Source organism: Acinetobacter oleivorans DR1, from assembly GCF_000196795.1.
GTDB lineage: Bacteria > Pseudomonadota > Gammaproteobacteria > Pseudomonadales > Moraxellaceae > Acinetobacter > Acinetobacter oleivorans.
The window spans coordinates 2,133,284-2,190,954 of sequence record NC_014259.1 but is presented as its reverse complement, the minus strand read 5'-3'; the positions used below and the strand labels follow the sequence as shown (position 1 = coordinate 2,190,954).

Sequence of the window (57,671 nt, the reverse complement as noted above, 5' to 3'; positions counted from 1 at the left end):
CATTACCTCTGAGCGCATAGCAGATCAACATGCAAAAACGCTAACTGATGTTATTAAAAATGATTCATCGTTAGGAGATGGCTACGCTGCTATTGGCTACTATCCAAACTTTGTAGCACGTGGTTTTTCCCTCGATTTAGGCTCTAGTTATCTCATTAACGGCCATACCATACGTGGCGAGCAAAATGTAGCTTTAGAAAATAAAGAGCAAGTTGAAATCTTAAAAGGCATTTCTGCAATTCAAAGTGGAATGTCGACACCAGGTGGTGTGGTTAACTATGTAACTAAAAGACCTGCCGATGTTAAAACTATTACGGTCGATGCAAATTCAGAAGGTGGTTATACACTAGCAACGGATGTAGGCGGCTTTTTAAATGATAATTTTGGCTATCGAATCAATTTAGCGCATGAAAGTATTCACCCAAATGTCGATCATGCAAATGGTAAGCGTGAGTTTGGTTCAGTTGCTTTAGACTGGAAAATTAATGATCGCTCTAAATTACTGTTTGACATTGAAGCACAGCATCAAAGCCAACGCTCAGTACCGGGTTATCAACTGCTTGATGGGCAAGAAGTACCAACAAATGTAGATCAAGACCGTTTATTAGGGTATCAGTCTTGGAGTAAACCGGTTGTAAATAACAGTGTAAATGCGAGTTTAAAATATCAATATGCATTTAACGATCAATGGAATGGTAGCTTAAGTGCGTCTCAAAGCCGTGTTGTGATTGATGATAATAGTGCTTTCCCATGGGGATGTTATAACGATAATTGTGAAGTTGCTGGTTTAGGCAATACTTTTGATAAACATGGTAATTATGATATTTACGATTTCCGTAGCCCAGATGACACACGTATTACCAACCAGTTTGCCGCTGGGTTAAATGGACAATTCAACACTGGCAACATTCAGCATCAAGTAGCTTTCGAATTACAACGTACTTATAAAAGCTTAAAGCACCATACACCACTGAATGTAGCTGTAGGAACAGGCAATATCTATGAAGATACGATTGACTACAGTCCATCATCAGAAAGTCCAGGTGATCGTTACAAAGCCCTAGAAAGCGATCAGACTGCTTTCACCATATCTGACCGAGTTCAATTTAACGATCAGTGGTCAACTTTATTGGGTGGAAAACTTATTCACCTTGATGAGCAAGCCTATAAGTCAGATGGTCAGCAAAGCCGAGATACAGATTTAAACAAGTTCTTACCGCAGTTAGCTCTCATGTATAGCCCAACTGCTACGACTAATCTTTATGCTTCATATGCTAAAGGTTTATCTGATGGTGGAGAGGCTCCATGGTTTGCTAATAATGCTCTAGAAGTTTTATCACCTAAAAATTCTGAACAATATGAAATTGGTGTTAAGCAACAAATTCGAAACTTTTTATTAACAGCAGCTATTTTTGATTTAAAACAAGATAATCAATATACGACTACAAATTCTGAAGAGAAGTTAGAATTTGTTGAACAAGGCGAACAACATAACCAAGGTATTGAGTTAGGTTTAACTGGAGCTTTAACCGATTCAGTTGACGTAAGCTCTGGCGTTACCTATACCAAATCACGTCTTGTTGATATTGAGAGTGAAAGCTACAAAGGTCATCAAACTCAGAATGTACCAAAAGTCCGTGCAACTGCGCAGTTATCTTATAAAGTACCTTCAGTTGAAGGGTTAAGATTACTCAGTGGTATGCAATACAGTAGCAGTAAATATGCAAACAAAGAGGGAACGGCAAAAGTAGGTGGTTATAGCGTCTTTAATATTGGTGCTGCCTATAAAACAAATTTTGCTGGGCATGACACGACCTTCAGATTCAATATTGATAACTTATTTAATAAGAAATATTGGCGTGATGTAGGGGCATTTATGGGGGATGACTATTTATTCTTAGGTAATCCACGTACAGCCCAGTTCTCTACAACTTTCAGTTTTTAAAATATAGAACAAATAAAAAAAGGAGCTTATAAAAGCTCCTTTTTTTATTTTCAGGAATTAAGCCGACATTTTTGGTTTAACCATATTATTAATCGACAAGATATCATCAAGCACTTGTGCTGATAATAAGCCTTCGTTCTGAACGAGTGCTAATACACTTTGTCCAGTTTCGTTTGCAGTTTTAGCAATACGAGTTGTAGTTTCATAACCCAAATATGGGTTAAGTGCGGTCACAATACCAATTGAGTTTTCAACTAAAGCTTTACAGTGCTCAGGGTTCGCCGTAATCGTATCAATACATTTACTTTGGAACATTGCCATCGCGTTACCAAGCAAATCCATAGATTCAAATAGTTTGAATGCAATAAGTGGTTCCATTGCATTTAACTGTAATTGACCAGCTTCAGCAGCTAAAGTTACAGCCAAATCATTTGCAATAATCTGGAAGCAAGCAAGGTTCATCGCTTCAGGAATAACTGGGTTTACTTTACCCGGCATGATCGAACTACCCGGTTGACGTGCTTCTAAGTTAATTTCATTAATACCAGTACGTGGTCCACTTGAAAGTAAACGCAAGTCATTGGCAATTTTTGAAAGTTTAGTTGCGGTACGCTTTAATAAACCAGATAAAAGAACAAAGTCACCCATATCTGAAGTTGCTTCGATTAGATCAGGAGCAGACTTAATTTTCTTACCAGAAATTTTTCCAAGCGCTTGAATCGCAAGTTCACGGTAACTATATTCAGTGGTAATTCCTGTACCAATCGCGGTACCACCAAGGTTCATATAAGCTAGAACATTTGGAATAAGCGTATTAATTTGTTCAAGATCTTTTTGTAGAGTTACTGCAAAAGCACCAAACTCTTGACCTAATGTCATAGGCACAGCATCTTGTAACTGAGTACGACCCATTTTTAAGATGTGAGCAAACTCTTGAGATTTATTACGGAAACTTAAAATTAAGTTATTAAAAGGAAGATTTAGTTCATCTAAGCTTAATAACAAACCTAAGCGAATCGCAGTAGGGTACACGTCATTTGTTGACTGTGACATGTTAATGTCGTTATTTGGATGTAGATACTGATATTGACCTTTAGAATGTCCCATATATTCTAAAGCAACATTCGCCAATACTTCATTTGCATTCATATTGGTTGAAGTACCAGCACCACCTTGCATCATATCAATCGGGAACTGGTCGTGAAAATTACCGCGAATAAGTTGATTACAACTGTATTCAATCGCTTCAAATTTAGTTTGATCTAAGCTTTTAAGATTATAGTTCGCTTCAGCACAAGCAAGTTTTACCATTGCTAATGCTTTAATTAAATGAGGGAAATTTCCCACTTTGCTTTGTGTTAAGTTAAAGTTTTCTAGAGCACGTAATGTTTGAACTCCGTAATAATCATTATTATTGATTTCTCTATAACCAATAAGATCCTTCTCAATACGGGTGGTAATTTCAGCGTTCATCATTAAACTTCGAATTAGTAGAGTAGATAATTCATATTAGATTTCGAAATGCTTCACTTCTAATGCATTTATCAAGTTAATTATGCATTTTTTGCATATCAATTTTTTCCTTTTCTAAACCTAAAAATAGAAAAACTTTTTTCTTCACACATTCCATCTAAATTTTATTTTATAAATTAATAGTTTACTTTTTAGATAAATTAAAAATAAAAAGTTCTATGATGAACTAGATGAAGATGTAATTTGAAAAAGAGCTGCATGCAAAATTTTAGACTTATTAATTTAAGTGAAATATCAACTAATTTAATGAGGGTAATTAAAACGGAAGTGTAGCTTATCTAACAAATTTATATAAAAATGTGATGCATTTCACATAAAAAACACTATAATACGAAAAAATCTTAGTTTTTAAGTTTATGTTAAAAGTCACAGCCGCATTAATCATTTTGGGTAGTTTTACATACTATGTACTTTTTCATGGTGAAGAGAAAAGTGAGTCTAAAACTTCCCGTTTACTTAAAGACGCAGAGCAATCAATTGCTTCTGCCGAAAGTTCTGTAAACAAAGCCAATAGTATTGTACCAATATCTTATAAATAGCCACGGTTATTCAGCCTAACTATTTTATATTAACCATCAAAATATTGTTTTATCTAAATTTTCTTAAAATTTTGATAAAAGACTGTATGTATAGAGACAAAATTCATGAGAATGAAGTTTATCGCCTATGATCCCAATTCTGGGGAAAAAGTAAGCTTAAAAGAGCATATCCATCACATGGATAAATACACCACTTATATCTTTTTTAGTGATGAAAAAGATAATATGGTATTCAATCCGCAGAAAAAGCAAGTTTTTGAAATTACTCAATATACAGCAAATATGATGGTTGAAATTTCAAGAAAGCTATACTATCTGATTGGTGAATATTAAAAATTTATTTCAGGTCAATCTCGGATAGATACTTTAGTAGAATAGTCAGGTTTATTTACTTGAACTATACTGCAAATATATCTTCTGATTTGAACTAGTTGATTAGGTCAGAAAGCTTAAATCCTGAAATAATCAAATTAGCAAAATTTTAGTTTTACAGTCCGTATTCTTCCCCAAGGTACGGACTTTTTTTTATTAAAATTAAGACATGATAAAACGATGAGGGTATTTTTGGTTTTTATTAAAGCTTAAATGGTTATTTACTTGATTTATATCAACCTTACTTTTTGATTTAAAATAATTTTTAGAATAATAATTTTATATTTGTATGAGTTGTTGCGCTAAATGAAAGTCTTTTATTCTCTTACACTCTTTTCTATGTCAGAATTATTAAATACTTACTTTTATCGTTTGGCTTTGCCATCCTTCCATCGCATTTTTGCAGGTACTCCCATGTTTTATATTTTTCATTCATCTATTCAGCTATTTATTCAGCTTCCCAAGCAGACAAATTAAGGACATAACTATAAAAAGGGAATGCAAAAATGAACTTAGAAGTACGTTGGGTAGAAGACCTTTTGACACTTGAACGAGAGCGTTCTATTTCAAAGGCAGCCGAAAAACGATTTATTAGCCAATCTGCTTTTACGCGTAGAATTCAGCAAATAGAAGAGATGATTGGAGCTGAAGTTATTATTAGAAATAATAAAAATAATATTGAATTTACAGACATCGGTCGAATTATGTTGGTCATGTCTAAAAATATTGAGAAGCAGGTAGAAGAAACAGCCAAGCTGATTAAAAACATCAAAAATGAAACCGAATCTACGATTCGTTTCTGTGTGGTTCACTCATTAGCATCGGGTTTTTTAACGACTTTTTTAAAAAAATTCCCAACGTTTATGCGTGATTTAAAAATCGAAATAGTCGCAACGAACAGTGGTGAGGGCTTATCTCTTTTAAAAGAAGGTGCCTGCGATTTTATGATTTGTTATGCAGATCGATCTAATATTAATCGTGTTGGTGATGATATTTTAAGTGGAATCAAGATTGCTGAAACAGAGATTGTTCCTGTCTCAGCTACCGAAGCGGATCATACGCCTAAGCATACGATTCAGAATAATTTCTCATTGCTTGCTTATAGTAAACACGCTTATTTGCGAAAATTGGTAGATCAACTGATTGAAGGTAAATTGAATTATAAAACCTTATACGAGACTGATAATGCAACGAATTTGAAAGAACTTGTATTGCAAGGTCTAGGTGTGGCATGGATTCCAAAAATCAATGTTGAGGAAGATCTTGCTAACGGAAAACTGGTCATGTTGGATCATCATGAATATTGTCTTCCTCAGGATATTTATATTTTTAAAAATAATTTGAGTGATAACAAATCAGTCCAGCAGATCTGGAAAGGTTTTCAAATTCAGCATGATTAAATTTTAAAAAATTTATAACGATATGAGCTGTATTCACTAGATTTATATACAAAGTAACCAAATAAAGAGGCAATGCTTTTGTCTTTATGATGAAAGGCTTTATAAAGCATTGCCCATGGTCTAGATTCTTTGTTAATTTAGGCGATATATCAATAATCTAAAAACAGGTTTAGCATTCTTATCTAAGCTATACCTGTTTTCAGTCCTTTTTGAATGGATTATTTGATCCAGACGGAGACAATTTTGTTTGATCTAGATAGTAGATTACTAAATATTTTTTATCATATTTATCGGTTTAAAAGCGTTTCAATGGCTGCCGATGCTATTGGCCTTACACAACCGAGTGTTAGTAATGGACTGAACAAAATCCGTCAGCATTTTAATGATCCACTTTTTATTCGTGTTGGAAATGAAATGATTCCAACCGAATTGGCTAAAGAAATCTTTCCACTCATTAGTGAAGTGATTGATAAAGTTGAAAGTATTAATAACTTTAGTGTGAACTTTGATCCGCTAACTTCGGATCAGCTTTTTACAATTGCGATGACAGATGTGTCTCATCTGGTGTTATTACCGCAACTAACTAACTATTTAAAAGAGAAAGCACCTTTAATTCGCTTGAATATTCGGCCGATTACGCCAGAAACTAGCTATCAAATGGCAAATGGTGAAATTGACCTTGCTATTGGCTTTTTACCTCAATTAGAAGAAGGCTTTTATCAACAAAAGTTTTTTAAACAGCATTACGTAGTGATTAGCTCTAAGAGCCATCCTCGTTTAGACCCAAATAATTTTACTTTAGATGATTATATGCGTGAATATCATATTGATATTGATGCAGGAATCGGGCATTACCATATTAAAAATGAATTACAGAACAAAGGATTAGATAGAAACATTTTAATTCGATTACCAAGTTATCTTGGAGTGGGATTAGTCGTTCAAGAAACAGATGCAATCGCAACGGTGCCGTATTATTTAAGCCAAGTTTTATTGGTGAGAGAAAATTTACAGATTTTGCCAGCACCTTTAGACTTCCCAACTTATGATGTTAAACAACATTGGCATATGTCTTGCCATCATAAAAGTAGCCATAAATGGTTCCGACAAACCTGTTATGAACTTTTTAAAGTCTAAAAAAAGAAGGTGTAAGAAAAACTCTTACACCTTCTGTGTGGTTTGATTTTTTAGATTTCAATTGCGACAGCTGTAGCTTCACCACCACCAATACATAACGCGGCAACACCTTTCTTTTTACCTAGGCGTTTTAAAGCATAGATAAGAGAAAGAATAATTCTTGAGCCAGTTGCACCAATAGGATGACCTAAAGCACAAGCACCACCATGTACGTTGACTTTTGCTTCATCGATACCTAAATCATGAATTGGTGCCATTGCCACCATTGCAAAAGCTTCATTAATTTCCCAAGCATCTACTTCGTCAACAGACCAGCCAGCGCGCTCAAGCACTTTTTGAATTGCACTAATTGGAGCAATGGTAAATTCGCTTGGATGCTGTGAGTGAGTAGAAGTTGCAACAATTTTCGCCAAAGTATTTAAGCCATGGCTTTGAGCATATTCTTCAGTCGTAAGTACTAACGCAGCAGCACCATCAGAAATGGAGCTTGAGTTAGCAGCTGTAATTGTTCCGTCTTTACTAAAAGCTGGACGCAATGTTGGAATTTTCTCAAGATTAGCTTTTAATGGTTGCTCATCTTGATCGATAACTTCGACACCTTTACGTGTTTTGACTTCAACAGGAACAATCTCTTCTTTGAAGTAACCTTCGGTAATGGCAGTTTGCGCTTTTTTCAAAGAAGAAATCGCAAAGTTATCCATTTGCTCACGTGTAAAACCTTTGGTGTTTGCCATGTCTTGAGCAAAAGAACCCATTAAGCGGCCTGTTTCAGCATCTTCAAGACCATCTAAAAACATATGGTCTTTAATTTCACCGTGACCCATACGGTAACCACCGCGAGCTTTCGGCAGAATATACGGCGCATTAGTCATAGATTCCATGCCACCTGCAACAATAATATTGGCACTACCAGCTTTTAAGGTGTCTGAAGCCATTAACACCGCTTTCATAGCAGAACCACATAGTTTATTAATGGTGACCGCACCCACATGATCTGGTACACCAGCTTTACGCATCGCCTGACGAGCAGGACCTTGACCTATGCCTGCACTCAATACGCAACCAAAAATAACTTCATCTACTTGTTCAGGTGCAACACCTGCACGTTGAATAGATTCACGAATTACAGCCGCGCCAAGTTCTGGTGCAGTTAAAGCAGATAGGCTGCCTTGAAAACCGCCCATAGCAGTACGACTACCTGAAACTATAACAATTGAACTCATCTTAATATCTCTTATTGATGTATTTGTTAAAATTGCCTTTAGCCGAAACTAAAGACTCCAGTAAATTAAAAAGTGGGTGGGGTGTAGCTAAGCGTTCTTCCAAAGAACCACAATAAAAATAAAACTAATGGAAAATGCACAACGAGCTGAGTGACTGTAAAACCAATCACATCTTTTGCTTTTAGTTTTAAAATGCCTAACATTGGAAGCATAAAGAATGGATTGATTAAATTTGGTAAAGCTTCAGCTGCATTATAAATTTGTACAGACCAGCCCAAATGAACTTTTAAATCATTTGCTGCTTGCATGACATATGGTGCTTCGATAATCCATTTTCCACCGCCAGATGGTACGAAGAACCCAAGGATGGCAGAGTAAATTCCCATCACAATTGCAAAGGTTTCTTTTGATGCGATTGAAACGAAAAACTCGGCAACATAATGAGACAGCGATAAATCCTGACTGTTTAAAGCTTGCGTCATAATAAAGGCGATGCTTCCGTAAAGTGGAAACTGAATTAAAATTCCTGATACGGCTGGAACTGCTTTTGCAACGGCATTTAAGAAGTTTCGTGGTGTTCCATGCAATGCTAGACCAAGCATTAAGAACACAAAGTTGTATGTGTTTAAGCTTGAAATAGCAATGATTGGATTACTTTTTGAAAACTCAAAAAACATCCAAATTACACCTAAAGCCACTACAATAATCGTTAAAATAGGTGAGTTTTCTAACCAGTCACCCGGACGCGTTGATTTCTCCTCATGTGGTTTGTCTTCTTCAAATTGCACATCAAAACTATCAATCGTTTTAACATTATTGCCTTTTGGAGCTGAAAAATATGCAATCGCGATTGAAACAATCACTAAAATAATAGTCATCGCAATTGATTGCCAAAGGAAAATCGTTTCGGTAAATGGAATAACGCCAGTCAGATTGTAAATTGATTCAGGTAAACTACTTTTATTTGCCTGAAGCTGTGCTGCTGAAGAGCTAATTCCAAGTGCCCAAGTTGCACCCATACCAATAATGGCCGCTGCCGCAGCAGCACGGTAATCCATATTCAGCTCTTTACGTTTTGCTAATGCAATTACTAAAAGCGCTGTAAGAATTGTACTAACAGCCCAATTGACTAGTGAAATTAACAAACTAACCGTTGCTACCAAAACAATAGCACCACGTCCAGAATTTGGAATACGCGCCATTTTTTGAATCAGAAATTTTACGGGCTTAGAAACAGAAACGACATAACCTACAATAATGAGCATTGTCATTTGCAGGGTAAAGGGAATAAGACTCCAGAAACCATTCCCAAAAGAAGTTGCGACATCGTGAATTGGCGCACCAATACCAAAAGCAGCAACTGACACGATAATGACGCCGAGTAATGCAAAAATATATGAATCAGGAAACCATTTTTCAGACCAGTCACTAATCCGAAGAGCAAATCTTTCAAAAATTCCTTGCTGTTTTTCCATAGCTGAAAAATCCTTCTCATTCTTATTTATAGACAGCACATCCGGTGCTTAAAAGGGTTAAGACTCAAGCTCACTTTCTAACTTAAGTCTTTATTTCTTACTAAAAATTTAATTTTATGCGACTAAGGTTTTATAAAATTCGACGCCTGTAACAGCTTGAATCTGTTCAAGCGTGACATCTTTAGCAAGTTCAATCAGCTCTAAGCCTTGTGGAGTAATGTCCATTACACCTAGGTCAGTAATTACGCGATGAACCACACCTTTACCTGTTAAAGGCAAACTACAATTTTTCACAATTTTTGGCGTACCATCTTTTGCGCAGTGTTCCATAAGCACTACAACTTTTTGGACACCAACAACCAAGTCCATTGCGCCGCCCATACCTTTAACTTTCTTACCTGGAATCATCCAGTTAGCCAAGTCACCATTTTCAGAAACTTCCATTGCACCTAAAATGGCAATGTTGACATGGCCACCACGGATCATGGCAAAAGATTCTGAGCTTGAGAAAAAAGCAGCACCAGGGCGAGCAGTAACTGTTTGTTTACCAGCATTAATCAAATCAGCATCTACAGTTTCTTCAGTTGGAAACTCGCCAATACCTAATAAACCGTTTTCAGATTGAAGCCAAACATTAATATTTTCAGGGATATAGTTGGCAACTAGAGTAGGTAAGCCAATACCTAAATTGACATAAAAACCGTCTTCAAGTTCTTTTGCAGCACGTTGTGCCATTTCATTACGTGACCAAGCCATTTTATACTGCCTCCGTGCTTAAAGTTTTATGCTCAATGCGTTTTTCAGGTGATGCATTCAGTACAATACGGTTTACATAAATTCCCGCTAAATGGATTTCATCCGGATCCAATTCACCAATTTCAACAACCTGTTCAACTTCTGCGATTGTAATTTTTCCAGCCATCGCACATTCAGGATTAAAATTTTGAGCAGTTTTACGAAATACTAAATTACCCGCTTTATCTGCTTTATAGGCCTTAACAAGAGCAACATCTGCTGTTAAAGATTCTTCTAAGATGTAGTTTTTGCCATGAAAAGTACGTTCTTCTTTACCTTCGGCAATGAGTGTACCTACACCAGTTTGAGTATAAAACGCGGGAATTCCAGCACCACCAGCGCGTAACTTTTCAGCTAAAGTGCCTTGTGGTGTAAGTTCTACATCAAGTTCACCATTTAAATATTGGCGCTCAAATTCTTTGTTTTCACCAACATAAGAAGAAATCATTTTTTTGATCTGTTTGGTTTGAAGCAAAATACCTAAACCAAAATCATCTACGCCTGCATTATTCGAAATACAAGTAAGACCAGTCACACCACTTTGTTTAACTGCAACAATCAGTTTTTCAGGAATTCCGCATAAACCAAAACCGCCAACGGCAAGTGTTTGATTATCTGCAATAACGTCTTTCAGTGCTACCTCTGCATTGGCATAAACTTTATTCATTCTATTGTTATCCTATATCCCTTAGTAATCTTAGTTTTAGCATCTCAATTCGTGTTATAGAAGTTAATTTTTTTAAAGGATTAATAAGTATAATCAATGAATACTATCAAGTTACCTACAAAAGATCAGACGAACATAAAGCAAAATACTTTAAAAAATCATCTCATAGCATTGAAAATTATAATAATTAATAAATTTAGCTTAAGCATCTGCTTAGCTCATCCTAAAATGCAGTATTTAATTTTTTAAAATTTATATTGAACTAAAGCCTCAATAAATTGAGTCGAAATATTTGAAATTTCAAAGTTCTTTTTATAAACAATTCCTACAGTCTTATGAATAGATTCATCCTTTAATTCAATCAATACGTTATGTTCTTTATCAATGTGTTTAGCAAAGTGCCTTGGAATCGCACTTACTCCAATTCCATAAGCTACAAAACTTGAAAGTGATGAAATTTGATGACATTCAACTTTTAAATCGAGCGTTATATTATTTCGCAAACAATTTTGCTCAACTAAATATCGAACAATTGAAGGTTTCTGTAAGGTCACAAATGGGTTTGAACAGAGCTCATGCCATGTAATAGAAGACGATTGAGCAAGTGGATGAGTCTTAGGTAATAAAGCTAAGAAATCTTCTTCAAACAGAGGCTTGAATTCTAAGCCCTCGGTGAGATCAGGTTCAAAGCAGATGCCAAGTTCAAAAATACCGTCTTGTACTTTTTCTATAATGGTCTCATTTGGAATATCTTGAATTGAAAAGTTCAGGTTGGGATGAAGTTCTAAAAATTGATGAATCACCTCAGGTAAAATTGCATGAGTCACAAAGGGCATTGAGGCGATACTTAAGGTTCCACGATTGAGCTTAAAACGTTGTTTGACATCGTTCTCCATTTCATCCCAATTCGCGAGTAATTTTTTAGCATAGGGAATCAGGGATTTACCTTCTTGAGTAAGCTCAACGCGACGTGTGTTACGGTTAAACAATTTACCGCCTAACTCTTCTTCTAAACTCTTAATGGTGAGACTTAAAGCAGACTGGCTTAGATGTAGCTCTAAAGATGCATTGGCATAGTTGAGTGTACGCGCAAGTGCTAAAAAAGCTTTTAATTGTTTAAGCGTCATTTCATTCCTTTAGATTGCTCAGCTCACCTAGAAGGGTAATTTATACGAAAATTTATCTAATATGATGTTTTTTGACAAAAAATTATGAAAAAGAAAGTAGAGAACAGTGTGCTGAACTACTTTAGTAAATTTTCCCAACAGAATTCATCCGTGTTGTTTGCAAAATATAGAGCCATTCCAACCACATGGAAAAATAAATAACCTAGCCAAATTGCTTGAGGAGCAACTTTTAAGCCTTCTAATAAAATTATGGTTGAATAAATTGCTACTAAAAAAGTGAATAAGATGATGTATGTAATACTCGCTACAAACTTATATTTTGGTGCTAATTGAGGAACTTTATAACCAATCAAAATTTGCATACCGCAATTTATGATCAGTGCAATTATAGCTACAATTATTTGTGGTGCATTTAAAAATTCTAAAGAAAGCTGTTCGATGATGAAAATGATTTGCCACAGTACAAACATTCCCAAAGGGTACAACATAAATTTAAGCCACATAGTTTTTTCATTTTCTTATCAATATTTTATAAAAGTATTCTATTGAATAACAAAGATTAAATAAATTCTATTTTTCAAAAAAACTATATCTCAATATAAAGCTGGTCTTAATTCAATTAAAATATTTGTGAATTTTAAATTCATTAAAACTTAATTTAAAAGATAAATGAGATTATGTAAGGGTAAAATTAATGAATAAAACTATTCTTGGTTTAGTGCTGGCTCCACTCATATTAAGTGGCTGTGTGAAAAAAGCTGAAGAAAAACCTGTAGAAAAAACAGAAAATGCTTCAACTATAAAAACGACTGAACAACCCCAAACAAAAGAAAATCAAATTCCTGCAATAATAGCGCACAGTTTTCTCGTGAAGTTTGAACAACCCAAAATTTGTGGGTCTAATCCAGATGTCGAGGGTATAGTATGTACTTCTAAAGAAGCCATTGCACTTAAAAGTAATATTGACTGGATTGATCAAGTAATCGATAAGGAAATCCGTAAAAATTATGCAGATGCTCTTACTCCTGCATCAGAACAGCAAAAGCAGTTAAATCAAACACAAGCTGAGGGGCTTAATAACTGGTCAGATAGTGTGGTTTATCGCTTTAATGGACAGTTTGGTCAATATGTTCAAATTTCGAAAGTTAGCTCAGAATATTCTGGCGGAGCACATGGTATATCAACTTTTGAAGATTATATTTTTGACTTAAAAAGTAAAAAGCGCATTGGATTAAAAGATATTGTAGTCAATGGAAAAATGAATGCGCTTAAAGATGCTTTATGGAAACAGTACGAATATTGGTGCCAAGAAAATGATATGGAACCTTCTATTAGCAAAGAAGACTTTAAAGTAAGTGATAATTTCTATATCAATCAATCGGGTGGAGTGACCTTTGATTTTCAGCTTTACGAATTGGCTCCATATGCTGCAGGTCCTGTGAGTTTAGAGCTATACGATACAGATCAACTGATAAAATCAGATTTTTTACCGCCAATGCCTACTTTAAAAACTGAAATGTAAGATTAACAAATTACTTAAACCACCTTCGGGTGGTTTTTTAATGCATGAGATGTTAAATTCCATCTCTAACAATATTGGGTAATATCATGAAAAAGATATTTTTTTTAGGATTAGTTCTAAGCTTAACTGGGTGTTCAACAGCTCCAGTTGTTTCAAATATTGCAAAATCAGTACCTAATGAAAGAATTTACAATCAAAAGTATTTAAAGAAACAGACCCCTGAACAAGCAAAAGTTACTTTTTTAAGAGATAAAGGTTTTTTAGGTTCTGGTTGTACTCATGATATTTATGTTAATAATGAAAAGGTATTTTCAATTCGCTCAAATGAAATCGCTACAATTTATCTTGAGCCTACATATTATATTTTTAGATTAGAAACAGGTGCAGGAATGTGTCCGAATATTGCAACTTCTCAAGAAACGGAAGTCAAACCTGGGGCGGAGATCGAATATCGAATCTTACTTCCATCTGACTTTAACTTAAGACTAACTCGAATGAAGTAAGAGATTAAAAATTTCTACGCCAATGAGTTGATTAAAATTAATATTCATTAAGTTTTGATTAAACCCACTCATTGTTAAGTGGGTTTTTTCTTAATTGAATTAAGAATCATTAACTGCTTTAAAATTATTATTTATGCAATTGAAGCCGTTTTTAGAAGCATTACCCCCTAATATAAGAAATTTTAGACCTAATTTGTCATTGCATTAATAGAATTATTTTCATTTATCTAAGCTTACCAATGTTAGGAATAATAAATCTTTGAAGTAAAGTGAAAATACGATTTATCTAGCAACAGTTAAAACTTTTAGTTCGCTAGTTATATTGGTCATACTTTAGTCTTGGTTTTAGAATTAAGGCTAACACTGCACAGACTATAAGAACAAGGCCCAATTGTTGTACTAATCCAGCAAGTCCGAGCATACAACCCAACAGTAAATAATACGTTAAGCCGAATAACGCACCAGCTTTTCCTGCTTGTTCTCGATAATGACACAATGCCCGACTAAGTATGTTTGGGATGGCAATACCATATGCAAGAACGACGCCAGCCATCGGGATCAATATCCACACAGTTGTTTGTAATATCCAGGCAATCACACTTGATAACATCACTATGTAACACGCATATCTTACCAATACTTCTGGTTTAATATTTGAAGCAAGTAGTTTTCGATTTAGTAGACTACCCATAAGAGAAGAGATTGCTAATAATAATCCTGTCCAGCCAAATGTTTCTGAACTCCAGCCAAGTTGTTTAAAAAGAAATGGGGCAAGGCTGTAATAACTGAAAATCATTGTATTAAACAAGGCAATTAGCATGGCATTTTGCCAAAGCGAATTATCAAGGAACATACGGCCAGCTAATGTTCCTATGCGAGTGTGAGTTATTGGGTGAGACTGAGTTTCAGGAAGAAAAGCAGCACTTAGTATTAACAATAGTATGGCAAGTAAAAATAAGGCAATAAATACGCCCATATAACCCCAATGACTTACTAACCAGCCTCCACTTACTAAACCAAAAACAGGGCTTATAGCTAGGGCGGCTCCCATAAGAGTAAATACACTCGCTAGTTTTGTCGATTTATAACTATCCCGAAGCATGGTTTGTACTACAACAGATCCAGCGGCAGCGCCAAAAGCTGAAATCATACGGGCGAATAATAAAATTTTGAAATTTACTGTTGTAATAGCTAATAGTGTCCCAGCCCCATAACAGATAAGTCCTAACATCATTGCATAGCGGCGACCAATTTGGTCACTTAACCATCCCCATAACCCTACACCTATAGCAAAAGCGATGAAATAAACTGAAAGCGTCTGAGCTGCTTGTTTACTAGTAACTGCAAATGAGTGGGAAATGTAAGTTAGTGCCGGGCTGTATATGGTTTCAACTAGTTGAGGGAACATAATCAGAAGTGTTAAAAGCCACAAGGGTGGACGATGTATGGCATTCATAAAATGTCTTAATAAATGAATATTAAAGGTTATTATTCTTGAAAGATGAAAGTCTGATTATCATAATAAGGACTGAATATATTAATTATTGGACAAATTTTGAAAATTGCATCAGATAGTATTTTTGATCCAGATATTTTCGCTGATCCAGTGATTGGTATTGCATCAGATATAGGAAAACATGATTCTGGTAAGCATTGTCATCTTCGTCATCAGTTACTGTTTTCGGCTGCTGGTAGTATCACAATAGAAATAGGTAAAATGACTTTTTTACTTCCACCACGACGTGCTGCATGGATTCCTGCAGGCACAATTCATCGAGCGATCATGCGTGGTGTAATGGCTTACCGCTCACTGTATTTTTTACCAACATCAAATTTATCTCAGTTGCCAGTACAGATTGTTGAAGTCAATCCATTATTTTTTGAAGTAATTGAAAGAATGGCATTTTGGCCATGGGGAATGCAGGCTGAACAACAAGCAAGTTTAATAACTGTTTTTTGTGAAGAGATATGTGCTGCACGAAGTGAAAATTGGCAATTAATGTATCCATCAGATGCCCGTCTAGAATCTTGGTTAGAGCACGTCCGTATGGGAGAACTACCTCCACGTTTAGGTCAGCTGGCTCAGATAGTAGGTGCTTGCGAACGTACTATTAGCCGAATATTTATTCGTGATACAGGAATGAACTATCAGAACTGGAGACAACAATGGAGATTATTAAGAGCAATAGAAATGCTATCTGAAGGTATACAAATAAGTGAGGTGGCACAACAACTGGAGTTTATCAGTGATAGTGCATTTATCGTTTTTTTCCGTCAACATACAGGTACTACTCCAGTCCGTTATCTACAGAATATTTTTAGAGAAAGTTTGTATAAATAAAATTTTCTCTATCGGTAATATTAGAGTTAATCTAAAAACAAGTAGCAAAAAGACTCTCTTTTAGTACTTTAATTTAATCCATGTTCTTCATAAAAATTGATCTTATTAAAACTATTGAAAACAGGAAAGTGTTTAGAAAATTTAAAGTACCTTCTGGATTTTTTATTCAAGTTAATTTATTACTTTTATGTTAAAAAGCAGTTTCTCATATAGAATTTCTACTAAAATCCCTGTTTTTTACTGATTGTATTATGGTTATTTATGGGAAATTTAAGAATTTTAGGTGAATCTCTTGAAAATGCGGAAATATTAAAAGACGTTCAATATCATATTAAAGATAGGAGATTACCTATCTCTTTAAAAGATGATTTAAACAAACAAGTTATTGAGATTCAAAAATATTTTGGTGAGGATGACTTCGAGAAACTCGAAGTTAAGAAAAACAAAATTAACATCTGGACAGGAATTCTTGCAGTTCCTATCTTAATTTATTGTATTGCCTTGTTCTTAAGTCGATATGTACATAATTTTGGAATTAATATTGATGTAGATATGATGAATCATATGTTATTTGAAAATATATTGAAGTACATATGGGCGATTATTCTTTATGCAGCAGTATTTTTTGGATTAATTTTTTACTTTTATTTAATGAATAATCAAAGTAAAAAATTAATTGAAAAGAATGTTGAGAAGCTTCTGAGTAAATAAATTTTAGAACATTTAAGCCTCGCATTGGCGAGGTTTTTTTGTCGGCATATTTAAACATTCTATGGGTAATTTTTTTTAAAATTTCTTCTAAAAGAAATAGTAATAATCATTTTTAAAACTCAGAAAATAAATTATGTACGATTGACGTGATGCTAGTGATAAGAGGATCCTTAAAAATATTTAGGTATAAATTAGCAAGAAAATAATTAATGTTTAAAAATGAATTATTTCAAGTATAAAAGAACCTATTACTTTATAAAAATGAGTTATTAAAAATGTCTCCTATCAAAGTACTTTTTGTTGCTGGATTTGGACCAATTACAAGAGTTAATGAAGAGAGTAAAGCACTCTATCAAGACACATTAAACCTTCCAATAAAAGCGATGGAAGGTAATGAATCTTATATGAGTACAGAAGATGGCGAGCTGGGCGGTGTAAAACACTTTGCACTGTGGCCATTACATCAAGCAGCAGAGTCCTGCTTTGGTCGAAAAGAATGGCCTGAAGAGTTTACTGTTCCTCAAAGTTGGATTGAGTTTGAAGTTGAAGATATTAATCAAGCTTCAGCTCATATGATTTTTAAAGGATATCAACTACTGGTAAATAATCGTTTAGAGCCATGGGGGCAGTCAGTTACTCGCTTTTTAAGTCCTGAAGGAGTACTCACTGGGTTAACAGTTACGCCATGGCTACGTACCGCAAATGAATAAATTAGTAATTTTATCTAAAACATATGAGAAAAAATGTTTACTCAGGAATACCGTAGTTTGGTTTTCTTTGTCAAAATCTTGATAATCTTAAAGACCTGATTATTCAGTCTTATTTTTTGATGAACGGTCGCATTGTCAAGTTGATCCCATAGTTCAAATGGGAAAAACTCTGAACTATGATCAAATACCCATAACCATTGGTAACTATGAGTCAGCGTATTACTATCAAAACGAACATCTTGAACTTTGACAATCTTAAATTGTTTATGATGTTCGTCTTGAAGAGTGATTTCATGGTTCTCCATTAGACATCCACAAATTAAAGACAGTTTTAATTTTACTAAAATTAAAAGTATCTGTTTAGTTGATTAAGTTGGCATTCATTTACAAAAGATTTCTGCTTGTTAAAGTTTGTCATTTTCAAAATGATAATAATCTTTACTTTTGAAATACAAGGTTTTAAGTAGGCCGCATTGTAAGGATAGTATGTAAGTGTCAGAATGCACCATTGACATTTATCTTCGAGTTATCGCTATGAGTTTAATAGGCTTTATGTATGCAAGTAAAACCAATAGTGAACATAGTCAAATAAAACAAGATTTAATTGATATTCTTACAGAAGCTGTCAAATTTAATTCTAAAAATGACATTACTGGTGTGCTTTACTATGGTAATGGGTACTTCTTACAATACTTAGAAGGAGAGAAAGAACAAGTTGAGGCGCTGTTCTATAAATCAATTTTGAAAGATTCAAGACATCAAAACTGCGAAATCATCTTTTTGGAACCGTCTGAACAACGGTTATTTAAACATTGGAGTATGAAATTTGCTCCTATCAATACAAAAATAAAAGATTTCTTTTTTCATCATCATGTTGATGACTTTAATCCATATTTGCTTAACACTACATCAATTCCATCTTTTATTGAATTACTTGTAGATCAACCCAATTTGAAAGCGGATCAATATCAAGTTTAACCAATATTATAATTTTTGATTAGATATAACTTGAACAGGAAAATAGTAAAGGGCGATTATATTACAGCTTCTAAAAAAGCCCAGCATGATCAGGGCTTTTAAATTTTTATCAAATATAAATATGACAACTTAATGTTTATGGATGACTACTAACTAGTGATTTTTCAAACGCCATTTCCGCATCTTTTACAATACTAGAAAGTTTTTCTGGTTGAATAAATGCATTGGTTTGTCCAGCATCTTTACGCGCCTTATTGCCCAAGACATCTGCAACTTCTGGATGGCTAATAAGCACAATATCTGCCTTCATATTTTTCAAACGCTCAAAACTCTTACGATAATCTGCAACAATATTTGGATACTGATGATTATTTTGTAAAACATTGCCAGCTACAGAGAGACTGCAAGGGAAAACAACAGTTAGGTTCTTACCGTTAGATTTAATTTCAGTTGACCAAGTTGTACAACCCGGAGTATGGCCCGGGGTAAGAGTAGCTTTAAGTTTTAATTTTCCTAGTTTAACTACTTCTCCATCGTGAATGACTTTATCAACTTTAACTGGAGTAAAAGGAATAGTTTGGAAGGTGTTTTCACCTATAGGTTTTCCTATTTCTAAAGCCTTAACATCCTGCTGCATTGCAATTAATTTAGCACCAGTATCTTGTTTAATGCGTGCAAGTGCACCTACATGGTCCCAATGAGCATGGCTCGTAACCATAATTTTTACATCTGATAGCTTAAAACCTAATTGTTTAATGTTCTGCTCTATTTTCTCTGTATTTTCTGGAAGGCCCGTATCTATCAATAGGGCTTGGTGACCAGAAGCTAACAAATAAGCTGCAAGACCATGAGTACCTACATAGTATATATTTTCAGTAATTTGAAATGGCTGAGTATTTTGAGTCCAGTCATCGGGTAACTTTAATGGTGCAGCTGAGGTAGATAAAGAAGTCAACAATATACTTCCTATAAACAACATCTTTTTCTTCATCTTTATTGGACTCGTAGGTTGATCGCAGTAATTAAAGTTTTATATTTTAACGCCTTTGTCATAATTAGACCCTAATCTATTCAATAAAAACCTGATTATTCGTATAAAAAATTTCTGCTTAATTGTTAATGTAAAGGATGGAATGTATTTAGTAATGAGAAGTTAACCTTCTTAATATTTATTAATTTAATGATGTAATTAAACTAATTTAAAAAATATATTATTTAATTATCTTTATTAAATAATATAGAGATATTAATTTAATTTACTCAATAATTAATAAGTTTTATTAAAAAGTAATGATTTTTAAATAGTTGTGTTTTTACCATTTAAGAAATATAAGCCATTGTATTTTATTGTTATTTTAAAATTTAAATAAATTACATTGTTTTTAAATATTTTAGTGATATTTTATTTTTAAGCTCATTTACCTATTACCACTCATAGATACTGTGATTTTTATCATTTTAGGTTTGGGATAACCTAAATATCTTTTGGTAATTTTATTGAACCTAATATTTATTCTTTAGGGAGAAGGAATATATGTGGGAATTATTTGTAATTCTACTTTCGCTTGGGCTGTTGATGTATACAGCTTACAAGGGCTTTTCAGTCATTCTTATGGCACCAATTTGTGCCTTACTTGCAGTTTTACTCATTAACCCAGCTAATGTTTTACCATTTTATTCGGGTGTCTTTATGCCCAAAATGGTGAACTTTATTAAAGATTACTTCCTTGTGTTTTTGCTCGGGGCAATTTTCGGTAAAGTCGTTGAAATGTCAGGAATTGCTGAGTCTATCGCTAGAACCATTGTAAGATGGATTGGGGCGAAAAAGGCAATTTTAACCGTTGTACTTTTAGGTGCGATTTTAACCTACAGTGGTGTAAGTTTATTTGTTGCGGTATTTGCCATTTATCCTTTTGCAAACCAGCTATTTAGACAAGCCAATATTCCAAAACGTTTAATTCCGGGAACTATCGCGCTTGGTGCATTTACATTCACTATGGATGCATTGCCAGGTACGCCACAAATCCAAAACGTAATTCCAACCACTTTCTTTGGTACCAATATTTATGCCGCACCTTTCTTAGGAATTATTGGTGCTATTTTTGTTTTATGCATGGGTTTAAGCTACTTAGAATGGCGTCGCCGTGCTGCTGCAAAAGCTGGAGAAGGGTTCTCTGGGTTTGGGGCAGACAATACACCATCTCAAGAAATTGAAGCCGAAATGACTCTGCAAAATAATGGAAGTACAGCTCGTCAGTTTTTAGCATTTGTACCTCTTATTCTTGTTGCGGTAATGAACAAATATTTGTCTAAAGCAATTAAAGAGTGGTATCCAAATGGCTTTGATTTTGCCACTGTCGGTTTAGCTGATTACACTGTAGATGTTGCAAAAACTGGTGTGATCTGGGCAGTTGGTCTTGCGCTGATTGTCGGGATTATTACTGCAATTTTGTTTGATTACCAACGTGTAGTGACGAATTTTAAAGAGGGTATTAATGCCAGTATTGGTGGCTCACTTTTAGCAGTAATGAATACGGCCTCTGAGTATGGTTTCGGTGCAATTATTGCGTCATTACCGGGCTTTGCCATGATTAGTCATGCAATGAGCAGTACCTTCACAAATCCTTTAGTAAATGGGGCGGTGACTACAACCGTTTTAGCAGGTATTACCGGTTCAGCTTCTGGTGGTATGAGTATCGCTTTAAGTGCGATGGCCGAACACTATAACGCCGCGATTTTAGCTGCGGGTATTCCACCAGAAGTTATGCACCGTGTGGTTGCGATGGCATCAGGCGGTATGGATACGCTTCCGCATAATGGTGCTGTCATTACTTTACTTGCTGTTACAGGCTTAACCCATAAACAGTCGTATAAAGATATTTTTGCAGTTACGGTAATTAAAACATTAGCGGTATTTGTGGTGATTACGGTCTTTACCGTAACCAGTATTGTTTAAATCAGCGCGTTATAAGTATTAAGGAGTACATAAATGACAAAACTTTTAGACGGTAAAATTGCTTTTATTACAGGTTCTGCAAGTGGTATCGGTCTAGAGATTGCTAAGAAATTTGCTCAAGAAGGTGCCAAAGTTGTCATTTCTGATATGAATGCCGAAAAGTGCCAAGAAACGGCGAATTCACTTAAAGAGCAAGGCTTTGAAGCATTATCTGCACCATGTGATGTAACCGATGAAGACGCTTATAAACAAGCAATTGAGCTTACTCAAAAGACCTTTGGCACGGTTGATATCTTAATTAATAATGCTGGCTTTCAACATGTTGCACCTATTGAAGAGTTTCCAACGGCTGTTTTTCAAAAGTTAGTTCAGGTCATGTTAACAGGAGCATTTATTGGTATTAAACATGTTTTACCAATCATGAAAGCTCAAAAATATGGACGTATTATTAATATGGCTTCAATTAATGGCTTGATTGGTTTTGCTGGAAAGGCAGGTTATAACAGCGCGAAACACGGCGTGATTGGCCTAACAAAAGTTGCGGCATTGGAATGTGCACGTGATGGTATTACAGTAAATGCTTTATGCCCCGGTTATGTAGATACGCCATTGGTTCGTGGGCAAATTGCAGATTTGGCTAAAACCCGTAATGTAAGTTTAGATAGTGCACTTGAAGATGTAATTTTGGCAATGGTTCCTCAAAAACGTTTACTCTCTGTTGAAGAAATCGCTGATTACGCAATTTTCCTTGCGAGTAGTAAAGCAGGTGGGGTAACAGGTCAAGCTGTCGTGATGGATGGTGGTTACACCGCCCAATAATTTAAGTGTTTTAAAAGCCGCTTATTTTAAATAGGCGGTTTTTTTATTCATTAAAATTTACGATAGTCTACTGTTCAAAATAATGATTTATATCTACTCTATTTGTTTATAAAAAATCTAATAAAATAAGTTTGTTAAAGTATGAAATTATACTTTAAAGGTATTTAACTTATTTCCATTTTTAAAATCTAATAGAGTATGAGAAAGTAATCTTTACTCTCTTTCTTGATTAGATATTTTTCAGGAAAATTCGTCAATTAAAGGATATTAATTGGCATACAAGTTGCTTTTTAAGCAATAAGTTATTTAGCTAGGTGAAAAGGATATGATATCACTCAGCCAACAGACGGAACTCAATCATTATTCACGCAAAGCTGAATTTGCGCAGAATTTGATGTCCACAATTTGTGGGGAACACCGTCTAGATACAATTTACAAAGACACTCTCGATTTTCACTATGACGGAATGCGTTTGCCTAATAAAAAAATGGCGATCGGTACAATCAGTTATGGTGCAAACGTTGCCATTAACATCTCAAATTTAAAAGCGTATAGCATTAGTTTGCCGATACAAGGTCGACAAGCTCTCAACATTCGTGGTGCTCATTATCAATCTGATGAAAACAGGGGCCTTATTGTTTCTAATAACGATCAGCAAGATTTGATTATCGATAAAGATTGCAGAAAATTTCAGGTGGTTATTCCTGAGCGGAGTATGCAGATTGTTCTTGCGGATCTACTGAATAAACCAATTGAAACACCTATTATTTTTAATCCTGAAATGCACTTAGACTCTGAGCAATTGATTGGTGCATGGTGGAAGAATATTCAAAATTTTGTACAGTTAAAATCGCAATATAGCAATTTTTATGGTTTGCAAATGCTATCTGAAGACTATGAAAATTTTGTAATTAAAGCGTTATTGTTGTCTCAAGAAAATAACTACTCTGAAGCCTTAAAGTTACTCTCACATCAGGATGAGCCAGCTTATATTCGTAAGGTTCGTAATTTTATTATTGAACATGCGCACGAAGAAATCTGTGCAGAAGATTTGCAACGTCTGGCTGGGGTTTCAAAATCAAAATTGTATGACGAATTTCAACAGTACTACGGCACCAGTCCAATGTCGTATTTAAAAAAATATCGTCTCCAACAAATTTATAAAATCCTGAGCACCACAGGTGCAGATAGAAAAGTTTCTATTTCAAAGCTTGCTTATGACTGGGGCTTTAACCATTTAAGTCGTTTTTCTCAAGAATATCGCGAAGAATTTGGCGAAAATCCAAGTGAGACTAAAGGCAAAATTTTCTAATATTTAATTTTTCCAAATAAAAAAACTGATTTAATTACTTAAATCAGTTTTTTTATTTATTGATTAATATTTATAGACTTTCTTCTAGCTTTAACACTTGTTTGTTTTTAGATTTCTCATAAATCACTTTCAGGCTAAGTGCAATAAATGAGATGAATGTTGGTAGTGCGAGAATAAAGAAAATACCGCTTAAGCTTAGGTTGAAAGTGAAAATGAGCGAGCCAAAGAAAGCACCTAAAATTGCACCGATACGACCAATACCATGCATCCATGAAACACCAACCGCACGACACACTGCCGGATAGAACATTGCTGCAAGTGGCAGTAATGAAGACTGTGCACCAGCCAGTAAGGCACCAATTAAGAAGATAGTAAGACCTAACAAGAAAATATTTGAGCTCACCAGACCAGCAACAATGAATAGGCCGAAAGCGATGAGATATGAATATTTAATGACTGTAGTTGGGTTCAGTTTATCCATGTACCATCCCATAATGGTTGCACCAATCACACCACCAAAAGGGAAAATCGCTGCAATTAAACTAAACTGTTGAGTACTAAAACCTGCTGTTTTTAAAATCGTTGGCATCCAGCTTGTTAAAAGGTAAAACACCAATAGACTGGTAAAGCAGCAGAGCCAAAGCATGCTTGAACCCCAAAGGTATTTACCTAAAACGACTTTAACTGGATTTTCATCTGATGCAGTTTCTGCTTGAGTTAAAACAAGTTTTACCGGCTCTTGAAAAGAATGACCTTGAATATTTTCTAAAATACGCTGAGCTTTGTCTTGTTGATGACGTGTAATTAAGTATTGAGTTGATTCTGGTAATTTAAGTAATAAAGCAACTACTAAAATTAGGGGAATACTTCCGCCAATAATAATCACTTTTGCCCAGCCATAACTTTCTAATAGATAAGCTGACAGCACACCCCCACAAGAAATACCCAACATAAAACCACAGCCAGCAAGGCCTGTAAGGAATGCTTTACGTTTTACAGGCATATACTCAGACACAATCGTACTGATGTTTGGCATGGCTGCACCTAAACCAACACCTGTAATAAAGCGATAAATCATTAAGTCTTGGGTTGAATTGGCAAAGCCACACAAAATCGTAAATATTGAAAATAAAAGGCTTGTAAAGACAATGACGCCTTTACGTCCAAATTTATCGGACAAAGGCCCAGAAATGATTGCACCAATCGACATGCCAACTAAAGCAGCACTTAAAACTGGAGCAAGTTGCGGCTTGGTGATACCCCAATCATCTAATAATGAAGGAGCAATAAAACCGATAATTCCTGTGTCTAGACCATCACAGAAAAAGACGAAAAAGCCTAGGATAAAAACCATCCACTGTAGTGGAGACAGTTTCTCACGGTTGATAATCGTGTTTGCATCTATCGTTTTCATACGTATTCCTTATTCATTAAAATTTTTTGCTGTAATTGACGAAGAAACGATTTTCAGAGAAATCATTTCCATGCTTAACGTCGTAATTGATGAAGATGTACTGAAGAGCTAAACCTTTGAGGAGTGGCTGTTGAAGGGCATAATTGATGATAACGTTGGATTCACTTTCTTTATTTTTTAAGCCATCTGCTGTCTTAAAATGATCGCCATATACATATTTGAAAGTGGTATTTAAACCAGGCACATAATCTTTAAAGTCATAGCCATAGATGAAGTGATAAGACTTTTCATCTTGTTTGAAGAAACCGGTCGTGTTCCAGTTAATAAAATAAGTTTCAGGTAAGAATCCATCTGGTAACGGGTAAGCAGACTCACCAATAATTTGCTGATAACCCAAACCAAAGCTATGATTTTTTACTTTAAGCGTTTCTAGTAACCCTACATTTTGTGCATCGATGTCAAAAAGATTTCCATTATCTTTGGCATTGAAATATTTGAATTTTGAATTAACTGAAAAATTAGAATTTTTCCATAGGTGGTCAACGCCGACATAATGTTTGTTATATAAATCCTCCATATTCCCAAAGTAATATTCACCCTTCAACGTAGGCGTAAATTGATAGCGAAGATCTATGTAGTTAAGTCCATCGGAGTAGCCAGTCACACCTTTTGAAGTAAAAGAAAATCGATGAAAATCTTCTTCATTTCGCGGCGATACTTTTTCAATACGACCAATTTCTGCAAAAAGCTTATCGTTTAGCTGACTCTTAAGATTAGTTCCCCAATAAGACGTCAGAAGTTGTCGGCTTGCATCTACAGTGGTTACGGGTAAATCCAGCCATAATTCACCTATGCTTAGTAGTGTCTTGTTATAGCCTAACTTTAAAGTCGCGCCATATTTTAGATAATCAGGTGCTTGGGACTGCGTGGCTTTATCAAAAGGTAATACCGTATCTGCAACATGTTTATCTTGGCTTAAACGAACCGCATATTGTGCTGAAGCATTTGCGCCAATTTGAATTGGGGTTCCCCCAATTTCTAACGGCGTATCATGCATAGTTGAGTTGTAAAATAGAGAAACTGATTGTGACCAGCTACCTGTGTCTTTTACATCTGGATTGTCATAGTTTCTGTCTATATATGCATTTTTTGATGTAAATTTCCATTCTTCATCCGCTGAATAAGCCTGAGTAGAAAATGCACTACAACATAAAATATTGATGAGCATTAACGTTTTTTGTTGTCCATAAAGTGGCCATGGTCGATGCATAAATAAAACGCCTTAATTTAGAAAATGACTGGGCTTTTTTTATGTAATCAAACGAATTACATGACTTGATTGAACTATTTTTAGCCAATCGTCACTATCCAATAAGTCCTAATCTTCATCCATTTTTTCCAAATTAGATAAAAAGTATTAATTTAATTTTTTAATTTAAAGTTATGAAATTTATTAGTTTTCTTATTTTTTGTGTTTTATCCAGTTTGATGAATTTTGATAATTGTGCAGAGATTGGATAGAGCTTGCAGCTTTTGGACAGTCTAAAAAAAATTTCGGATAGAAGATAAAGCCATAACAATGTCAGGAGTTGACACTATGGCTGGTCAAACCATTCAAATTAAAACAGCATCTGGAAAGCAGTTCAGTGCATATCTAGCGACGCCAGAAACAGGAAAAGGCCCTGGTGTGGTGCTTTGTCAGGAAATCTTTGGGGTGAATGCAGCCATGCGAGAAAAAGCAGAATTTCTTGCAGAAGAAGGCTATACCGTTTTAGTTCCTGATTTATTTTGGCGTGTAGCACCTAATATAGAACTGGGTTATACACCAGAAGATTTTCAAAAGGCTTTCGAGCTTTATCAGCAATATGATGAAAATCTTGGGGTTGAAGATATTCAGGACAGCTTATCTTTTTTAAAGACTCGACCAGAATGTGACACTTCTACAGGCCTCGGAGTTGTGGGGTACTGTTTGGGTGGAAAGCTTGCGTATCTGGCAGGTTGTCGACTTTCGGAAGTGGCATGTGCTGTAGGTTATTACGGTGTAGGCATTGAAAAAGCGTTAGATGAGTTAGCTAACGTAAAGGGTCGTTTGGTTTTACATATTGCCGAACTGGACCAATTTACACCGCCAGATGCAAGACAAGCGATTGTTAATGCAGCCAACCAATATTCAAATGTACAGACCTATGTTTACGAAGGTGTTGATCATGCCTTTGCACGCCCTAAAAGCAATCATTATCACAAACCTTCAGCACGCTTTGCCCACGAGCGTACAGTAACAGCACTACATGAAACGATTGGGCCGAAATATGACTTAGTTGCGCTATGGGAAGAGCATATTCGTCATGAGTTTGATACGCGTGATGTACCAGCAACCATGGCAACAATGGTCGCAGAACCTTATGTCAATCATATTCCAACTTTGACTGGTGGTGTAGGCCAAAGCCAGCTTGCTCGTTTTTATCAATATCATTTTGTTCACCAAAACCCGAAAGATATGAAGATTACTTCGATCTCTCGTACGGTTGGCTCAACACAAGTGGTCGATGAGTTCATTATGAGCTTTACCCACGACGCTGAAATTGACTGGTTATTACCGGGTGTAAAACCGACTGGTAAATATGTCGAGATTCCAATGTTGGGTGTAATTCAGTTCAGAGGTTCAAAGTTGTGCCATGAGCATATTTACTGGGACCAAGCATCGGTGCTTGTTCAAATTGGTTTATTAGACCCGACAGGTTTACCAGTTGCAGGTGTCGAAACAGCACGAAAACTTCTTGATGAAGATCTTCCTTCAAATACGTTGATGCCATCTTGGTCAAGTAGTGAAGGCAAACCAGTCAATTAAGGAGTATCTGCAATGAATATAGATTTAAAAGGAAAAGTCGCTGTGGTGAGTGGCGGTGCAACACTGATTGGTAAAGCTGTTGTACAAGCTTTGGTAAGTGCAGGTGCTCATGTCGCTATTTTAGATATTGATGCCAAAGGCAAGGCAATTGCAGAAAGCTTTAACCATGATGTGATGTTTATTCAAACCGATTTAACCAGTGATGCAGCTATTCAACAAGCTGTAGCAGATATTCACCAACATTTAGGTGAAGTGAGTTACTTAGTCAATCTGGCATGTACATATTTAGATGACGGTTTTAAATCCTCACGTCAGGATTGGTTACAAGCACTCGATATTAATTTGGTCTCTACCGTTGAGCTGAGCCGTGCTTTTTACAATGACCTAAAAAATCAGCAAGGTTCAATCGTTAATTTTACTTCAATCTCGGCCAAAGTGGCACAAACAGGGCGCTGGTTATATCCGGTTTCTAAAGCCGCGATACGTCAACTCACACAAAGCATGGCAATGGATTTTGCTGCCGATGGTATTCGCGTCAACTCCGTTTCACCGGGTTGGACATGGTCTCGTGTTATTGCAGAAGTCAGTGGTAATAACCGTGAAAAGGCCGATAGCGTGGCAGCCGATTATCACTTGCTAGGTCGATTGGGTCATCCCGAAGAAGTTGCCAATGTTGTTTTGTTTTTATTGTCACCCGCTGCGAGTTTTGTCACCGGAGCAGATTATGCGGTCGATGGCGGATATTCAGTGATGGGCCCTGAAGGATCACAGCCCGCTATTCCACGCTTAGCCGAATAGCACAGCGTTTTAAAAGCACATTTAGAAAATTATGGAGAATATTATGCGCCGTATTGCAATTGTTGGAGCAGGACAGTCTGGTTTACAGCTTGGTTTGGGCTTATTAGATACAGGCTATGACGTGACCATGATCACCAACCGAACTGCCGATGAAATTCGTCAGGGTAAAGTCATGTCAAGCCAATGTATGTTTCATACTGCTTTACAAACTGAACGTGACTTAGGTTTAAATTTTTGGGAAGAACAATGTCCAGCGGTAGAAGGCATTGGGCTAGCTTTAGTCAACCCTGAAAATGGAGCTAAAGCATTTGAATGGAGTGCTCGTCTTGAGCGCTACGCTCAATCGGTCGATCAACGCGTCAAAATGCCATATTGGATGGAAGAGTTCGAACGCCGTGGCGGTCAATTGGTGATTCAGGATGTTGGTATAGAAGAGTTAGAACAACTCGCAAACGACTACGAGCTTGTATTACTCGCGGCTGGTAAAGGTGAGGTTGTTAAGCAATTTGAGCGTGATGATGCACGTAGTATTTTCGATAAACCGCAGCGCGCTTTGGCATTGACCTATGTCAAAAACATGAAGCCAATTTCCCCATACTCTCGTGTGACTTTTAACATTATTCCTGAAGTCGGCGAATACTTTTCATTTCCAGCACTTACCGTGAATGGGCCTTGCGACATCATGGTGTTTGAAGGAATTCCAAATGGGCCAATGGACTGTTGGCAAAATGTCAAAACACCGGAACAACATTTGCAGTGCAGTTTGGACTTACTCAAGAAATTTGTGCCTTGGGAATATGAACGCTGCGCAAATGTTGAGCTGACCGATGCTGGTGGATATTTAGCAGGACGTTTTCCGCCGACAGTACGTAAACCCGTTTTAACCTTACCGTCTGGCAAGAAAATTTTTGGTATGGCAGATGCCTTGGTGGTGAATGACCCTATTACTGGTCAAGGCTCAAACAACGCTGCTAAGTGTAGCAAAATCTATTTCGATGCAATTTTAGCTAATGATAATCAAAACTTTAGCGAACAATGGATGGTTCAAACTTTTGAACGTTATTGGGCTTATGCAGAAAAAGTGGTGGCTTGGACCAATAGTCTGTTAGTACCACCGCAACCCCATGTTGTTGAGCTATTAGCAGCCGCAAGCCAAAACCAAAGCATTGCTTCCATTATGGCCAATAACTTTGATGACCCTCGTGCCTTTGCTCCTTGGTGGTTTGATGCAAATCAGGCTCAAGCATTCTTGGCCTCAAAAACCGCAGCAAAAGTGGCTTAAGGGCAAAACAGCAAAGGGAGATATGAAAAATGGACACAATTGAAACTTTAGCTTTACAAGCAATTAATGCTGAAAACCCGAGAGAAATCCGTAATTTGCTTGGACAGTTTGCAACTGGCGTTACCGTGATTACAACTCGTGGTAAAGATGGTCGGAAAATAGGCATGACAGCCAATTCATTTTCATCGCTGTCTTTAGATCCGCCATTAATTTTGTGGAGTCTTTCAAAAACAGCTCCAAGTTTGACTGATTTTGTTGAAGCTGAATATTTTGCCATTCATATGTTGGCACAAGAGCATCATCAGCTTTCAGGACATTTTGCTCGGGGTGCTGAAGATAAATTTGCAGGTATTCCCCATCAGCAATGCAATGCAGGCGTTCCAATTTTGTCCGATGCACTCGCAACCTTGGTTTGCCGTAATGTAAATCAGTATGAGGGCGGAGATCACCTGATTTTTATTGGTCAAATTGAACAATACCAACAACGCCAAGGTGAACCATTGGTATTCCACGCAGGAAAGTATCGGATTGCCGCAGAACATCCAGAATTAGCACATTAATTCACCACAATCACGATCAATCCGGTCGTGATTTTTTTATAGGAAATAAGAAGATGAAAAGCACTTTAATTAAGCATGGCTTTTTAGCAGGGACATTGTTGGGTTTGCCATTAGTTTCTCATGCCTATGATTTACCGACCGTAAACTTAGGTATGACCAGCTTTCTCGATGGCGGTTTACCCGCAGGGACTGGCTGGTATGCTCAAACTTACTTTCAAAATTACGATAGTAATAAACTGGCCGATGCCAATGGACAAAAATTAGGTTTACCTAAAACAGATTTAAATTATCAAGTATTGGTTGAGCAGATTAGTTATTTATCGAATGTCCGAGTAAAGGATAAAGCCAGCCTAGGTATGAATTTTTTAATTCCTTTTGTCAGCAAAATGGACATGGATGATGGATTGAATAATGCTGCTATTAAAGCCCAAAGTGGCTTTGGGGACATTATGATTGGACCTTTTATTCAGTTCGATCCAGTCATGGGTGCACAAGGGCCGAAGTTTGTACATCGTTTTGAGTTTCAGGTGAATTTACCTACGGGCGAATATGATCGGCAAAAAGATATTAACCCAAGTAATAACGCTGTTTCATTTGATCCTTATTGGGCTGCCACATATTGGTTTAATCCCAAATGGACCGCTTCAACACGCATCCATTATCTCTATAACTTTAAAAATGATGACCCAAGCTATGCTTTTGCTGGAGCAAATGATATGCAAGCTGGGCAAGCAATTCATGCAAACTTTGCAACAGATTATGCCATTACCGAACAATTCCGCTTAGGACTAAATGGCTATTGGCTAAAACAAGTCACTGATACCGAAGTCGATGGTGAAAAAGTCAAAGGTCGACGTGAGCAAGTCTGGGCGATTGGTCCGGGTGCGATGTATAGTTTTTCTAAAAATGATCACTTGGTTGCAAATGCTTATTTTGAGCAAGATGCTGAAAACCGTCCAGAGGGAACACGACTACAAGTTCGTTATGTCCATCATTTTTAAATCATAAAAAAAGCCTTTTATATCAATCAATATAAAAGGCTTTTATCTATTTTTAGTTTAAGAAAAAGTTGAAGTAATTAAGCCTGAACCTTCAATGTGACCAGAACGGCGAGTAGACGAAGGTAACTCACCATAACGGCGTTTATATTCTTGAGAAAAACGACCTAAATGAGTAAATCCCCATTTAAATGCAACGTCAGTGACAGATAGATTTTCATTATGCATCAGCTCTAAATGAGCTTGTTCAAAGCGTAATTCTTTTAAATAAGACATTGGGGTTGTCCCCAAATAGTTTTTAAAACCAGTAAATAGGGTTCTTACGCTCACGCCTGCATGCTCGGCCAGAATTTCGACGTTAAGCGGCTCGTGTAAATGTTCTTTTATGTAGGCTTCTGTACGCTTCACAAAATAAGGAGAGACTGTTTTTTCTTTATACTGATCTATTTTATGTAATCCATTATTGGGTTGGCCATAAATGAGCGCATTAAATAGATTTGACTCAAACTGTTTAAAGGCTAAAGGATGATGGAGTGGATGTTGTTCACAGCCCAAAGCATCCATCAATGTTCTAACGAGCTGTAAAAAGTAGGCTCCACTTTGTGTAGCAAAGTCTAATTTTGGGTCAAAAACAAGTAAGTTATTTTCTGAATCAGCAATATGTTGACGGCAATGGTAAGTAAAATCATCCTTTGAAACTTTTAAAATGAGCTGTGGTGAGTTCGCGTGCCAGCGCATACGTAAAGATTGCTGAGGTGAAATAAGAGAAGCAACTTGAGAATAAGAAATAAACTTTTGCGAACCAAACTCAATTTCTGCGTAGCCTTGAGTTGGAATTTGAATTAAGTAAAAGTTATCAAGGTGATCTGGTTCAATAATGACATCCGCACCATATTCCAAGCGACTAATAGACAGTGCGCCTGTTTTAACATGGTGCATGGTTGCACTGAAATCTCGCTTCTGCTGAGAGATTTTAAGATCATGCGGTTTAAAAATTTGGCCTACATTTCGGCAAGTTTCGCTTAAATCGTGGTGATCAAACACCAGATTATGATGGGTAAAGATAGACTCATTTTGAAAATGACGCCCACTGAGTTCTGGGGAGTTGGCTTGGTTCATATTTATCCCTTTTGGCTCACTCCTGTATTTACTTGTATTGCAAGAGCTTTAAAACTTCGCTGCACAGCAAGTAAATACGGCACTTAAAAAATTAAGTTACTCGCAAATTACAATGAGATATAAGCAAAATACAGACCAATTTAACCGCTAGTTAATGTGATTTTCTCAAATTTTTACATCGGATTTTGTCCATCAATTTAGTAAATTCGAGAAATAGAATAGGGGGATATAAAAGGTGCTATAAGTTAATCTCATCATGATCTTATTCCTTAAGATCTATCAAAATTTATAGCAAATCCGAGTGAGCTGGTCAATTTATTTTGTCGGGATTTATTATTTTATATTATTGATATATAAAAACTTTTAATTTAAATGCAAAAATTCAATATACCCCCTACAGAGTATATTGAATCATTTCAGGTTTTAGTGGTTTTTAAATTATTTATACTTCAACGTGATGTATTACTCTGTAAAAACTTCTCGCTGTAAATACGGTAGTTTTGCAAAGATTGTTCATCTAACCAATTTTTAACAGCTTCAATCATTGGCGGTGGACCACATAAATACATATCAAAAGCCTGCTCGGCCAATTGATCTTTATTTAAGTGCTCATGAATATAGCCAGCTTTACCTTGCCAAGCTTCGGTTGCTTTAGTCACAATCGGGTGATAACTAAAGTTTGGTAGCTGCTCCGCGTAGGCATGTAAACGCTGTTGTTCGCATAGATCGGTTTCATTATTTACGCCATAGTACAATTGAACAGCAGGTGAGTTAGGCTGCTCAACCAAGTTATCAAGCATTCCCAAGAAAGCTGATAATCCTGTTCCACCAGCTACAAAAACCAGTGGTCGCTGTACTTCACGTAAATAGAAACTACCAAGCGGCGCTTCAATGAGTAGGGTTTGTCCAACCTGACAACGATCACGCAAATAATTACTCATAACACCGTCTGGCAAGAGACGAATTAAAAACTGTAATTGATTGGTTGCGTTCGGTCTATTGGCAAAAGAATAAGAACGCCAATCTTCAGTATCTGGAATTTGCAAACGAGCATATTGACCCGGTAAAAACTGAAGTTGTGCAGCATGACCGCTTGCATCAAGATGCAAAATTGCTGTCGTTTCAGAAACCAGCTCAACCGCAGTCACTTTGGTTTCAATTTTTAAGGTATCACCAGCGTTACAGATCGCAGAATCATGATCGAAATAAAAAGCTGCATCGGATTTCACACGCGTCTGGCAAGCTAACATTTTACGCTCAGCCAAATCACGCTCACTTAATGCATCTTCATCAACATATTCTTGTTCATAAATACCAGTTTCACATTGACCCTGACAGGTACCACAAACACCTTCACGGCAGTCTAGCGGTAGGTTAATTCCTTGGCGAACTGCTGCATCAAGCAACAATTCGTCGTTATTTACCGAAATGAAAAAGGTTTTGCCATCGGCAAAGTTAAGTGCAACTGAATGTCCCATTTTCATTCCCCTTAAACGTGATAGAAGTCTAAAACGGAATCAATTTTGTCATTAAGCAAAATGCTGTGCTGACGACGAATACGGAAACCATCTGCGGTTTGGCGTAAAAGATAAGTCGCATGTCCGTAAAAAGAGCCTTCTAAACCTTGACGGTTATAAAGCGTTTGCCATACAACTTTTGCTTCGATAAGACCATCTTCCAATGTTTTAACTCGGATATTGTTTATGCTATGCAAAGTACGTGGTAACGGTGTTGCAGACGCAGCTTTTCCGGTACGAATACGGAATACACGGTCTTCAAGTCCTGTACGGTCCGCATAATAAATATAAGACAAGCCATGATTTGGATCTTGAACATAGTTATGGTCATCAATCCACTGTGGAATATGATATTCACTATCTTCATCGTAAAGCTCTAGGTAGGAATCCCAGTCATAAGCATCACAAAGTTCTGCTTTTTTGTACAAAAACTGAGATACAGCAAAATGTAGTTCTTGTGACATGGTTACACCTCATCCATTAGGGCATTGTTTTCAAAAGTAATATCTTGCATTTTCAATGCTTTCTTATTTAAGCCATCAAGCATTAGACGTTGCCAGTGTCCATGCTGGTTTACATAGAGTCCTTCGTGGGTAAACTCACGGCCAGTAATGACGGGTTGAATGCCTAAATCTTGTGAGTTTTTGGTCGCGCCATATTCCCAAGACTGACAGCCACGCGAAATATCGCTCCAACGTTCAAGACGTGCCTGAAAACCTTTTTGCTGTTCACGGAATTCAACTAAATCGTCTGGTGTACCAAGGCCCGACACATTAAAGAAATCTTCAAACTGGCGAATACGGTTACGGCGTGCTTCAGCAGATTCACCTTTAACGCCAATACATTGACTAATGACTTCGGTTTTATTCCATGCCACAGGACGAACAATACGAAGCTGTGAACTAATCTGGTCCATAAAAAATAGGCTAGGGTACAAATTCAAGTTTCTTAAACGGTGCATTGCCCACTCAGCATATTTGTCGCCATATTTTTCGACCATATAAGGCATAACTGTGCTGTAGCCCGGTCGAACAGTTGGGTTCGGCATATCACTGAATAAAACACTATGGCCATTTTTGAAACTAAACCAGCCATCGTCAGTTTCTGAGTCACCGGCACCTAACTTGCTATAGTCAAGCGTATCGAGTTCTTCACCTTTTGATGCATTGACTTGCTGACGGTGTTGGACTGTAGAGACATAGTTATAGTGAACGGTACTGACATGGTAACCATCCAAGCCATTTTCATTTTGTAGCTTCCAGTTACCTGCAAATGTATAAGATGACTTGCCTTGAAGTACTTCGAGTTCACCTGTTGGCGACTGATTAACCATTAAATCAAGGAACAGTTTTGCATCACCTAAAAAGTCTTCAAGAGAATCTGTTGCTTGAGTATCAAGGCTTACAAATACAAATCCACGGTAGCTGGCAATACGGCCTTGTTTTAAGCCACGGCTTGATTTATCAAAATCTTCACAATATTCACCAGGTGCTTTGACTTTCACCAAGCGGCCATCTGACTTATAACACCAAGCATGGAACGGACATGTAAAGGTTGACTGGTTGCCTTTAGCAACGCGTGTTAAGGTTGCGCCGCGATGCTCACAAGCATTGACCATGGCATGTAGTTCGCCTTTACCATCACGGCTCACAATAATCGGTTGACGACCAATTTGAACTGTTAGGAAATCATGATTGTTTGGAATCTCACTTTCGTGACATGCATAAATCCAAACCTTTTCAAAAATAAGTTCCATTTCCAAGTCAAATAGTTCAGGCTCAGTAAACATATTACGTGCAATACGAAACACGCCATCGTTAGGACGGAAGTCGATACATCCATCTACAAAATCATTCCATTGTTTTAAATTAGATGAGGTCATTTGCTCAATCCTATTCATTCAGCTTTTACCTGATTGAACCGCGATTAGGCTTTGGCCTCTATCCGTTTTTTCCAGATCTTTATCCACTTTGTGCAGTTTTGATTTTTTAATAAGACTCTTTTTAAGAGTTAATCGAGATTTAAATTCGTATATGTCTTAGCTTGTTAAACTTCCCTATAATGTTAGCGAGCATAAAATAAACTTTTGTGAACTAAGTCTATGAAAGAACAAAATTTAAAATTACAGATTAGAATTCTTTTAGAGCAGAACATTGCGTTTGGTCCGGGTAAGGCAGACTTACTTGAAGCAATTGAGAAAACGGGTTCGATCTCACAAGCCGCAAAATCTATGAATATGAGCTACCGCCGTGCATGGCAATTGGTAGACACCATGAATCAATGCTTCGAAACAGCTCTAGTCGAAACCCAAACGGGTGGAACACATGGTGGTGGGGCAGCCATTACAGCTTTGGGCCAGAAAGTCTTGCATCACTATCGCCAAATGGAAGTTAATGCTAGACAAGCTTTAGAACATGATTATCAAATTATGAGTAACTATTTAAAGAAATAAGATGAGAAATATTTTATAAATCAAAGAATTTAAGTGCGAATCAGTTTTGCTTAACTATAGGTTTTTAATTGCTCAGAAAAAATATCCATCTTTATAAATAATTTCTACTTTTCATCGTCAATGCTTATCGCTATATTCTTGGGTATATATCGCTGCAAAAAACGACAAAAAGGTAAATATAATGGTAAGTGATACGAAGATAAAAAAGTTGGCTTTAGCCTGTTCAGTCCTCAGCATAGGATTGGTCTTTAATGTTCCAGCCAAGGCTGAATCGGTTACCATTTATGCAGCAGCGAGCTTAACCAATGCGATTAACGATTTAGAAAAAATTTATGAAAAACAAAATAAAGTAGAAGTTAAAACTTCATATGCAGGCTCATCGACATTAGCCAAACAAATTGAAGCTGGGGCGCCAGCTGATGTATTTATTTCAGCAGATACCCAGTGGATGGATTATCTGCAAAATAAAAAATTAGTTGCAACAAATGACCGTATAAATTTATTAGGTAACCGTCTGGTTCTAATTACCCCTAAAGGTCAGTCACTAAAAGTAAAATTAGATAAAACGATCGATCCAAATAAAGTGTTTACAGGCAAGATTTGTACAGGGGATACCAAAAGTGTGCCTGTAGGCAAATATGCTAAACAAGCTTTTACTAACCTAGGTTGGTGGAGCCGTATTGAGCCAAAGTTAGTTGAAACAGAAGATGTTCGAGCGGCATTAAATTTTGTTGCGCGTGGTGAATGTCAGGTTGGGATTGTCTATGCAACCGATGCAGCGATTAGTAAAGATGTAACAGTAGTTGGCGTATTTCCAGAAAATACACATTCACCAATTATTTATCCTATAGGGTTGATTAAAAAGAATCCGAACTCAGCAAAGTTCTATCAATTTTTACAAAGCAACCAAGCCAAAGCTGTCTTTAAAAAGTATGGCTTTAGCGTGTTGGCTCCAGCAAAACCATGATGTTCTCTTTAACCCCAGAAGAGCTTAGCGTGCTACAACTTTCTTGTAAGGTTGCAGCAAGTTGTCTTGTGGTCAGCATTATTCCTGCAATTTGTGTGGGATGGTTTTTGGCACGTAAAGAGTTCTGGGGGAAGTCATTCATTGAAACATTGGTGTTTTTACCTTTAGTGCTACCACCAGTTGTTCCCGGTTATTTGCTATTACAGGTATTTGGGAGCCGCGGCATTATTGGACAATATTTGGCACCGCTCGGAATTGATTTTGCATTTAACTGGAAAGGTGCCGTTCTTGCTTCAGCAGTAATGGGTTTTCCGCTATTGGTACAATCGATTCGACTAGCGATTGAACTGGTCGATCAACGTTTAGAAATGGCAGCAAAGACATTAGGTGCCTCATCTTTAGGGGCATTTTTTCATGTCACTTTACCGCTTGCCAGCAGTGGCATTTTAATTGGTGCCATTTTGTGCTTTTGCCGGAGTCTAGGTGAGTTTGGAGCCACTATTACTTTTGTAGGTAATATTTCAAATGAAACACGTACTTTGCCTTTGGCCATGTATAGCTTAATGCAACAACCCTATACCGAGGCCGCTATTCAAAGGCTAATTATTTTATCGTTAAGCGTGGCTTTTTTAGCGCTATGGTTTGCACAGTGGTTTCATCGTTATCAAAAGAAGCGCTTAGGGCGGTAAGATTATGTTGATTGATTGCCGTTTTCAGCTACACATGGGTCAGTTTCATATTGAACCTAGTTTCCAGTCAGATGCTGCTGTTATTGGATTATTTGGTGCCTCTGGGTCAGGTAAAACATCAATTCTACATGCCATTGCAGGACTGAACACACCGCGTAGTGGACTCATTAAAATACAGAATCAAACATGGTTCGATTCAGATCAAAACATTAACTTGAGTACTCAAAAGCGGCATGTTGGATTGGTCTTTCAAGATGCTCAGCTTTTTCCGCATAAAACGGTAAAGCAAAACTTATTATTTGGTCTTAAGCACCTGTCCCAACAAGAGCGTCACTTTGAGGCAGATTACATTATTGAATTATTAAAGTTAGAGCACTTATTACAACGTATGCCCATCAAACTTTCAGGTGGTGAAAAACAACGCGTAGCACTGGGCCGAGCATTGTTATATTCACCTAAGCTGTTACTACTTGATGAACCTTTATCGGCACTAGATGCGAATCATAAAGCTGAAATTATTCCTTTTTTTCAGAAAGTAAAAGAGGAAATAAAAATTCCGATGATTTATGTGAGTCATGATATTCAAGAGATTAAACAACTGACCGAAACAATGTGGATTTTATAATTTTTCATATTTCACACATTATTTCAGTCTTGCCGATTTATGGTTGTTAGCTAGCCCATAAACTGCCCGTTGGAGCAGATTTTCGGCGATCTTGGGCTTGTTGATAAAAACGCCAGAAAGCGAAAGCAAAAATGATAGCTAAGAAATCAACTACTAAGATTTCTCCACCATGTACCCATAAGTCACTTTGAGGAATGAAGTAAGCTAAAAGAGATGTAAGTGGAATCGCAAATAACACTAAAACCAGGGTTAACAGCAGTTGCGGTAAAGCTTTTGCATAGCCAATCACAAAGGTGTAAATCATAGTTAGTAGGAAAATCGCATAATAACCATACATAAAGAGGTGATTTATGCTTTCAATATTGAATGCTGCGAAAAGCCAACGGCTGGCCAACATTGTGGCTACGACAGCTAAAACACACCCTAAACATGCACCTATTGTTAAGTTCGCAAGGAATACAACATCTTTACGTTGAACAGGAACAGGATCTTCAGCACGCTTTTGTTTACGTGCACGAGTTTCAACCCAAAGGATGTTACCTGTATAAAATAAGAAAGCACCACCAACACCTAACACAAAATAAATCCAACGTACGCCAGTACCACCAAAACTTCCAAAATGTAGACTAAACATGGCGTTGATTAACTTATTCCCAGCATCAGTTTGTGTGTTAATGCCTTTATGATTAAAGTGCTCAACCGCATATGGATTCATACGCATAAAGTCTTGATTCGCACCGCGCAACATCTGATCTGAACTATACAGGGCAATACGTGCATTGGCTTTTTCAGGTTTGTCTAGGCCACTGAACTGGATATAGTCAACTGAATATTCAGGTGCTACTTTTTTAGCTTGAGCTAATATTTGCTGCACATCAATCTGTGTTTCTTTAGGTTGAATAAGCGCAGGGGGAGAACGCTGAAAAACAGGCTGGCCTTTGAGTGCAAGTTGTCCAATCGCATCATAAAAAAAGTCATGAAAAGCAAAGACAATAACGCTAATACTAATAATGATGTGGAACGGTAAGCTCGTAATCCCAATCACGTTATGTGCATCTAGCCAAAAACGCTTTTTATTTTTACCAGGGCGAATAACAAAATAATCCTTTACCAAGGTTGGTAAAAGAATAATGACGCCTGAAAGCAGAGCAAGAAAATATAATATCGAAACTACCCCCATGACATAAAGACCTAATCCGTGATGGCCTGCCATGCCCGGTATGCCTGCTGTTTCATGCAACTGTTCGATTAGCCAGCCAGCTTTAGATAGGTTTTCTTGGGCAACAATTAACTCGCCCTTGTTACCTAAGCTTGCCATCCACGTAGACTGAGCAGCATTAAAGCCATCTCCACGTTCATGTTCACTCCACGTAATAGGTGCATAGTGAAATTCATTGGACGATAAATTTAGTGTGAAGTTCTTTTGCGCAGCAGGATAGGCGGTCTGTACTTTTTGAATGAGTTCATTATATTGATCGGGTGAGACTTTCGGTAAAACTTGCTGTGTTGGCGTAGCCCACTTACTAATATGGTGCTGAAACATGCTGAGCCCACCAGCAAAGAAACAGATAAAAAGCAAAATCCCAGCACATACACCCACCCAAGTATGCATGCTTTTTGCTAATTTCATGATGTCTGAACGTACTTTCATGTTTAACCCCGTAAGACAAAAATACAGCTATACGCTAGGGCATTAGCAATGAATAAATAGATAAGCGCTTTTCGTCCAGTCGTAAAAAAATAACTGCCAAACATAATCGGCATCCAAACCCAAGGAACACTCCACATACCCACTTGCACCAATAAATCCATGGCGACATAAGGTTGGCCTAATAAAACAATCAAATTACCAATAGCGATAGAAAGACTTAGACCAAAAACACCACCAGCAAAAGTTTTACTCCACCAGTCTGGCTGGATCGGAGACTGAATTTTAGCTTTCATGAAATCAGTTTCCGTTTAAAAAGCGCCATAAAAGGGAGGAAAGACCACGCAAAAATGATGAGCATGAACCAACAAAAAGCGGCCACAACTTTTGGTAAGCTTGCAAAGAGCGCAATAAATCCAATGCCTAATAGCACTAGACCCAAATACTTAAAGAAAGTAGGAAGATGTTGAGACAACAGGTTTTGGTTGCTATGACTACAATAGATACTGACCGCTCCCAACAGGGTCAAAAAAAGTCCTATAAGTTTCATAATCGATGTTTATAAGTAAATTAAAGTCAAAATTTACCCAACAGTATAAGTAAATAATAATTATTATCAAATGAAAAATATAATTATTTATATATTTGTGGTGGGTAAGTTAAGATAGGAGGTAACTCATTAAAAATATTTATTTTGAAGTTGAATACATTGAGCAATTATCTATACATTCCTGAACAAATCAGTAAATCAATTTATGAAATTTCGAGTCCTATTTTTCTTACATCAGAGCTATTTTGTTATGGGCTAGATTTATCACAAACAACGCATTTGCATATAGACCAACGATTAGAGCATCCCCTAAAAATTGCTCAAGCGCGTGTCGAACGTAAAAATGAGTACTTATGTGGCAGGGTCTTAGCTCAGGCTGTTTTAAATCATCATTTTCGTTTAGATCAGCCAGTAACTTCGATGTACGAACCTTTACCCATTTGGCCAACTCATGTTTTGGGGAGCATTAGTCATTCACAAAATAAGTTAATTGTTGCGTTATCTAATAATGCGATTTATTTGGGAATTGATATCGAGCACTGGGTGACCTCAGAATTTGCTCAAGAGAGTGCACATCTTGTTTTAACGCCATCTGAGTTTGATTTATGGAAAGGTAAAGCGACTGAGTTTTTTGATTTTTCCCACTATGTAAGTTTAATTTTCTCTGTAAAAGAAAGTCTATATAAAGCGGTTTATCCCACTGCAAAGCAATATATCGATTTCTTAGAAGCTTCCGTAACCAATATTGATTTTGAAAATCAAACATTAATGCTAACTTTCTTACCGGAAATTCAACAGCGCTATCAACTCTTAGAACAATATCAAGGTGGTTGGACCATAGAACAAGACCATATTATGACTTGGGTTTTTCAAGCACATCATTCTGCTTAAAACAAAAGAAGGCAACGAATTGCCTTCTTTTTATTTAGGGTTTAATTTTCTTGTAATTTAGGATCTTGGAATCCTGTTTCACGCATATCTTGAGAGTTGAATAGGAACATAAATCCTACTGCAAAGCTTAATATACCAAAGAAGAGGATACTTCCTGAGATTGGTAAAAAACGAGTTAAGAGACCCAAAGTTGTAGTGGCAATCGAATCGCCTAACGCATCTTGTGCAAGCCAAATGGCGTTAATACGCCCTAAATATTCATCAGGTGTATGTCCTTGCACAATACTGTATTGAAGCAAGTTGGCAATCGACATCAAATATCCAAATACACATAAAATGGGCAAAGTCACGATGAGCCAAGGTGAAATTCCAATCATAATCATGCAACTAAAAACACCTAAGCACGTATAGAGCATGACTAAGCCGGGTTTGAGTAACCTTGTTGTCCATCCACTCAATAAGGCGCCTAAAGTCGAGCCTAAAGGCACGGCCGAATACATAAGTCCGAGTTCAAATGCGCCGCCGTGAAAAATTTCATCTGCCATTTGCGGAAAAATAATGCGAATAGCACTGCTAAAACTGAGCAATGTTCCAATTAAAATGGTACTACCGACTACTTTATTTTTAAAAACAAATTTAAACCCTTGAGCTAATTGGCGAAGAGGACTTTCGCCATTTGATGCATGTTGTGGTTTAAGCGCAGGTAGCCCCATCAATAAAAACACAGTAAGTAAAGTACCCACCGTTGAGACCCAATACACGGTCGCAACACCGCTAGCAGCAATTAAAATACCGCCGATTGCTGGTGAAATAACGGTTGCAAGCCGTACGGATACCATACTGATCGCACGGGCTTGTACGATATTTTCGCGCCCTACAATCACGGGCATGATCGCCATCATTGCTGTTACACCCAGTGCACCAAAGAAACCATCCCATGCCGATAAAAAATAAATCGCATAGAGCGAAGGGTGCTCAAACATGGCATTGATGGCGAGGCCTGCAAAGCCTAAACCACACACACCACGAGCCAATAAAATTAGCCATTTTCGGTCTTTGCGATCTGACAGCAAACCACCAAGTAACAAGCCAATAAACATGGCAATGCCTTCAAAAGCCATTGCAACAGCAACGTTAAGCGAGTTCCCCGTAATGTCATAGACTTGTTTTGGAATAGCTACGACTAACATGCCAATCGTTAATAATGACAATGTGCGGGCAATAAATACATGTCGGAAATGAGCATTACGTTTTAAAAGACTAAAATCGGTCAATATAGATTTGAAGCTCATGGCGTGTGCTCCTCTAAACCGCGCGCCTGACAAATCATGCGGTTTAAAATCGGGCCAAGTGTTTCAAGCTGCTGCGGAGACAATATATCGGTATGGTCCGCTTCGCTTAGTTGAACAATATTAAGTTTTTTAACTAAAGGTGACCATTGTTGTTCTGGTTGGATATACGGTAGCAAGTCTTTTTCAGCGACAACTAAGTGTAGTTCACCATCAAAGTGCGGCATCTTATAAGGTTTTAATAAACGTACCGCATCGCGATAGTTTGCGAAAATATCCTCTTGTAAACGGCGGGTTTCTTCACTTAAAGCAGTATCTGCATCGGCTAAAATATCATTGAAGAATTGAAGCTGTTCTTGTTCAGCTTCTGCATTCATTTCCTCTACCGACAAATCTAACCACTGATGAATTTCAGCAGGATAAGTATCTAACAAGCCGAGATAATCAACTTTTTCACCTTGTTCAGTGAGCTTCGCTGCAACTGCATAAGCCACAGTGCCGCCAAGTGAATAACCTAGTAACGTATAAGGTCCAGTTGGTTGTTGGCTGCGAATAATCTCAAGTTGTTTTTCAACCAGTTCGTCCATATCAGTACTATTTGCCAATAGGCCATCTGGTCGAGGTGACTGCAATCCAATAATAGGTAAATCAGAATGCAGATAACGATTCAGCACCGTATATTGCCATGCGGAACCAGAACCTGGGTAAAAACAGAACAATGGATGCCCAGAGCCGGAACGGATCGGTAAAATGGGCTGCATGCCAGTTTGTTCGACTTCTGCCAAACGTTCTTGGGTAAGCAGTAAAGCCGCTAAACGTTGAATCGTGACATGACTCATCAACTGACCAATTGGAATGGTCCGCTTAAATACTTTTCGGATTTCAATTGCAAGCTTCATCACCAAAATGGAATGTCCACCAATCGCAAAGAAATCTTCGTTCACACCAATATTTTGATCTGTATTTAAAACTTGTTGGAAAATACGTGTCAGTTCATGTTCAAAAGCAGTGGTAGCATACTGTTTTTCTGTATTTGAAGACTCTAGCTGCGGTTGTGGCAGTGCTTTACGGTCCAGCTTACCATTATGACTTAATGGGAATTGTTCGACCAACATATAGTGTGTCGGCACCATATATGCAGGAAGCTGTTTCGCCAATTGTTTCTTTAACTTGTCGATGTCCACAGGTGCAGTTGTTTGCAAGTAAGCAACCAACTGAACATCAGCTTTATTTTGTTCAGAAGAAATAGGGTGTACAACCACATCAAGACCACTGAGTAAGCGTAATTGCTGTTCAATTTCACCCAATTCAATACGTTGCCCACGTATCTTTAACTGGTCATCAGCACGACCCACATATTGAATACTGCCGTCTGCATGCCATCGGGCAATATCACCAGTGCGATACATGCGTTGACCTGCTGCGAATGGGTTTGCCACAAAACGTGTTGCCGTTAAGTCCGCTCGATGCAAATAACCCATGGCCAATTGATGACCTGCTAAATAAAGCTCACCGTCTACTCCAACAGGAACAGGGCGTAAGTATTGATCTAAAATATAAAGCTGGGTATTCCAGACTGGATATCCAATTGCAACGCTACTTTCTTCCGGGTGTAATCCCAGTGTTGCATCCATATAACTCACATCTACCGCAGCTTCCGTTGGACCATATAAGTTATGTAGCTCACAGCTAAAGTGCTCGGTAAATGATTTTGCTAAAGCTGTTGGTAATGCCTCACCACTACAGAACACTCGGCGGATCGGTAAACTTTGACGCTGAGCAGATGACAAAATTTCGGTAGCAGCATTTTCAAAGACAGCCAACATTGACGGTACAAAATGTAATGTTGTTACTTGGTATTTTTGAATGAGGCTTAATAATGCCAATGGATCACGGTGTGCATCCACAGGTGCCATAACCAATCGTGCACCTACTAAATATGACCAGAAAAATTCCCATACAGAAACATCAAAAGTACATGGCGTCTTTTGCAAAATCGTATCGTTGGCTGATAGTGGATACTCTGATTGCATCCATAAAATACGGTTCACAATGGCTTGGTGAGAAACCATGACACCTTTTGGCTGACCTGTTGTACCTGATGTATAGATTAAATAGGCTGGATGCTGTGGGGTAATAACTGTCGTTTTATAGCTACTTAAATCAACCTTTGTTTCATCAAACAATTCATTAAAAGCAAAGGTGGCTATTGATGGAGGGGCAATAGCAGCTAGATCTTTTTGTTCACCAATCACAAGTTTAGATTTGGCATCCTGCAACATAAATTTGATGCGTTCAGACGGATGTTGTAAATCAATAGGTAAATAAGCTGCACCTGCTTCAATCACCGCTAAAATAGCAATACTCAATTTGACTGATCTTGGTAGGGCAACCGCAACAATATCTCCAGCCTGTACGCCCACGATTTGTAATTGCTGTGCTAAAGCACAAACTTGCAAGCGCACTTCACTGAAACTGAGCTGATGATTTTCATCAGATAATGCCGTTTGTTCAGGCGTAATTCGAGCTTGTTCTCTGAGTAATTGTTGTAATGTGCTCTGACTAACATAGTATTGGGTTTGATTTGTTTTCTGGATTAAATCGCGTTCTTCGGCCAGTTGTAAGCGATAATGAGCTAGAGAAGTCTCTGGTTCATTTAATGCAATTTCAATCAATTGAACCATTCGCTCTAAGAAATGCTCTGGTTGATCAATTACACCACGCTGTTCCAGTAATAGCTCAATTTGATGATCAGGAATAACCAACAAAGCAAGCGGGTAATGGCTATAACCACGATTTGTGAGTTTTGAAATTGCAGCATCACCAAGTTTTTGCTGTAAATACTGGTTATCAGGGTAGTTTTCTACGACCAACAAGCTATCGAAAAGATTGCCTTGAGCCATCAATTGCTGAATTGCACCCAGTCCCAAACCATCATGTTCTAAATGTTCAACATGCAATTGTTGTAACTGAGTCAATTGCTCCCAAAGTGTTTGCTGCATGTTGAGCTTTACACGTACTGGAATCGTATTTAAAAACAATCCGATCTGCTGATCTAAGCCATTGATAGGTGCTGAACGCCCAGAAACAGGAGTACCAAACACAATATCTTCACGATGAGCATAAATATTTAAAGTCATGGCCCAAATCATTTGCATGAAGACATTGAGCGTGATGCCTTGCTGGCGTAATTTGTGTTGAAGTTTCGCACCCAACTCAGCACTTAAACGATATGAAGTTTCCTGTACAGCTTGCTGTGCTTGATTAAATAAAATAAGTGGCTGCAAATCAGCTAAATCACGTTGCCAGATTACTTTTGATGTTTCATGGTCACGTGCAGATAAAGCTTTAATTACTGTTTCATAACTATATTCAAGCACTGGCAATTGTTGATTAGTTTGCTGATAAGCTTTAATAAAGTCTTGTAAAAACAGCGGAGTTGACCAACCATCTGTTAACAGATGATGCACCATAATCAATAATTCTGAATGTTCTGGAGCATGTTGAATTAAGGTTGCCCGAATTAAACCATAGGGTTGGTCGAGGTGAATCGGTTGCTGCAATGCTTCTTGAATGGTTTGCTCAAGCAGATCGGGAGTGACTGAGCAAAACTGAACTGGCCAAGCTTGAGTAGGATGTAATGAATAGATAAAAACAGGTTCTTCAGCTAATTCACTATTAAAATGCCCACCTAATTGAGGGTGACGTTTTAATACGGTAATCAACGCTTGCTGTAAACGTACCGGATCAATGTCTCCATTTAAACTAAGACGAGTAAAGGCATTATAGTTCGATTGATTTTCTACTTGAGATAAGAACAGCATGCCTTTTTGCAAAGGAAGCAAAGGTAAAATAGTGCTGTTTTTGCCATATTTTTCTTGAACTTTTTGTTCTAGTTCTGCTGAAAATAATGGTTTTGAAATGGCTGCTTGTTGCTCATCTAAACGGGTGAGTTGCGGTGCCATAGCGGCCACTGTTTTAAATTGGAATACATCACTTGGTCTTAAGCCGTAACCACGTTGGCGCAATTGAGTACAAAGCATAATGGCCGAAATACTATCGCCACCCGTCATAAAGAAGTCGTCATCAATTCCAATTGCGTCAAGCTTAAGAACAGATGCAGTAATTTGACATAAAAGTTGTTGTTCAGACGTTTCGGCCATTCGGCTATGGGTACGAATTTGAGGTTTTGGCAGTGCTTTTTTATCAACTTTACCACTTACATTTCGTGGAAATTCGGACATAACAGTTAGAGCAGAAGGCACCATATATTCAGGTAAGTTTTGACGTAACTGACTTAAATATTGCTGACTTAATTGCTCACTGGTTTTTTCATCAAGTTCAATGTCTTTAACCACACAATAACCGAGTAAACGATGACTGTTATTAATCGGTTCTGCAATCACGACTGCGCTTTCAACATTGGCTAAAATCGAAAGTGCATTTTCAACTTCACCGATCTCAACTCGATAACCACGAATTTTAATCTGGTCATCACATCGCCCCATAAATTCAAGTTTACCCGAACTATTCCAGCGGACTAAATCACCCGTACGGTACATGCGCTGTCCATGTTCAAATGGATTCGCTACAAAACGGGCAGCACTTAAATCAGCTCGACCTAAATAACCATTGGCAATACCAAAGCCAGAAATATAAAGTTCACCAATCACGCCTGTAGGGCATCGTTGTAAATGACGATCTAGTACATAGGCCTGTGTATTACCAATAGGGTTACCAATGACAGGGCGAGCTGTCTGTTTTAATTCTGCTCGGAAAGTATCAACCGTATATTCTGTTGGGCCATATAAGTTATGTGCAAAAAGCGCTGGCTGAGCATTGAGCTGTTGCCATAAAGCTAAAGGTGCAGCTTCACCACCAATCAAAATAAGACTTGGGTGATGCTGATTTTCAGCAAATAAACCATTCGTCATCATTTGCGCACAAAAAGATGGCGGTAAATCAAGTGTATCGATTTGTCGTTGCTGAATTTCTTGCACTAAACCAAATGCATCACGACGCATGTTTTCATCAAAAATATGTAGCTCTTGGCCCCATAACATCCAGAAAACTTGCAACCAAGATGAGTCAAACGAGAAAGAGTGTGTATGCGCTGCACGTAACGGACGGTCAGGGAAACGCTGATTTACAGCTTCTAATACTGGCCAGTAAATGGTTGGTTTATGTGACAAAATGAGGTTGAGTAAAGAACCATGTGTGTTCATTACCCCTTTAGGACGACCAGTACTACCTGAGGTAAAAATCACATAAGCAATGTCTTGGAAATCAAATTTACGATTTTCGGCAGGAATATCACTCGCATCTTGCTTTCGAATTTGTGTTTGAACATCTCCATGATCAAGATATAACTGCTGAATATTTTGTGGTAGTTGCTGTGCAAGAGCTTGTGTGGTTAATACAAATAATGGATTTGCATCTTCACACATCATTTGCATACGATCGATTGGGTAATCTAAATCGAGAGGTAAGAAACTCGCACCAGAATTGAGTACAGATAACATCACTACAACTGAGTCAATCGAACGAGGAATAGCTCCAGCAATGACAGTTTGCTTTTTGGCACCATTTTCTTGTAAAAAACGAGTGAGTTGATTCACTTGTACTGCAAGCTCAGCAAAACTAAGATGCTGAAGGTTTGGACGTTCACCACTCACAATTGCGGTACGTTCGGGATACTTCTTAACTTGCTCATAAAAAATATCTAGAACATTATTATATTGTTCAGGATGGCTAACACGTGGACCAATACCACTTTGGGTCAGGGCAGCAAGCTCTTGTGGTGTCGTAATATTAAAATTGCTACATGCCTGTTCTGGACGAATTAGAGCCTGTTCAAGCAATAAAGTTAAGCGTTGACCATGGTTAAATAGTTCATCTTGTCTATAACGCTGCGAATCTGCACGTAGTTCGATAATGAGTTCATGATCTTGAACAATAAAGGAAAACTCAAAATCATCAATTGGTCCTGTAGAAATATGGTGTGTTTTGACCTTTTCACCATCTAAGATCAAGTCTTGATCAAAAGCTTTATAGTTTAAAATAGGACCGTACATTCGTTCATGAATATCGATACTATTTAAATCTCTTAAAATTTGTTCGGCATCGTATTTCTGATGCGGACGAATTTGTCGTAATTGCTCTTGTACATGTTGAGCTAAGCTTACCCAACTGTCTTTTTCAGCAACTTTAAACTTCACAGGCAAGACATTTACCGTAGGTAAGGTTGAGCGAATTGCTTTTGAGCCTAAACGACGCATAAATGGAATACCGTTAACCAACTCGGCTTTATCTGTCATTTTGTAAATATAATGTAATGACAATGACATCATCATGTCATTCAAAGCTAATTTAGATTGTGCAGCTAAAGCTTGAATCTGCTCTAAAAGTCCTGTTGAAAAACGCAGCTGATGCTTAATAAATGTCGCTGTGGTTTTTGCTGCTAAATGATGAGTACTTAAAGTGACAGGACTTGGTAAATCTTGGCAATATGACTTCCAGAAGTTCTGATCTTGCTTAAATTGATGGCTATTTTCATAAGCTTGACGTTCCGAAATAACATCATTAACGCTAATGAACGGAGAAACCGAAAGATCTTTTCCTTCTTGTAATTGTTGATAGAGTTCAACAATACGTTTGGTCAGGTTAATCATGCTAAAGCCATCCAGCATGATGTGGTGATAACGTTGATACCAATACACTTTATCATGCGTCGTAAATAACACCTGACGAAACAGTTGAGATTCACCAGCTTTAAGTGATTTAGCACATTGACGATCTGATGGCATCCAGTCCCATAAACGTTGCTGAGCTTTTTTAGGCGTTAAATGACAAAAATCAAATTCTTCAATTTGAAACTGAACTAGGTTATTAAGCTCAATAAACGGTTGAGACGGGTCAGATGAATATGAAGCAATGACCGTATCAGCTTCATTTAAGCCGATTTGAATCGCTTTTTTAAACGTTGGGATATCGACAGTTTTTGGTAGTTCCAAACAATGCGCAATGGTATATAAATCTTCAATTGAACTTAAATGATCGGCAAGGAAAATACCGAGCTGAGTAGATGCCAATTCAAAACGAGCTGGTTGAGAAAGGTCTGGAGTAAATTCATTATTTAATGCCTGATTCATGACAATACTCCTTTACGCTTGTTGAAAGGGGTTAATTGCAAGCCAGTGCTTTTCTACATATGCAATGCATGAAGCCCGCGTATCCGGTCCATGCTGAACATCCCACCCCGATGGCACCTGATGTTGAGCAGGCCATAAACTGAACTCACCTTGTTGATTTTTTAAAACCTGAAAAGACAAACTTTCATTATCGAAAGGATTAATATAGTTTTCCTGTAAGTTACTCATGATATTGTTATCCTTGATGAAACAAATGGTTATAGTGAAAGAGTTTTTTGCAATGCCTTAAGCAAGTCAGTACGCCAATTCACGGCATCATGTCCGCCCTGAAAAGTGTGAAAACTTACTTGATTGAATGATTGCAATTGTTGATAAAGCTGAAGAGCATCGTCCCGCATATCGGTTTCATACGTGCCGGCACTGATATAAATTTGAGTTGTTTTTGATAATTGATGAGATAAGTTTTGAAGCAGTTCTAAAATATTACCTTTATGCTTTTGCCCTAAAAAACTGTTTGAAAAATCTGACCACCAATAAGATCCAGACTGCAAAATCAGGGAAGTAAAAATGGTCGGGAACAACAAGGCGCTATGTAAAGCGCATAATCCACCTAAACTTTGACCACATAACGTAATGTCTGTTTTAGAAACAAAGGAATATTCTTTTAGAAGCGTTTCAATGAGTTCATCAACCAACGCCTGACTAAATGCATCATGGCAACCATAATCTTGTTGGCGTTGTTGACTATTTAAACTATGAACAAAAACATAAACAGCTGGATGAATCTTATTTAAATCAGTCAGATGTTGAATTTCGGGCAGAATCGAAAGCTCTCGACTCCAGATTTGGCCATCAAGCAATATAACGAGAGGCAAGACTTCTTGAGCCGATTGATGACTAATAAAAATGTCGACCAAATAGTCTTGTTGGCATAAGCGACTTGACCATTGGAATGTCTTTGTAATTAGGCAATCGTCTATGAAAGATTTTGTGTTTTCGAGTTGAATTTGATTGATGTATCGGGCCAGATGTCCCGTATAAAACTCATTTTGATTAAATGAGTCAATTTGAGCATTTTGTTTAAGCTGTGTCTGCCACCATAAGCGGCGTGTTGCCGAACAATCTGTTTCTGGCGCTTCTTCACTAGCGGTCACTACAACATAACTACCAGTCCAAGCTAAGGGCAGCTCTATTTCAAAGAAGTACACATCTGTCCCAGCTATATGGCTAAAACGATTCCACTTTTGATAGATAGAAGGGCTTTGTGAGTAAATATCAATATAGACAAAGATACTTTCTTTAGGCTCAGGACTACGCCATACAAAGGTACAGAGCGCTTTATTTTTTTGTAGGTTAACTAGCGGACTACCTAATTTGTTAACGGTATTCCACCAGACCTCACTCCCAACATTGAGTTGTTGAAATAGGGGATGTAAGGTATGAGAAAATGGCTTCATTTTGAGTCCATCTCGACAAGAAAGCGCGGTCAAATTAACAAAATGATTCTCATTAGTAAATGAAAACAATTATCATTATAATCAATAAAAAAAGATGCGTTTTATTAAAATTTTTAAAAATCAATAAAATAGGTCGGAATATTGGTTAATAAATAACTTGATTTAGATTGTAATCTTATGTTTGATATTTATCGCACTTGATAATAATGATAATTATTTGCAATTATGTGGCGGAATTTACTATTCGAGTCAAACTGGAGTAAAACATGAGCTCTACCATCGTAGTCACAGGTGCTGCAAGAGGTATTGGAGCTGCTATTGCAAAAAAATTATTGCAGCAAGGGTATCAAGTGATCGGCATCGACCGACAGGAAAATCCTGAACAATGGGAAATCACACAAAAGATAGAAAGCAGTGAAATATCGCGTTGGCAAGGCTTTCAACAAGATATTACTGATCAAGAAACAACAGCGAAGCTCATTACAGATATTTTAAACAAACATAGCGTAACGGGTTTAGTGAATGCAGCGGGCGTTTTGATTATGCGTTCTATGCTTGAAGCAAAAACAGAAGACTGGCAAACACTTTTCGCTGTAAATGTCATGGCACCTATTGCAATTAGTCAACAACTTGCCAAGCATTTTTGTGAAAAAAAGCAGGGAAGTATTGTCACGATTAGCTCGAATAGTTCACGTATGCCACGTATACAACTTGGCATGTATGCAACGAGTAAAGCTGCGTTGAGCCATTACTGCCGTAATCTTGCGCTTGAAATTGCACCTCATCAAGTAAGGCTTAATATTGTTTCACCAGGCTCTACGCTAACTCAAATGCAGCAGCAGCTTTGGACAGATAATTCACCTCCGCCTGCGGTAATCGATGGAGATTTAAGCCAATACCGTACAGGCATTCCCTTAAGAAAATTAGCCCAGCCTGAAGATATTGCGAATACGGTCAGCTTTTTACTTTCTGATCAAGCTGCACAAATTACTATGCAAGAAATTGTGGTTGATGGAGGAGCCACTTTAGGCGTTTAAACATTCATTCATTACAACAAAATAACTGTATAAGGAGTTGCGAGATGTCGGCACAGCATCCGTATTTTATCCAACGAGAAAATTTTACTGAAAGCCGCGTTGCATTAGCCCAAGAAATTTTAAATTGTGGAAATGACGCAGGTTTTATTTTCACAACGCCAGAATACACCATCAATAGTCATCAAAAATTACGAGATATTCAAGTCGCTAAAAATAGCCTTTTAAAAGATTGGTTAGATGAAGCACGAGCTCAATTACAACTTGCAATAAATGATGGTTATAAAGACGTCAAAATTATGGGTGGACTACCATTTTGCTCGGCAGCCGATGTCAATTTAATGCTGATGCAAAATGCAAAAATCTATCAGAAAGTACTCTATGCACAATCCGATATTGATTTTGGTTCTTTATCTTTAGAAAAGGCGGATTATTTCCCTTTAGGTGAACATTACCAACAGCAAGTTGAGTATTTAGTTCAGCAAATGCAAGCAAAAAAACTTGATAAAGCCGTACTTGCTCGTATTTTACAACTTGAGTTTGAACAAAATATTCCTGTATCGGACTTATTTTATAACTTAGCTAAGCATAATTCCGAAGGCTATAACTATGCAGTCGCAAGGCATCCTCAAAGTGAAGGGTGGTTTGTCGGTGCAAGCCCCGAACTTTTAATTGCAAAGCAAAATACAAAAATCTGGAGTAAACCGGTTGCTGGCACATTGGCCCGTGATGACGATCCAACCCTAGACCAAAATAACGCCAGAGCATTACTTGCTTCACAAAAAGATCAACATGAGCATGCACTCGTCATCGAAATGATTGCTGATGAGCTCGCACCTTTTTGTAAGGAGTTAAAAGTACCTAAGCAACCATCCCTCATTCGTACTAAACGCCTTTGGCACTTGGCATCACACATTACCGGTGAACTTAAGCAAGCCGATACTCATGTTTTTGACTTAATTGAACGTTTACACCCAACACCTGCAATTTGTGGGGAGCCTAGTCCAATTGCGAAAGAATTAATTCAGCAACTTGAACCATTTAACCGTGAATTATTTGCAGGAACTATGGGTTGGGCAGATGAACAAGGTAATGGTGAATGGTCGGTAACTGTGCGCTGTGCCCGAATCTATCAAAACATTGCCCGTTTATTTGCTGGTGCAGGGATTGTGGAGGCATCTCGTCCACAAGCTGAACATGCTGAAACTGCCGCTAAATTTCGCACTGTGCTGGACGGATTCCAGATTTCACCCAATCAATTGCCAATACAAGGACCAAACACATGACAACACAGGTTTATTTGGATGGTGCAGTGCCATATCCAGCAGAATTTGCTGAGATTTACCGCAAAAAAGGTTATTGGCTTGGACAAAACTTGAGTGATTTCTTGCGTGAAAGTGCTCAAAAATACCCGCAAAATATTGCGGTATATGATGGTGATAAAGCCGTTAGTTACGCTGAGTTTGATCATTTAGTTGATTACTGTACAAGCCACTTATATCAACATGGACTAAGAGCGGGTGACAAAGCAGTTTTACAAATGCCAAATCACTATCAGTTCTATGTTTTATTTTTTGCACTGATTCGGCTTGGTGCTTTACCTGTGATGTCATTGCCTGCCCATCGATATGCTGAACTCAGTAGTTTTTTCAAACAAACTCAAGCAAAAGCTTATTTTTGTGCTGATTTTGGTGCACAAAAATTTGACTACCGAGAGCTTGCCGAAAAGCTTCAGCAAACTGCTCCTTGCTTACAACATATATTTGTACTTGGAAATGCCGGCAAATTTATAGCAATTCAAGATCTATTAAAAGAAACCCATATTTTAGATGAAGCCATCTCACCAACTACGGCAGATCAGGTTGCTTTTTTACAACTTTCAGGTGGAAGTACCGGTGTTCCTAAACTGATTCCACGTACCCATGATGACTATCTATATAGCGTACGTGAGAGTGCGAAAATCTGCCGTCTCAGTCAGTCATCACGCCTACTCATGGTTTTACCCGCGGCACATAACTTTTCAATGAGCTCGGCCGGTTCTTTGGGTGTTTTTTATTCGGGCGGGGCTGTGGTTTTAGGAACTGATCCAAGTCCTGAAACTGCTTTTTCATTGATCAAAAAACACGGTGTAACTGATGCTTGCTTGGTTCCTGCTTTGGTTCGACCTTGGATGGATAAAGCAGCGAAAGATCAAGATCCAATATTATCAACTTTACGTTGCCTGCAAGTCGGAGGAGCACGTTTACCCGATGCAGTTGCCACACGCTTGATTGATGAGTTTCAAGTCAATCTACAACAAGTTTTTGGCATGGCTGAAGGGCTGGTGAATTACACCCATTTTGACATGACGAAAGAGCAAATTATTCATACCCAAGGTTTAAAAATCTCGCCAGATGATGAAATTTTGGTACTGGATGATAATGATCAGCCAGTAGACGCTGGAGAGGTAGGGCATTTGCTTACTCGCGGTCCCTATACCATTCGTGGCTATTACCAAGCACCGGAGCACAATGCACGTTCTTTCACACCGGATGGTTTTTATCGAACAGGCGATTTAGTACGTATTCGAGAAGATGGCTGCATTGTTGTGGAAGGGCGTTCAAAAGAACAAATCAATCGCGCTGGTGAAAAAATTGCGACAGAAGAAGTTGAACAAGCTTTATTAACTCATCCACAAATTCGCCTAGCAGCATTGGTGGCTATGCCTGATGAGATTATGGGTGAAAAAAGCTGCGCCTTTGTTGCATGGCAAGCACAAACCGATGATCCGAGCCCAATTCGTCTTGCAATGTCAGTCCGTCAACATCTGAAAGACTATGGACTTGCTACCTACAAAATTCCCGATCGAGTCGAATTTATCGAGCAATTTCCATATACAGCTTTTGGAAAAATCGACAAAAAAAGATTACGTCAACAATTTGAAACCAACACTAATGTTTTTGCTTAAAGATAAAAAAGGAAAAATTTGATGAGTATTCCTAAAATTGCCAGTTACAACATGCCACAAGCGCACGAATTTACAGCGAATAAAACACATTGGCAGTTGCATACCGATCGCGCTGTTTTATTAGTACATGATATGCAGCAATATTTTTTAGATTTTTATGATCAGACCCAAGCGCCTATTCCAGAGCTCGTTAAAAATACCAAAGAACTGATTGAAACTGCGCGTAAGTTTAATATCCCTGTGGTCTATACTGCACAGCCCGGTAACCAGACACCTGAACATCGCCAGTTATTAACTGACTTTTGGGGAACTGGTTTAAAAGATGACCCATATATTACCCAAATTTTGCCGGAAATTACGCCTGATAAAAATGATACTGTCTTAACAAAATGGCGTTATAGCGCTTTTAAATTTTCTCCACTCGAACAACTTATGCGTGAGTCAAACCGCGATCAACTGATCATTTGTGGTGTTTATGCTCATATTGGTTGCCTTATGAGTGCCGCAGAAGCCTTTATGCTAAATATTCAGCCGTTTTTATGCGGAGATGCACTTGCTGACTTTAGCCGTGAAGAACACGATATGGCTTTAAAGTATACAAGTACTCGTTGTGGGCAAGTCATGACAACTCAGCAAGTCACACGAGCTTGGGCGCTTGAACAAGCTGCATCACCACTCACGCAAGAAGGTATTGTTTTAGCAGTGAGTGAACAGCTTCAAATTCCTGCATCAGACATTCAGTTAAATGATGATTTACTCATGCTTGGACTTGATTCGGTTCGCCTTATGACATTAGTGGGTAAATGGCAAGCTTATGGCGCACAGGTAAGCTTTGAAGATTTAGCTGAACAACCAACACTAGAAGTTTGGATTGATAAGCTAGTCGCTTAAATTGAAAGAATAAAAAATGGCAGATTTAATATCTGCCATTTTTTTATCTTAACTTTTAAAAGGATGTATTATCCTTTTTTATACGGCTGTTAAATCTCAAAGTTCGACTCAACCATGGTTTGCTCATTGACCACTGAAAATTCGGTAAACTATGAACCACAACAAAGAAGAACACAGTAAATAGCGGTACCAGTAAAGTACCAAACACGACACTACCAAATACGCTCATTCCAATTTCATATCTGCTCGCAGCACCTGCACCAGTTGCAAAAATTAAAGGAACCACACCCGCACCAAAGGCAAGAGATGTCATCAAAATCGGACGTAAACGTAGCTTTAATGCTTCACTTGCTGCATCGATTTTACTTTTTCCTTGTTTGAGTGCTTGAGTCGCAAACTCAACAATTAGAATTGCATTTTTACAAGATAAGCCAATACCTGTTAATAGGGCAATTTGAAAGTAAACATCGTTAGGTAAC

Annotated in this window: 51 protein-coding genes and 1 pseudogene (2 of these 52 running past the window's edge); 29 read left to right on the top strand and 23 right to left on the bottom strand. The window is 37.5% G+C overall.

All coding sequences use genetic code 11. The features are described from left to right. Positions 1-1,945, top strand: the 3' portion of a protein-coding gene (locus AOLE_RS10190) for a TonB-dependent siderophore receptor (RefSeq protein ID WP_035331419.1). Its footprint begins 260 nt before the window's first position; the window shows 1,945 of its 2,205 coding nt (coding positions 261-2,205); its start codon lies off the left edge, out of view; it ends in the stop codon at positions 1,943-1,945. A gap of 57 nt (positions 1,946-2,002) precedes the next feature. Here AOLE_RS10190 and AOLE_RS10185 read toward each other — a convergent pair whose 3' ends face one another. Continuing rightward, entirely contained in the window at positions 2,003-3,421 is a 1,419-nt protein-coding gene (locus AOLE_RS10185; protein WP_004792497.1) for an aspartate ammonia-lyase, read from the bottom strand. A 413-nt stretch (positions 3,422-3,834) separates the two neighbouring features. On the opposite strand from AOLE_RS10185, the gene AOLE_RS10180 reads away from it, so the two are divergent. From AOLE_RS10180 to AOLE_RS10165, 4 genes are all read left to right on the top strand, one after another. Continuing rightward, a complete protein-coding gene (locus tag AOLE_RS10180) occupies positions 3,835-4,017 on the top strand; it encodes a hypothetical protein (RefSeq protein ID WP_005305057.1) in 183 nt (60 codons plus the stop codon). Between the two features lie 111 nt (positions 4,018-4,128). Then, entirely contained in the window at positions 4,129-4,350 is a 222-nt protein-coding gene (locus AOLE_RS10175; protein ID WP_080645707.1) for a hypothetical protein, read from the top strand. Positions 4,351-4,895: 545 nt separating this feature from the next. Then, positions 4,896-5,789, top strand: a complete 894-nt coding sequence (locus AOLE_RS10170) for a LysR substrate-binding domain-containing protein (RefSeq protein ID WP_005305060.1) — start codon at positions 4,896-4,898, stop codon at positions 5,787-5,789. A gap of 243 nt (positions 5,790-6,032) precedes the next feature. After that, positions 6,033-6,926, top strand: a complete 894-nt coding sequence (locus AOLE_RS10165; protein ID WP_003651675.1) for a LysR family transcriptional regulator — start codon at positions 6,033-6,035, stop codon at positions 6,924-6,926. Between the two features lie 50 nt (positions 6,927-6,976). Here AOLE_RS10165 and AOLE_RS10160 read toward each other — a convergent pair whose 3' ends face one another. The 6 genes from AOLE_RS10160 to AOLE_RS20595 all read right to left on the bottom strand — a co-directional run bounded on the left by AOLE_RS10160 (position 6,977) and on the right by AOLE_RS20595 (position 12,716). After that, on the bottom strand, positions 6,977-8,149 hold the full coding sequence (locus AOLE_RS10160; RefSeq protein ID WP_013197977.1) for a thiolase family protein: 1,173 nt from the start codon (positions 8,147-8,149) through the stop codon (positions 6,977-6,979). A gap of 65 nt (positions 8,150-8,214) precedes the next feature. Next, positions 8,215-9,624, bottom strand: a complete 1,410-nt coding sequence (locus AOLE_RS10155) for a short-chain fatty acid transporter (RefSeq protein ID WP_013197976.1) — start codon at positions 9,622-9,624, stop codon at positions 8,215-8,217. Between the two features lie 114 nt (positions 9,625-9,738). After that, entirely contained in the window at positions 9,739-10,380 is a 642-nt protein-coding gene (locus AOLE_RS10150; RefSeq protein WP_005305067.1) for a CoA transferase subunit B, read from the bottom strand. A 1-nt stretch (position 10,381) separates the two neighbouring features. Beyond that, positions 10,382-11,086 (bottom strand): CoA transferase subunit A, encoded by a 705-nt coding sequence (locus AOLE_RS10145; RefSeq protein WP_013197975.1) that lies wholly within the window; start codon positions 11,084-11,086, stop codon positions 10,382-10,384. 245 nt (positions 11,087-11,331) lie between these two features. Further along, positions 11,332-12,213 carry a LysR family transcriptional regulator gene (locus AOLE_RS10140; protein WP_005305071.1) on the bottom strand — a complete coding sequence of 294 codons (882 nt, stop codon included), beginning with the start codon at positions 12,211-12,213 and terminating at the stop codon, positions 11,332-11,334. 116 nt (positions 12,214-12,329) lie between these two features. Beyond that, the gene (locus AOLE_RS20595) at positions 12,330-12,716 is read right to left on the bottom strand and encodes a hypothetical protein (RefSeq protein WP_013197973.1); all 387 of its coding nucleotides are present in this window, start codon (positions 12,714-12,716) and stop codon (positions 12,330-12,332) included. 191 nt (positions 12,717-12,907) lie between these two features. Here AOLE_RS20595 and AOLE_RS10130 point away from each other — a divergent pair, with 191 nt between their 5' ends. Then, positions 12,908-13,735, top strand: coding sequence for an RsiV family protein (locus tag AOLE_RS10130; RefSeq protein ID WP_013197972.1), 828 nt, complete (start codon positions 12,908-12,910; stop codon positions 13,733-13,735). Positions 13,736-13,821: 86 nt separating this feature from the next. After that, entirely contained in the window at positions 13,822-14,238 is a 417-nt protein-coding gene (locus AOLE_RS10125; protein ID WP_013197971.1) for a hypothetical protein, read from the top strand. 313 nt (positions 14,239-14,551) lie between these two features. Here AOLE_RS10125 and AOLE_RS10120 read toward each other — a convergent pair whose 3' ends face one another. After that, a complete protein-coding gene (locus AOLE_RS10120; protein ID WP_013197970.1) occupies positions 14,552-15,694 on the bottom strand; it encodes a multidrug effflux MFS transporter in 1,143 nt (380 codons plus the stop codon). 99 nt (positions 15,695-15,793) lie between these two features. Here AOLE_RS10120 and AOLE_RS10115 point away from each other — a divergent pair, with 99 nt between their 5' ends. The 3 genes from AOLE_RS10115 (at position 15,794) to AOLE_RS10105 (ending at position 18,000) form a co-directional block, all read left to right on the top strand. Beyond that, the gene (locus AOLE_RS10115) at positions 15,794-16,579 is read left to right on the top strand and encodes an AraC family transcriptional regulator (RefSeq protein ID WP_013197969.1); all 786 of its coding nucleotides are present in this window, start codon (positions 15,794-15,796) and stop codon (positions 16,577-16,579) included. Positions 16,580-16,840: 261 nt separating this feature from the next. Beyond that, a complete protein-coding gene (locus AOLE_RS10110; RefSeq protein ID WP_013197968.1) occupies positions 16,841-17,290 on the top strand; it encodes a DUF6097 family protein in 450 nt (149 codons plus the stop codon). A gap of 275 nt (positions 17,291-17,565) precedes the next feature. Then, entirely contained in the window at positions 17,566-18,000 is a 435-nt protein-coding gene (locus AOLE_RS10105; RefSeq protein WP_013197967.1) for a VOC family protein, read from the top strand. A 41-nt stretch (positions 18,001-18,041) separates the two neighbouring features. Here the strand turns inward: AOLE_RS10105 and AOLE_RS10100 are convergent, their stop codons facing one another. After that, positions 18,042-18,305, bottom strand: coding sequence for a hypothetical protein (locus AOLE_RS10100; RefSeq protein WP_013197966.1), 264 nt, complete (start codon positions 18,303-18,305; stop codon positions 18,042-18,044). 229 nt (positions 18,306-18,534) lie between these two features. Between AOLE_RS10100 and AOLE_RS10095 the strand changes: the two genes are divergently transcribed. Then, a complete protein-coding gene (locus AOLE_RS10095; protein WP_023274242.1) occupies positions 18,535-18,978 on the top strand; it encodes a BLUF domain-containing protein in 444 nt (147 codons plus the stop codon). 136 nt (positions 18,979-19,114) lie between these two features. On the opposite strand, the gene bla is transcribed toward AOLE_RS10095, so the two are convergent. Next, positions 19,115-19,969: a putative subclass B3 metallo-beta-lactamase gene (bla, locus tag AOLE_RS10090; protein ID WP_023274241.1), complete on the bottom strand. Its 855-nt coding sequence runs from the start codon at positions 19,967-19,969 to the stop codon at positions 19,115-19,117. A gap of 543 nt (positions 19,970-20,512) precedes the next feature. Between bla and AOLE_RS10085 the strand changes: the two genes are divergently transcribed. The 3 genes from AOLE_RS10085 (at position 20,513) to AOLE_RS10075 (ending at position 24,065) form a co-directional block, all read left to right on the top strand. Next, on the top strand, positions 20,513-21,934 hold the full coding sequence (locus AOLE_RS10085; RefSeq protein WP_013197963.1) for a GntP family permease: 1,422 nt from the start codon (positions 20,513-20,515) through the stop codon (positions 21,932-21,934). A gap of 33 nt (positions 21,935-21,967) precedes the next feature. Continuing rightward, the gene (locus tag AOLE_RS10080; RefSeq protein WP_013197962.1) at positions 21,968-22,753 is read left to right on the top strand and encodes a 3-hydroxybutyrate dehydrogenase; all 786 of its coding nucleotides are present in this window, start codon (positions 21,968-21,970) and stop codon (positions 22,751-22,753) included. 325 nt (positions 22,754-23,078) lie between these two features. Next, positions 23,079-24,065, top strand: a complete 987-nt coding sequence (locus tag AOLE_RS10075) for an AraC family transcriptional regulator (RefSeq protein ID WP_013197961.1) — start codon at positions 23,079-23,081, stop codon at positions 24,063-24,065. 70 nt (positions 24,066-24,135) lie between these two features. Here AOLE_RS10075 and AOLE_RS10070 read toward each other — a convergent pair whose 3' ends face one another. Both AOLE_RS10070 and AOLE_RS10065 read right to left on the bottom strand, forming a co-directional pair. Beyond that, positions 24,136-25,479, bottom strand: coding sequence for an MFS transporter (locus tag AOLE_RS10070; protein ID WP_005305111.1), 1,344 nt, complete (start codon positions 25,477-25,479; stop codon positions 24,136-24,138). Between the two features lie 16 nt (positions 25,480-25,495). After that, entirely contained in the window at positions 25,496-26,707 is a 1,212-nt protein-coding gene (locus AOLE_RS10065) for an OprD family outer membrane porin (protein ID WP_404814741.1), read from the bottom strand. Between the two features lie 369 nt (positions 26,708-27,076). Here AOLE_RS10065 and AOLE_RS10060 point away from each other — a divergent pair, with 369 nt between their 5' ends. From AOLE_RS10060 to AOLE_RS10040, 5 genes are read left to right on the top strand one after another with little or no spacing between them, the layout of a single operon-like run. Then, positions 27,077-28,327, top strand: a complete 1,251-nt coding sequence (locus tag AOLE_RS10060) for a dienelactone hydrolase family protein (protein ID WP_013197959.1) — start codon at positions 27,077-27,079, stop codon at positions 28,325-28,327. A gap of 12 nt (positions 28,328-28,339) precedes the next feature. Continuing rightward, positions 28,340-29,125 (top strand): SDR family oxidoreductase, encoded by a 786-nt coding sequence (locus AOLE_RS10055; protein WP_013197958.1) that lies wholly within the window; start codon positions 28,340-28,342, stop codon positions 29,123-29,125. Positions 29,126-29,168: 43 nt separating this feature from the next. Continuing rightward, complete coding sequence (locus tag AOLE_RS10050; RefSeq protein ID WP_013197957.1) at positions 29,169-30,407, top strand: styrene monooxygenase/indole monooxygenase family protein; 1,239 nt, start codon at positions 29,169-29,171, stop codon at positions 30,405-30,407. A 29-nt stretch (positions 30,408-30,436) separates the two neighbouring features. After that, positions 30,437-30,967 (top strand): flavin reductase family protein, encoded by a 531-nt coding sequence (locus AOLE_RS10045; RefSeq protein WP_013197956.1) that lies wholly within the window; start codon positions 30,437-30,439, stop codon positions 30,965-30,967. 53 nt (positions 30,968-31,020) lie between these two features. Beyond that, entirely contained in the window at positions 31,021-31,968 is a 948-nt protein-coding gene (locus AOLE_RS10040; RefSeq protein WP_013197955.1) for a SphA family protein, read from the top strand. Positions 31,969-32,025: 57 nt separating this feature from the next. On the opposite strand, the gene AOLE_RS10035 is transcribed toward AOLE_RS10040, so the two are convergent. The 4 genes from AOLE_RS10035 to antA all read right to left on the bottom strand — a co-directional run bounded on the left by AOLE_RS10035 (position 32,026) and on the right by antA (position 36,483). After that, entirely contained in the window at positions 32,026-33,084 is a 1,059-nt protein-coding gene (locus AOLE_RS10035) for an AraC family transcriptional regulator (protein WP_013197954.1), read from the bottom strand. A gap of 449 nt (positions 33,085-33,533) precedes the next feature. Next, positions 33,534-34,568 carry an anthranilate 1,2-dioxygenase electron transfer component AntC gene (antC, locus tag AOLE_RS10030; RefSeq protein WP_081399152.1) on the bottom strand — a complete coding sequence of 345 codons (1,035 nt, stop codon included), beginning with the start codon at positions 34,566-34,568 and terminating at the stop codon, positions 33,534-33,536. 5 nt (positions 34,569-34,573) lie between these two features. Further along, positions 34,574-35,065, bottom strand: coding sequence for an anthranilate 1,2-dioxygenase small subunit (gene antB / locus AOLE_RS10025; RefSeq protein WP_013197952.1), 492 nt, complete (start codon positions 35,063-35,065; stop codon positions 34,574-34,576). 2 nt (positions 35,066-35,067) lie between these two features. Then, positions 35,068-36,483: an anthranilate 1,2-dioxygenase large subunit gene (gene antA / locus AOLE_RS10020; RefSeq protein WP_004701687.1), complete on the bottom strand. Its 1,416-nt coding sequence runs from the start codon at positions 36,481-36,483 to the stop codon at positions 35,068-35,070. Positions 36,484-36,702: 219 nt separating this feature from the next. Between antA and AOLE_RS10015 the strand changes: the two genes are divergently transcribed. The 4 genes from AOLE_RS10015 (at position 36,703) to AOLE_RS10000 (ending at position 39,334) form a co-directional block, all read left to right on the top strand. Continuing rightward, entirely contained in the window at positions 36,703-37,053 is a 351-nt protein-coding gene (locus AOLE_RS10015) for a winged helix-turn-helix domain-containing protein (RefSeq protein WP_013197951.1), read from the top strand. A 181-nt stretch (positions 37,054-37,234) separates the two neighbouring features. After that, entirely contained in the window at positions 37,235-38,020 is a 786-nt protein-coding gene (modA, locus tag AOLE_RS10010; RefSeq protein ID WP_013197950.1) for a molybdate ABC transporter substrate-binding protein, read from the top strand. Continuing rightward, positions 38,017-38,709, top strand: coding sequence for a molybdate ABC transporter permease subunit (modB, locus tag AOLE_RS10005; RefSeq protein WP_023274240.1), 693 nt, complete (start codon positions 38,017-38,019; stop codon positions 38,707-38,709). Before modA ends, modB begins: the two co-directional genes overlap by 4 nt. 4 nt (positions 38,710-38,713) lie before the next feature. Further along, complete coding sequence (locus AOLE_RS10000; RefSeq protein WP_013197948.1) at positions 38,714-39,334, top strand: ATP-binding cassette domain-containing protein; 621 nt, start codon at positions 38,714-38,716, stop codon at positions 39,332-39,334. A gap of 46 nt (positions 39,335-39,380) precedes the next feature. Here AOLE_RS10000 and AOLE_RS09995 read toward each other — a convergent pair whose 3' ends face one another. Continuing rightward, the gene (locus AOLE_RS09995; RefSeq protein WP_013197947.1) at positions 39,381-40,985 is read right to left on the bottom strand and encodes a PepSY-associated TM helix domain-containing protein; all 1,605 of its coding nucleotides are present in this window, start codon (positions 40,983-40,985) and stop codon (positions 39,381-39,383) included. 2 nt (positions 40,986-40,987) lie between these two features. After that, positions 40,988-41,278: a hypothetical protein gene (locus AOLE_RS09990; RefSeq protein ID WP_013197946.1), complete on the bottom strand. Its 291-nt coding sequence runs from the start codon at positions 41,276-41,278 to the stop codon at positions 40,988-40,990. 413 nt (positions 41,279-41,691) lie between these two features. Between AOLE_RS09990 and AOLE_RS09980 the strand changes: the two genes are divergently transcribed. After that, complete coding sequence (locus tag AOLE_RS09980; RefSeq protein ID WP_013197944.1) at positions 41,692-42,423, top strand: 4'-phosphopantetheinyl transferase family protein; 732 nt, start codon at positions 41,692-41,694, stop codon at positions 42,421-42,423. A gap of 41 nt (positions 42,424-42,464) precedes the next feature. Here the strand turns inward: AOLE_RS09980 and entS are convergent, their stop codons facing one another. From entS to fes, 4 genes are read right to left on the bottom strand one after another with little or no spacing between them, the layout of a single operon-like run. After that, on the bottom strand, positions 42,465-43,715 hold the full coding sequence (gene entS / locus AOLE_RS09975; protein WP_013197943.1) for an enterobactin transporter EntS: 1,251 nt from the start codon (positions 43,713-43,715) through the stop codon (positions 42,465-42,467). After that, a complete protein-coding gene (locus AOLE_RS09970; RefSeq protein WP_013197942.1) occupies positions 43,712-50,863 on the bottom strand; it encodes a non-ribosomal peptide synthetase in 7,152 nt (2,383 codons plus the stop codon). Before AOLE_RS09970 ends, entS begins: the two co-directional genes overlap by 4 nt. Before the next feature lie 12 nt (positions 50,864-50,875). Further along, positions 50,876-51,091, bottom strand: coding sequence for an MbtH family protein (locus AOLE_RS09965; RefSeq protein WP_013197941.1), 216 nt, complete (start codon positions 51,089-51,091; stop codon positions 50,876-50,878). Positions 51,092-51,120: 29 nt separating this feature from the next. Beyond that, positions 51,121-52,320, bottom strand: a complete 1,200-nt coding sequence (gene fes / locus AOLE_RS09960) for an enterochelin esterase (RefSeq protein ID WP_013197940.1) — start codon at positions 52,318-52,320, stop codon at positions 51,121-51,123. 266 nt (positions 52,321-52,586) lie between these two features. On the opposite strand from fes, the gene AOLE_RS09955 reads away from it, so the two are divergent. The 5 genes and pseudogenes from AOLE_RS09955 (at position 52,587) to AOLE_RS20715 (ending at position 57,192) form a co-directional block, all read left to right on the top strand. Then, positions 52,587-53,357 carry an SDR family oxidoreductase gene (locus AOLE_RS09955; protein WP_013197939.1) on the top strand — a complete coding sequence of 257 codons (771 nt, stop codon included), beginning with the start codon at positions 52,587-52,589 and terminating at the stop codon, positions 53,355-53,357. Positions 53,358-53,401: 44 nt separating this feature from the next. After that, entirely contained in the window at positions 53,402-54,640 is a 1,239-nt protein-coding gene (locus AOLE_RS09950; RefSeq protein WP_013197938.1) for an isochorismate synthase, read from the top strand. Then, on the top strand, positions 54,637-56,301 hold the full coding sequence (locus AOLE_RS09945; protein ID WP_013197937.1) for a (2,3-dihydroxybenzoyl)adenylate synthase: 1,665 nt from the start codon (positions 54,637-54,639) through the stop codon (positions 56,299-56,301). The genes AOLE_RS09950 and AOLE_RS09945 overlap by 4 nt, the downstream gene beginning before the upstream one ends. A gap of 21 nt (positions 56,302-56,322) precedes the next feature. Continuing rightward, positions 56,323-56,973: pseudogene (locus tag AOLE_RS09940) on the top strand (isochorismatase family protein); the annotation flags it as partial. A 30-nt stretch (positions 56,974-57,003) separates the two neighbouring features. Continuing rightward, complete coding sequence (locus AOLE_RS20715) at positions 57,004-57,192, top strand: phosphopantetheine-binding protein (RefSeq protein WP_235823111.1); 189 nt, start codon at positions 57,004-57,006, stop codon at positions 57,190-57,192. Positions 57,193-57,247: 55 nt separating this feature from the next. Here AOLE_RS20715 and AOLE_RS09935 read toward each other — a convergent pair whose 3' ends face one another. After that, a protein-coding gene (locus AOLE_RS09935) for a multidrug efflux RND transporter permease subunit (RefSeq protein WP_013197935.1) crosses the window boundary here: on the bottom strand, positions 57,248-57,671 show its end. 2,738 nt of this gene lie beyond the right edge of the window; 424 of the gene's 3,162 nt are visible here — the last part of the coding sequence; its start codon lies beyond the right edge, outside the window; it ends in the stop codon at positions 57,248-57,250.

Bases quoted from the DNA above. Each gene is read 5' to 3' on its own strand.
- AOLE_RS09995 (WP_013197947.1), bottom strand. From the start codon at position 40,985: ATGAAAGTACGTTCAGACATCATGAAATTAGCAAAAAGCATGCATACT.
- AOLE_RS10100 (WP_013197966.1), bottom strand. From the start codon at position 18,305: ATGGAGAACCATGAAATCACTCTTCAAGACGAACATCATAAACAATTT.
- modA (WP_013197950.1), top strand. From the start codon at position 37,235: ATGGTAAGTGATACGAAGATAAAAAAGTTGGCTTTAGCCTGTTCAGTC.
- AOLE_RS10175 (WP_080645707.1), top strand. From the start codon at position 4,129: ATGAAGTTTATCGCCTATGATCCCAATTCTGGGGAAAAAGTAAGCTTA.
- AOLE_RS10110 (WP_013197968.1), top strand. From the start codon at position 16,841: ATGGGAAATTTAAGAATTTTAGGTGAATCTCTTGAAAATGCGGAAATA.
- bla (WP_023274241.1), bottom strand. From the start codon at position 19,969: ATGAAGAAAAAGATGTTGTTTATAGGAAGTATATTGTTGACTTCTTTA.
- fes (WP_013197940.1), bottom strand. From the start codon at position 52,320: ATGAAGCCATTTTCTCATACCTTACATCCCCTATTTCAACAACTCAAT.
- AOLE_RS10070 (WP_005305111.1), bottom strand. From the start codon at position 25,479: ATGAAAACGATAGATGCAAACACGATTATCAACCGTGAGAAACTGTCT.
- modB (WP_023274240.1), top strand. From the start codon at position 38,017: ATGATGTTCTCTTTAACCCCAGAAGAGCTTAGCGTGCTACAACTTTCT.
- AOLE_RS10145 (WP_013197975.1), bottom strand. From the start codon at position 11,086: ATGAATAAAGTTTATGCCAATGCAGAGGTAGCACTGAAAGACGTTATT.
- AOLE_RS10160 (WP_013197977.1), bottom strand. From the start codon at position 8,149: ATGAGTTCAATTGTTATAGTTTCAGGTAGTCGTACTGCTATGGGCGGT.
- AOLE_RS10065 (WP_404814741.1), bottom strand. From the start codon at position 26,707: ATGCTCATCAATATTTTATGTTGTAGTGCATTTTCTACTCAGGCTTAT.
- AOLE_RS20595 (WP_013197973.1), bottom strand. From the start codon at position 12,716: ATGTGGCTTAAATTTATGTTGTACCCTTTGGGAATGTTTGTACTGTGG.
- AOLE_RS09970 (WP_013197942.1), bottom strand. From the start codon at position 50,863: ATGAATCAGGCATTAAATAATGAATTTACTCCAGACCTTTCTCAACCA.
- AOLE_RS10105 (WP_013197967.1), top strand. From the start codon at position 17,566: ATGTCTCCTATCAAAGTACTTTTTGTTGCTGGATTTGGACCAATTACA.
- AOLE_RS09950 (WP_013197938.1), top strand. From the start codon at position 53,402: ATGTCGGCACAGCATCCGTATTTTATCCAACGAGAAAATTTTACTGAA.
- AOLE_RS10140 (WP_005305071.1), bottom strand. From the start codon at position 12,213: ATGACGCTTAAACAATTAAAAGCTTTTTTAGCACTTGCGCGTACACTC.
- AOLE_RS10180 (WP_005305057.1), top strand. From the start codon at position 3,835: ATGTTAAAAGTCACAGCCGCATTAATCATTTTGGGTAGTTTTACATAC.
- AOLE_RS10050 (WP_013197957.1), top strand. From the start codon at position 29,169: ATGCGCCGTATTGCAATTGTTGGAGCAGGACAGTCTGGTTTACAGCTT.
- AOLE_RS10185 (WP_004792497.1), bottom strand. From the start codon at position 3,421: ATGATGAACGCTGAAATTACCACCCGTATTGAGAAGGATCTTATTGGT.
- AOLE_RS10150 (WP_005305067.1), bottom strand. From the start codon at position 10,380: ATGGCTTGGTCACGTAATGAAATGGCACAACGTGCTGCAAAAGAACTT.
- AOLE_RS10125 (WP_013197971.1), top strand. From the start codon at position 13,822: ATGAAAAAGATATTTTTTTTAGGATTAGTTCTAAGCTTAACTGGGTGT.
- AOLE_RS10085 (WP_013197963.1), top strand. From the start codon at position 20,513: ATGTGGGAATTATTTGTAATTCTACTTTCGCTTGGGCTGTTGATGTAT.
- AOLE_RS09955 (WP_013197939.1), top strand. From the start codon at position 52,587: ATGAGCTCTACCATCGTAGTCACAGGTGCTGCAAGAGGTATTGGAGCT.
- AOLE_RS10015 (WP_013197951.1), top strand. From the start codon at position 36,703: ATGAAAGAACAAAATTTAAAATTACAGATTAGAATTCTTTTAGAGCAG.
- AOLE_RS10155 (WP_013197976.1), bottom strand. From the start codon at position 9,624: ATGGAAAAACAGCAAGGAATTTTTGAAAGATTTGCTCTTCGGATTAGT.
- AOLE_RS10045 (WP_013197956.1), top strand. From the start codon at position 30,437: ATGGACACAATTGAAACTTTAGCTTTACAAGCAATTAATGCTGAAAAC.
- AOLE_RS10095 (WP_023274242.1), top strand. From the start codon at position 18,535: ATGAGTTTAATAGGCTTTATGTATGCAAGTAAAACCAATAGTGAACAT.
- AOLE_RS10120 (WP_013197970.1), bottom strand. From the start codon at position 15,694: ATGAATGCCATACATCGTCCACCCTTGTGGCTTTTAACACTTCTGATT.
- AOLE_RS10170 (WP_005305060.1), top strand. From the start codon at position 4,896: ATGAACTTAGAAGTACGTTGGGTAGAAGACCTTTTGACACTTGAACGA.
- AOLE_RS10040 (WP_013197955.1), top strand. From the start codon at position 31,021: ATGAAAAGCACTTTAATTAAGCATGGCTTTTTAGCAGGGACATTGTTG.
- AOLE_RS09945 (WP_013197937.1), top strand. From the start codon at position 54,637: ATGACAACACAGGTTTATTTGGATGGTGCAGTGCCATATCCAGCAGAA.
- AOLE_RS10075 (WP_013197961.1), top strand. From the start codon at position 23,079: ATGATATCACTCAGCCAACAGACGGAACTCAATCATTATTCACGCAAA.
- AOLE_RS10055 (WP_013197958.1), top strand. From the start codon at position 28,340: ATGAATATAGATTTAAAAGGAAAAGTCGCTGTGGTGAGTGGCGGTGCA.
- AOLE_RS09990 (WP_013197946.1), bottom strand. From the start codon at position 41,278: ATGAAAGCTAAAATTCAGTCTCCGATCCAGCCAGACTGGTGGAGTAAA.
- antB (WP_013197952.1), bottom strand. From the start codon at position 35,065: ATGTCACAAGAACTACATTTTGCTGTATCTCAGTTTTTGTACAAAAAA.
- AOLE_RS09965 (WP_013197941.1), bottom strand. From the start codon at position 51,091: ATGAGTAACTTACAGGAAAACTATATTAATCCTTTCGATAATGAAAGT.
- AOLE_RS10000 (WP_013197948.1), top strand. From the start codon at position 38,714: ATGTTGATTGATTGCCGTTTTCAGCTACACATGGGTCAGTTTCATATT.
- entS (WP_013197943.1), bottom strand. From the start codon at position 43,715: ATGAGCTTCAAATCTATATTGACCGATTTTAGTCTTTTAAAACGTAAT.
- antA (WP_004701687.1), bottom strand. From the start codon at position 36,483: ATGACCTCATCTAATTTAAAACAATGGAATGATTTTGTAGATGGATGT.
- AOLE_RS10080 (WP_013197962.1), top strand. From the start codon at position 21,968: ATGACAAAACTTTTAGACGGTAAAATTGCTTTTATTACAGGTTCTGCA.
- AOLE_RS10035 (WP_013197954.1), bottom strand. From the start codon at position 33,084: ATGAACCAAGCCAACTCCCCAGAACTCAGTGGGCGTCATTTTCAAAAT.
- AOLE_RS10060 (WP_013197959.1), top strand. From the start codon at position 27,077: ATGGCTGGTCAAACCATTCAAATTAAAACAGCATCTGGAAAGCAGTTC.
- AOLE_RS10130 (WP_013197972.1), top strand. From the start codon at position 12,908: ATGAATAAAACTATTCTTGGTTTAGTGCTGGCTCCACTCATATTAAGT.
- antC (WP_081399152.1), bottom strand. From the start codon at position 34,568: ATGAAAATGGGACATTCAGTTGCACTTAACTTTGCCGATGGCAAAACC.